52 protein-coding genes are annotated in these 56,481 nt (G+C 72.4%); 14 read left to right on the top strand and 38 right to left on the bottom strand.

Annotated elements, in window-relative coordinates:
• Nucleotides 1–27: 27 nt before the first annotated feature.
• The 12 genes from ABZ490_RS36755 to ABZ490_RS36700 form a co-directional block, all read right to left on the bottom strand.
• Entirely contained in the window at nt 28–600 is a 573-nt protein-coding gene (locus ABZ490_RS36755; protein ID WP_359000431.1) for a helix-turn-helix domain containing protein, read from the bottom strand.
• Nucleotides 597–2,102 carry a helix-turn-helix domain-containing protein gene (locus ABZ490_RS36750; RefSeq protein ID WP_359000428.1) on the bottom strand — a complete coding sequence of 502 codons (1,506 nt, stop codon included), beginning with the start codon at nt 2,100–2,102 and terminating at the stop codon, nt 597–599. Before ABZ490_RS36750 ends, ABZ490_RS36755 begins: the two co-directional genes overlap by 4 nt.
• Before the next feature lie 574 nt (nt 2,103–2,676).
• Nucleotides 2,677–3,846, bottom strand: coding sequence for an XdhC/CoxI family protein (locus tag ABZ490_RS36745; protein WP_359000425.1), 1,170 nt, complete (start codon nt 3,844–3,846; stop codon nt 2,677–2,679).
• A gap of 178 nt (nt 3,847–4,024) precedes the next feature.
• Nucleotides 4,025–6,343: a xanthine dehydrogenase family protein molybdopterin-binding subunit gene (locus ABZ490_RS36740; protein ID WP_359000422.1), complete on the bottom strand. Its 2,319-nt coding sequence runs from the start codon at nt 6,341–6,343 to the stop codon at nt 4,025–4,027.
• 23 nt (nt 6,344–6,366) lie between these two features.
• Complete coding sequence (locus ABZ490_RS36735) at nt 6,367–6,843, bottom strand: (2Fe-2S)-binding protein (RefSeq protein ID WP_359000419.1); 477 nt, start codon at nt 6,841–6,843, stop codon at nt 6,367–6,369.
• Complete coding sequence (locus ABZ490_RS36730) at nt 6,840–7,712, bottom strand: FAD binding domain-containing protein (protein ID WP_359000416.1); 873 nt, start codon at nt 7,710–7,712, stop codon at nt 6,840–6,842. The genes ABZ490_RS36735 and ABZ490_RS36730 overlap by 4 nt, the downstream gene beginning before the upstream one ends.
• A gap of 97 nt (nt 7,713–7,809) precedes the next feature.
• Nucleotides 7,810–8,316 carry a type II 3-dehydroquinate dehydratase gene (locus ABZ490_RS36725; RefSeq protein WP_359000413.1) on the bottom strand — a complete coding sequence of 169 codons (507 nt, stop codon included), beginning with the start codon at nt 8,314–8,316 and terminating at the stop codon, nt 7,810–7,812.
• A 14-nt stretch (nt 8,317–8,330) separates the two neighbouring features.
• Entirely contained in the window at nt 8,331–8,834 is a 504-nt protein-coding gene (locus ABZ490_RS36720; protein WP_359000410.1) for a type II 3-dehydroquinate dehydratase, read from the bottom strand.
• A gap of 27 nt (nt 8,835–8,861) precedes the next feature.
• Nucleotides 8,862–10,013: an amidohydrolase family protein gene (locus ABZ490_RS36715; protein WP_359000407.1), complete on the bottom strand. Its 1,152-nt coding sequence runs from the start codon at nt 10,011–10,013 to the stop codon at nt 8,862–8,864.
• Nucleotides 10,010–10,606 carry an amino acid synthesis family protein gene (locus tag ABZ490_RS36710; protein WP_359000404.1) on the bottom strand — a complete coding sequence of 199 codons (597 nt, stop codon included), beginning with the start codon at nt 10,604–10,606 and terminating at the stop codon, nt 10,010–10,012. Before ABZ490_RS36710 ends, ABZ490_RS36715 begins: the two co-directional genes overlap by 4 nt.
• Nucleotides 10,603–10,791, bottom strand: coding sequence for a tautomerase family protein (locus ABZ490_RS36705; protein ID WP_359000401.1), 189 nt, complete (start codon nt 10,789–10,791; stop codon nt 10,603–10,605). The genes ABZ490_RS36710 and ABZ490_RS36705 overlap by 4 nt, the downstream gene beginning before the upstream one ends.
• Before the next feature lie 239 nt (nt 10,792–11,030).
• A complete protein-coding gene (locus ABZ490_RS36700) occupies nt 11,031–11,822 on the bottom strand; it encodes an SDR family oxidoreductase (protein ID WP_359000397.1) in 792 nt (263 codons plus the stop codon).
• A 240-nt stretch (nt 11,823–12,062) separates the two neighbouring features.
• Between ABZ490_RS36700 and ABZ490_RS36695 the strand changes: the two genes are divergently transcribed.
• The 5 genes from ABZ490_RS36695 to ABZ490_RS36675 all read left to right on the top strand — a co-directional run bounded on the left by ABZ490_RS36695 (nt 12,063) and on the right by ABZ490_RS36675 (nt 19,007).
• Entirely contained in the window at nt 12,063–12,986 is a 924-nt protein-coding gene (locus ABZ490_RS36695; RefSeq protein ID WP_359000394.1) for a LysR family transcriptional regulator, read from the top strand.
• 333 nt (nt 12,987–13,319) lie between these two features.
• Nucleotides 13,320–14,978 carry an APC family permease gene (locus tag ABZ490_RS36690; protein ID WP_359000391.1) on the top strand — a complete coding sequence of 553 codons (1,659 nt, stop codon included), beginning with the start codon at nt 13,320–13,322 and terminating at the stop codon, nt 14,976–14,978.
• Between the two features lie 171 nt (nt 14,979–15,149).
• A complete protein-coding gene (locus tag ABZ490_RS36685; RefSeq protein WP_359000388.1) occupies nt 15,150–17,123 on the top strand; it encodes an FAD-dependent oxidoreductase in 1,974 nt (657 codons plus the stop codon).
• A 48-nt stretch (nt 17,124–17,171) separates the two neighbouring features.
• Complete coding sequence (locus tag ABZ490_RS36680; protein ID WP_359000384.1) at nt 17,172–17,972, top strand: electron transfer flavoprotein subunit beta/FixA family protein; 801 nt, start codon at nt 17,172–17,174, stop codon at nt 17,970–17,972.
• A gap of 48 nt (nt 17,973–18,020) precedes the next feature.
• The gene (locus ABZ490_RS36675) at nt 18,021–19,007 is read left to right on the top strand and encodes an electron transfer flavoprotein subunit alpha/FixB family protein (protein WP_359000381.1); all 987 of its coding nucleotides are present in this window, start codon (nt 18,021–18,023) and stop codon (nt 19,005–19,007) included.
• Nucleotides 19,008–19,239: 232 nt separating this feature from the next.
• Here the strand turns inward: ABZ490_RS36675 and ABZ490_RS36670 are convergent, their stop codons facing one another.
• From ABZ490_RS36670 to ABZ490_RS36640, 7 genes are all read right to left on the bottom strand, one after another.
• On the bottom strand, nt 19,240–20,433 hold the full coding sequence (locus ABZ490_RS36670; protein ID WP_359000378.1) for a cytochrome P450: 1,194 nt from the start codon (nt 20,431–20,433) through the stop codon (nt 19,240–19,242).
• A gap of 53 nt (nt 20,434–20,486) precedes the next feature.
• Complete coding sequence (locus ABZ490_RS36665) at nt 20,487–21,860, bottom strand: nucleotide pyrophosphatase/phosphodiesterase family protein (protein WP_359000375.1); 1,374 nt, start codon at nt 21,858–21,860, stop codon at nt 20,487–20,489.
• The gene (eboE, locus tag ABZ490_RS36660; RefSeq protein ID WP_359000372.1) at nt 21,857–23,056 is read right to left on the bottom strand and encodes a metabolite traffic protein EboE; all 1,200 of its coding nucleotides are present in this window, start codon (nt 23,054–23,056) and stop codon (nt 21,857–21,859) included. Before eboE ends, ABZ490_RS36665 begins: the two co-directional genes overlap by 4 nt.
• Before the next feature lie 7 nt (nt 23,057–23,063).
• The gene (locus ABZ490_RS36655; protein ID WP_359000369.1) at nt 23,064–23,918 is read right to left on the bottom strand and encodes a TatD family hydrolase; all 855 of its coding nucleotides are present in this window, start codon (nt 23,916–23,918) and stop codon (nt 23,064–23,066) included.
• Entirely contained in the window at nt 23,918–24,691 is a 774-nt protein-coding gene (locus tag ABZ490_RS36650) for an EboA domain-containing protein (RefSeq protein WP_359000366.1), read from the bottom strand. The genes ABZ490_RS36655 and ABZ490_RS36650 overlap by 1 nt, the downstream gene beginning before the upstream one ends.
• A gap of 86 nt (nt 24,692–24,777) precedes the next feature.
• Nucleotides 24,778–25,638 carry a sugar phosphate isomerase/epimerase family protein gene (locus ABZ490_RS36645; RefSeq protein WP_359000364.1) on the bottom strand — a complete coding sequence of 287 codons (861 nt, stop codon included), beginning with the start codon at nt 25,636–25,638 and terminating at the stop codon, nt 24,778–24,780.
• Nucleotides 25,635–26,561 carry an SCO3242 family prenyltransferase gene (locus ABZ490_RS36640; RefSeq protein ID WP_359000362.1) on the bottom strand — a complete coding sequence of 309 codons (927 nt, stop codon included), beginning with the start codon at nt 26,559–26,561 and terminating at the stop codon, nt 25,635–25,637. The genes ABZ490_RS36645 and ABZ490_RS36640 overlap by 4 nt, the downstream gene beginning before the upstream one ends.
• A 234-nt stretch (nt 26,562–26,795) precedes the next feature.
• Here ABZ490_RS36640 and ABZ490_RS36635 point away from each other — a divergent pair, with 234 nt between their 5' ends.
• Nucleotides 26,796–27,173 carry a BlaI/MecI/CopY family transcriptional regulator gene (locus ABZ490_RS36635; protein ID WP_359000359.1) on the top strand — a complete coding sequence of 126 codons (378 nt, stop codon included), beginning with the start codon at nt 26,796–26,798 and terminating at the stop codon, nt 27,171–27,173.
• A 19-nt stretch (nt 27,174–27,192) separates the two neighbouring features.
• Nucleotides 27,193–28,125, top strand: a complete 933-nt coding sequence (locus ABZ490_RS36630) for a M56 family metallopeptidase (RefSeq protein WP_359000356.1) — start codon at nt 27,193–27,195, stop codon at nt 28,123–28,125.
• A gap of 410 nt (nt 28,126–28,535) precedes the next feature.
• Here the strand turns inward: ABZ490_RS36630 and ABZ490_RS36625 are convergent, their stop codons facing one another.
• Nucleotides 28,536–28,991: a TerB family tellurite resistance protein gene (locus ABZ490_RS36625; protein WP_359000353.1), complete on the bottom strand. Its 456-nt coding sequence runs from the start codon at nt 28,989–28,991 to the stop codon at nt 28,536–28,538.
• Nucleotides 28,992–29,107: 116 nt separating this feature from the next.
• On the bottom strand, nt 29,108–29,374 hold the full coding sequence (locus ABZ490_RS36620) for a GlsB/YeaQ/YmgE family stress response membrane protein (RefSeq protein WP_067252250.1): 267 nt from the start codon (nt 29,372–29,374) through the stop codon (nt 29,108–29,110).
• A gap of 285 nt (nt 29,375–29,659) precedes the next feature.
• Between ABZ490_RS36620 and ABZ490_RS36615 the strand changes: the two genes are divergently transcribed.
• Together ABZ490_RS36615 and ABZ490_RS36610 are read left to right on the top strand one after the other, a co-directional pair.
• On the top strand, nt 29,660–30,022 hold the full coding sequence (locus ABZ490_RS36615; protein ID WP_359000350.1) for a metalloregulator ArsR/SmtB family transcription factor: 363 nt from the start codon (nt 29,660–29,662) through the stop codon (nt 30,020–30,022).
• A gap of 217 nt (nt 30,023–30,239) precedes the next feature.
• Entirely contained in the window at nt 30,240–31,955 is a 1,716-nt protein-coding gene (locus ABZ490_RS36610; protein WP_359000347.1) for an LCP family protein, read from the top strand.
• A 69-nt stretch (nt 31,956–32,024) separates the two neighbouring features.
• Here ABZ490_RS36610 and ABZ490_RS36605 read toward each other — a convergent pair whose 3' ends face one another.
• The gene (locus ABZ490_RS36605; RefSeq protein ID WP_359000344.1) at nt 32,025–32,249 is read right to left on the bottom strand and encodes a twin-arginine translocase TatA/TatE family subunit; all 225 of its coding nucleotides are present in this window, start codon (nt 32,247–32,249) and stop codon (nt 32,025–32,027) included.
• A gap of 130 nt (nt 32,250–32,379) precedes the next feature.
• On the opposite strand from ABZ490_RS36605, the gene ABZ490_RS36600 reads away from it, so the two are divergent.
• Nucleotides 32,380–33,303 (top strand): ion transporter, encoded by a 924-nt coding sequence (locus ABZ490_RS36600; protein WP_359000341.1) that lies wholly within the window; start codon nt 32,380–32,382, stop codon nt 33,301–33,303.
• Nucleotides 33,304–33,333: 30 nt separating this feature from the next.
• Here ABZ490_RS36600 and ABZ490_RS36595 read toward each other — a convergent pair whose 3' ends face one another.
• The 7 genes from ABZ490_RS36595 to pelF form a co-directional block, all read right to left on the bottom strand.
• Entirely contained in the window at nt 33,334–34,167 is an 834-nt protein-coding gene (locus ABZ490_RS36595) for an endo alpha-1,4 polygalactosaminidase (protein ID WP_359000338.1), read from the bottom strand.
• Nucleotides 34,164–34,826, bottom strand: coding sequence for a spherulation-specific family 4 protein (locus tag ABZ490_RS36590; RefSeq protein WP_359000335.1), 663 nt, complete (start codon nt 34,824–34,826; stop codon nt 34,164–34,166). The genes ABZ490_RS36595 and ABZ490_RS36590 overlap by 4 nt, the downstream gene beginning before the upstream one ends.
• A complete protein-coding gene (locus tag ABZ490_RS36585) occupies nt 34,823–35,722 on the bottom strand; it encodes an NAD(P)-dependent oxidoreductase (RefSeq protein ID WP_359000332.1) in 900 nt (299 codons plus the stop codon). Before ABZ490_RS36585 ends, ABZ490_RS36590 begins: the two co-directional genes overlap by 4 nt.
• Nucleotides 35,723–35,729: 7 nt before the next feature.
• Complete coding sequence (locus ABZ490_RS36580) at nt 35,730–36,443, bottom strand: sugar phosphate nucleotidyltransferase (RefSeq protein WP_359000329.1); 714 nt, start codon at nt 36,441–36,443, stop codon at nt 35,730–35,732.
• Nucleotides 36,444–36,531: 88 nt separating this feature from the next.
• On the bottom strand, nt 36,532–37,533 hold the full coding sequence (locus ABZ490_RS36575; protein ID WP_359000326.1) for a GDP-mannose 4,6-dehydratase: 1,002 nt from the start codon (nt 37,531–37,533) through the stop codon (nt 36,532–36,534).
• Nucleotides 37,534–37,635: 102 nt separating this feature from the next.
• Complete coding sequence (locus ABZ490_RS36570) at nt 37,636–39,054, bottom strand: hypothetical protein (RefSeq protein WP_359000323.1); 1,419 nt, start codon at nt 39,052–39,054, stop codon at nt 37,636–37,638.
• Complete coding sequence (gene pelF, locus ABZ490_RS36565) at nt 39,051–40,568, bottom strand: GT4 family glycosyltransferase PelF (protein WP_359000321.1); 1,518 nt, start codon at nt 40,566–40,568, stop codon at nt 39,051–39,053. The genes ABZ490_RS36570 and pelF overlap by 4 nt, the downstream gene beginning before the upstream one ends.
• A 686-nt stretch (nt 40,569–41,254) precedes the next feature.
• Here pelF and ABZ490_RS36560 point away from each other — a divergent pair.
• A complete protein-coding gene (locus tag ABZ490_RS36560; protein WP_359000318.1) occupies nt 41,255–43,300 on the top strand; it encodes a phosphocholine-specific phospholipase C in 2,046 nt (681 codons plus the stop codon).
• Nucleotides 43,301–43,400: 100 nt separating this feature from the next.
• Complete coding sequence (locus ABZ490_RS36555) at nt 43,401–44,222, top strand: phospholipid scramblase-related protein (RefSeq protein ID WP_359000315.1); 822 nt, start codon at nt 43,401–43,403, stop codon at nt 44,220–44,222.
• A gap of 83 nt (nt 44,223–44,305) precedes the next feature.
• On the opposite strand, the gene ABZ490_RS36550 is transcribed toward ABZ490_RS36555, so the two are convergent.
• Together ABZ490_RS36550 and ABZ490_RS36545 are read right to left on the bottom strand one after the other, a co-directional pair.
• Nucleotides 44,306–45,253, bottom strand: a complete 948-nt coding sequence (locus tag ABZ490_RS36550; RefSeq protein ID WP_359000312.1) for a hypothetical protein — start codon at nt 45,251–45,253, stop codon at nt 44,306–44,308.
• Nucleotides 45,250–46,053 carry a phosphatase PAP2 family protein gene (locus ABZ490_RS36545; RefSeq protein ID WP_359000309.1) on the bottom strand — a complete coding sequence of 268 codons (804 nt, stop codon included), beginning with the start codon at nt 46,051–46,053 and terminating at the stop codon, nt 45,250–45,252. The genes ABZ490_RS36550 and ABZ490_RS36545 overlap by 4 nt, the downstream gene beginning before the upstream one ends.
• 158 nt (nt 46,054–46,211) lie before the next feature.
• Here ABZ490_RS36545 and ABZ490_RS36540 point away from each other — a divergent pair, with 158 nt between their 5' ends.
• Entirely contained in the window at nt 46,212–46,865 is a 654-nt protein-coding gene (locus ABZ490_RS36540; RefSeq protein ID WP_359000306.1) for a TetR/AcrR family transcriptional regulator C-terminal ligand-binding domain-containing protein, read from the top strand.
• 113 nt (nt 46,866–46,978) lie between these two features.
• Here ABZ490_RS36540 and ABZ490_RS36535 read toward each other — a convergent pair whose 3' ends face one another.
• Entirely contained in the window at nt 46,979–48,040 is a 1,062-nt protein-coding gene (locus ABZ490_RS36535; RefSeq protein ID WP_359000303.1) for a DUF2510 domain-containing protein, read from the bottom strand.
• Nucleotides 48,041–48,328: 288 nt separating this feature from the next.
• Here ABZ490_RS36535 and ABZ490_RS36530 point away from each other — a divergent pair, with 288 nt between their 5' ends.
• Nucleotides 48,329–51,004, top strand: a complete 2,676-nt coding sequence (locus ABZ490_RS36530) for an AAA family ATPase (protein WP_359000300.1) — start codon at nt 48,329–48,331, stop codon at nt 51,002–51,004.
• 74 nt (nt 51,005–51,078) lie between these two features.
• On the opposite strand, the gene ABZ490_RS36525 is transcribed toward ABZ490_RS36530, so the two are convergent.
• The 6 genes from ABZ490_RS36525 to ABZ490_RS36500 all read right to left on the bottom strand — a co-directional run.
• A complete protein-coding gene (locus tag ABZ490_RS36525; protein ID WP_359000297.1) occupies nt 51,079–51,888 on the bottom strand; it encodes an SDR family NAD(P)-dependent oxidoreductase in 810 nt (269 codons plus the stop codon).
• Nucleotides 51,889–51,937: 49 nt separating this feature from the next.
• Complete coding sequence (pcaD, locus tag ABZ490_RS36520; RefSeq protein WP_359000291.1) at nt 51,938–53,053, bottom strand: 3-oxoadipate enol-lactonase; 1,116 nt, start codon at nt 53,051–53,053, stop codon at nt 51,938–51,940.
• Nucleotides 53,050–54,378 (bottom strand): 3-carboxy-cis,cis-muconate cycloisomerase, encoded by a 1,329-nt coding sequence (pcaB, locus tag ABZ490_RS36515; RefSeq protein WP_359000288.1) that lies wholly within the window; start codon nt 54,376–54,378, stop codon nt 53,050–53,052. The genes pcaD and pcaB overlap by 4 nt, the downstream gene beginning before the upstream one ends.
• Nucleotides 54,375–54,980 carry a protocatechuate 3,4-dioxygenase subunit alpha gene (gene pcaG / locus ABZ490_RS36510; protein ID WP_359000285.1) on the bottom strand — a complete coding sequence of 202 codons (606 nt, stop codon included), beginning with the start codon at nt 54,978–54,980 and terminating at the stop codon, nt 54,375–54,377. The genes pcaB and pcaG overlap by 4 nt, the downstream gene beginning before the upstream one ends.
• Before the next feature lie 6 nt (nt 54,981–54,986).
• Nucleotides 54,987–55,760, bottom strand: a complete 774-nt coding sequence (gene pcaH / locus ABZ490_RS36505; RefSeq protein ID WP_359000282.1) for a protocatechuate 3,4-dioxygenase subunit beta — start codon at nt 55,758–55,760, stop codon at nt 54,987–54,989.
• 16 nt (nt 55,761–55,776) lie between these two features.
• The coding region (locus ABZ490_RS36500; protein WP_359000279.1) for a thiolase family protein at nt 55,777–56,481 on the bottom strand (705 nt) is incomplete at its 5' end.

The raw sequence follows: 56,481 nt of genomic DNA, 5'->3' as shown, positions 1-56,481 counted from the left end.
GGGAAACGCCCACGAGGGCATGGGGGCTCATGGCTGCTTCCTTGGGGCGTGGGTGGGCCCGTGGTGGTGCTGGGGCCGCATGCGGGTGCCGGCTTGGTGGAGAAGCCGGTAGACGGTGGCGATGGAGTAGCTGTGCTCCCGGGCGAGGTCGGGCACGGTGGCGCCGGCTTCGTACCGGGCCCGCAGGGACAGCGCGACCTTGTTCCGTTCGGCGGCCCGGGCTGCCGCGCGCACTTGCAGGGTCTGCTGTGTGGTGCGCACGGCACCGCCGGCCTCGATCAGCAGGCGCCGGGCACCGCGCCGCGTCTCTCCCGCCGCCGCGGCGAGTTCGGAGAGAGTTGCGCCGTGCTTCTCGTAGAGGGTGCGGAGGTGGGCCGCGAGTCGCTGGCGGGCTTGTGGGTTCTGGCGCATCCGGCGGGTCTGCCAGGAAGTGCGCATGGCGGTCCCGGCGTCGTGGAGTCGGTTGAGGACGGTGCCGTAGGACAGGCCGCTGGCGGCGACGAGTTCGTCGACCGTGGCACCGGCCTCGTACTGCTCGCGCAGGGCGTTGGGCGTCACCGCCTGGCTGGTGTCGGAGGTGGCTGGGGGAGGGGGTTTCATGCGACGGACTCCCATTCGCTGAGGGCTTCGGCATGGGCGGCGGCCAGCTCGTCGTAACTGCGCTGGTCGGATGGGGTGATGAGGATCAATCGGCCGTCGGTGGCGACCCGCCAGTCGGCGGCCGGACGACCGGTGCCCGGGTCGAGGACCCGCCCGTCCCGGGCATGCCACGCAGGCGGGATCTCGTCGGGGCGCGGCGCTGGGACCAGGACCTGGCGGTCGTCGTGGACGATCACCAAAGCCCTGCTGCGATGCTCCGCCAACCGGGCCAGTGCCTCCTGGTAGGCCGCCCGCTCCGCCCTGTGCAGGGCCTTGCGCCGGGCCGCGATGCCCCAGGTGCCGTGTTGCCCGGCGATCTTGTCCCAGCCCTGCGCCGGCTTCGAGGCGAGGACGGTATCCCCGTCGGGGAGGCTGATCCCGAAGCCTTCAAGTGCACGCGGCGCGAGGGCCCAGGTCTCTCCGGTGTGCTGGACGAGGCCGTGGTCGGCGAGGCGGTTCAGCGTCCGGTAGGTGGTGGCGCGGGAGACCGAGGACGTTCCGATGAGCTCGCTGACGCTCTGGTGGGGGTGTTGGTGCAGGGCGCTGATGAGCATGAGGGCGGCGCTGCCGAGGCCGTGATGGGCGAAGGCGTCGTGGCCCATCAGACGTGCGAGGACGGTGGAGTCGATGTCGGCCGTTGTGGCCGTCTCAGGGGTGGTCCATTCCTCAAGTGCCGGGTCGGGGGGGAACTGATTGGTCCGGAAACGAGACAGCAGAGCCGGGCCGCTGTGACCGGGGGTGCTGCCGTCGCCCAGGTACCAGGTCGAGCCCTCCCGGCCATGGCCCACGCGCAGGCGCCGCAGCCAGCCTCCCGGCTTCAGGACCGTCTCGTAGACGACTCGCAGTGTCGTGCGGGAGATCCCGGCTTCCTCCGCGGTCTGCCGTTCACTGGCATGGTGCAGGAGTCCGCCACCGATCTCGGCGAAGTTCAGGTGCGCCCGCAGCACCCGCAGCGCGGTCCGTCCCCGCTCCCCGCGCCAGGGCGTGGTCTCGATGCGGTCCCGTAGCGCGGCGAGTACCTCGTACGCGTCATGACGGGAGCCCAGCGCCAAGGTGGTGCTGACGGCGGTCGAGGCGCTGGTCCAGACCCGGCGGATGTAGTCCAGGGCGCGCGCCTGCCCGGAGCGCAGCGCGATGTTGCGGGTGTGCCGTCCGCCTTCGTGGTCGGGGTGTAGCAGGAGCTGCGTGAGCTGGTCGATGCTGCCGCCGGCGCGGGCGACGTGGCAGGCGATGGCCGCGGTGATCCGGTGTCCGTGCTCGGCCACGCCCTGGCGGTCCCCGCGAAGGATCACGGACCGCTTGTCGTTGGCGAGGTGGCTGTAACTGCCGGTGGCGTAGCGGCCGGTGAGGTCGCCGAGCAGGATCAGATCGGCCGCAGCTGACGGCAGTCGGGACAGGCCCAGCGGGCTGCGGAGGTGGGTGACGTGTCGTTGGGGGAGTGGCTGGTGGGTGCTGTCTGGCACGGTGGGGTCGTCTCGCAAAGACGTGGACGCCACCCAGGCCCGCTAAAACCACGGGCGGCATCCGGAACCGACCTCCATCGGCGCCAGCAGGGTCCCCAGGATGGCCGTCCTGGAGGCCCTCGTACGACCGGCCCCGAGCGGAGGCAGGCGTCCCCATCGCAGCTCGACCGAGATCGAAACAGAGCCCCGCCAGAGTCGCCCACCCGTGATCCACACCGGCCAACTCAGGTCCCTCAAAGGCCAGTTACAGGGACTGATGCCTCTGACTGCCTCCGAGCTACCCGGGTCGAACCGGGGTCGAATCAGAGCGGTTTCCTCTGACTGCCTCCGAACGCCTCTGCAACCCGTCCTAGCAGGTCACAGCCTCATCGCCTCGCATAAGCGCAGGTCAGAAAGATGCGCTAGCTGTACCACTGGTTCCTGGCGAAGGCGGTCGTGTGAGGCATGGGGTTCCCGTCCCTGTCGGCGGGGCGCCGTCGCCCCGCGTGCCGTGGTTGGGAACAGGGTCCTGAGGGCCGGGTCCACGACGCAAGACGCCTTCTGCCAGGCGGAAGCGTTTCCGTGAAAGGGCTGGTCAGGACGTTGTCGTGCGGGTTCCGGGCGGTCGCGGCCCGTGGCGGCGACGGTCGACGGAACTCAGGGGGTGGATCGGGCCCGTGCTCCGGGACAGGGGCAGGCCCGAGCCCCCGCCGATGTGGGCGATGATCTCCGCGGTGATGGAGACCGCCGTCTCCTCGGGGGTGCGCGCACCGAGGTCCAGGCCGATCGGGGAGCACAGCCGGGCCAGCTGTTCCTCGCTCACGCCTTCGTCCCGGAGCAGGCGCAGGCGTTCGTCGTGGGTCCGTCTGGATCCCATGGCGCCGATGTAGCCGACGGGCAGACTCAGCGCCAGGCGCAGCAGGGGAACGTCGAACTTCGCGTCGTGGGTGAGGACGCACACGGCGGTGCGAGCGTCCACCTCTGTGCGTTCCAGGTAACGGTGGGGCCACTCGGCCACGACCTCGTCCGCGTACGGAAAGCGTGCCGCGGTGGCGAAGACGGGCCGGGCGTCGCACACCGTGACCCGGTAGCCCAGGAAGGCCCCGGCCCGGCTGAGCGCGGCGGCGAAGTCCACGGCGCCGAAGACCAGCATGCGCGGGCGGGGCGCGTGGACCTGCAGGAGGACGGACAGCGGGCCCGGGCACCCCCGTCCGGTCCCGCCGAGCGCGACACGGGCGGTGCGCCCCGCCCGCAGCAGGGCAAGGGCCTCGTCCACCACCACGGTGTCCACCGAGCCGTCGCCCAGCGTCCCGGAGACGACCCGGCCGTCCCCGAGAACGCTGAGCGTCGCGCCGAGGAGGCCGACGGGCCCGTCCACGACCTGGGCAACGGCGACGGGCAGGCCCCGCACCACCTCGTCGAGGGCCGAGGCGATCTGCGGCTGCGCCGTGGGATCGACGGCCCGGACGAGGACATCGAGTTCGCCGCCGCACGTCAGGCCCACCGCGAAGGCCTCGTCGTCGGAATCCCCGAACCGGGCACGGTGAGGGGTGCCCCCCTCGCGAAGCACCTGCCGGCACAGGTCGTAGACCGCGCCCTCGACGCAGCCGCCGGAGACGCTGCCGGCCGCGTTGCCGTCCGTGTCCACCGCCAGGGCCGTGCCGATGGGCAGGGGGGCGCTGCCGCGGACGTCGACGACGGTGGCCAGGGCGAAGGGGCGCGCGTCGCGGCACCAGCGGAGCAGTGTCTCCGCGATGTTCAGCATGGGGCCTGTCTCCGTGGAGGTGAGGGGCGGGCTGCTGCCGCACCCAAGGGGAAACTGAGCTCTTACCAAGGGGGTGTGACCGGCGGCTTCGGCGGCGACGAGGGATCGTCCTCGCTCCATGCCTTGGTGACGCCGTCGAAGGCGTCGCTGAGGAACCGGACCAGACGGTGGAACCACCTCACTTCTCGGCCTCCGGTTCCGCTGGACGCGCCGTCGGCTCAGGTGGCCCCGGCGCCGGACGGGAGTCCCGCTCGGCCATCGTGAGAACGACTCGGTCCGCGTCCAGGGGCAGGTGGTACGGCTGTACTCCCAGGAGGTCCCGGAGAGCCGACCCGATGGCCGCCGCAGGGAGGATCACCGGCGGCTCGCCCAGGCCCTTGGCTCCGAACGGTCCGGTGCGCGAGGGGTTGGTCTCGATGAAGACGGTCTCGATGTTCGCCGGTACGTCGGCGATGGTCGGAAGCCGATAGTCGTGGAAGTTGCCGTTGACGACGACTCCCAGGTCGTTCGTCCTGAGGTTCTCGGTCAGGGCGTAGCCGATCCCCTGCACCACGCCCCCCTCGACCTGACCGCGTGCGCCGGTCGGGTTGACGACCCTGCCGACGTCATGGACGGCGACGACGTTGAGGACGTCGACGCGTCCGGTCTCCTCGTCCAGGGCGATCTCCACGCCGTGGCAGTGGAAGGTCGGCTCACCCAGCCTGAGGAAGCGGGCGCCCCGCAGGTCGGAGCCCTCGACGGGGGCGAGCTCCGCTCGGTATCGACCGGTCGCGACCACCGGGCCGGAATGCAGGTGCGCGGACGCCGACACTTCGGCGAGGGGCAGACCGGCCTCCGGCGCGCCCTCGACCTCGACGCGCCCTTCGCGCAGGACCAGGTCGGCCGGGTCGGCCCCGAGCAGGCGTGACGCCTCGTTCCTGATCTGCTCGGCGACGGCGCGAGCGGCGAGGACCGTGGCGTTGCCGGTGGCGAACATGGTGCGGCTGCCCCGGGAACCCGAGTCGTAGGGGGAGTCCCGGGTGCCGCCGGACTTCAGGACGACGTGGTCGGGCCGTAGTCCGAGCTCTTCGGCGACCATGCTCGGCAAGGCGGTCGAGATGGCGCCGGTCCCGATCTCGGTTCCGCCCGAGGAGAGCGTCGCGGTGCCGTCCTCGTGCAGTTCGACGGTCGCAGCCGACGGCGTGCCGAGGGTGGACCACCATGCGCAGGCGAGCCCGTAGCCGCGGCGTCGGTGATCGCCGGGGGCGGCGTCGGCCTGCCGCCATCGCCGGAGCCGGCTCTCGACGACGCGCAGGCACTCGTCGGCCGTCCCGCGGAGGGTGATGAGCTCGCCCGTGGGGCCGCGGTCGCCCTCGCCGATGAAGTTGCGTCGGCGGACCTCTGCGGGATCCAGCCCGAGTCGTTCGGCGATGTCCTCGATCTGGGCCTCGGCGGCGTAGACCATCTGCGGGCCCGTGGGGCCGCGGAACGAGCCGGTGGGGCAGGTGTGGGTGTAGACCGCACGCCCGCGGACGTCCAGGGCGTCGATGCGGTACGGGCCGGTCGCGTAGAAGGCGGCCATCGAGGTCAGGATGGGGGTGTCCATCGCGTACGCGCCGGCGTCGAGCAGGACGTCGCACCTACGGGCCAGGATGCGGCCCGACGCGTCGACCGCGCTGGACATCCGCACGATCGAGTTCTCGCGCGGGTTGCCGGTCGCCATGTCCTCCGCGCGGGAGCAGACGATCTGGACGGGACGGCCGGTGGCCAGGGTCATCGCGGCCGCCTGGGGTGCGAACAGCAGGTGCAGCTTGCCGCCGAAGCCGCCGCCGACGGCCGGCACCCTCACCTCGATCGCGCCGGTGGGGATGTCGAACAGCTCAGCGAGCTGGGCGCGTACGCCGAACGGCTGCTGGGTGCTCATGATCAGCGAGAAGCCACCGGGTGCGGGCGCGGCGGTCACGGCGCGCGGCTCCAGGTAGGCCTGGTGCGCCCGGTGCGACTCGATCTCGGTGTGCACCACGGCGTGTGCCGAGCGGAAGACGGCGTCGACGTCGCCCCGCGAGATGTGGACGTCCTCGATGACGTTCGTGTCTCTGTCGTGCACCAGCACGTCGGCGCTCGTCAGTGCCTCGCGGAGGTCGACGACGGGCGGGGTCGCCTCGATGTCGACCTCGACCATGCCTGCCGCCCGGCGAGCGATGGCCAGGGAGGTGGCCGCGACCATCGCGACGGGTTCACCGACGAACCTGACCCGGTCACGGGCGAGGATCGGCTGGTCCTTGACGTAGTTCCCGTAGCGGCGGTCGGTCACGTTCTCGGCCGTCAGCACCTTGACGACGCCGTCGACCGCCACCGCACGGTCGACGTCGACGCCGCGGAGCCGGCCCGCCGCGACGGGCGACTGCACGAGGACGCCGTAGAGCATCCCCGGGAGGCGGATGTCTTCGGTGTAGGTGGTGCGGCCGGTGAGACGCTCGGCCGCGTCGCGCCGGATGAGCCGCGTGCCGACGTTCACATGGCGACCGGACTCCTCCCCGCTCATCGCCGTGCCCCGCTGGCTCGCCGGACGGCGTCGAGGATCGGCACATAGCCGGTGCAGCGGCACAGATTGCCGGCGAGTGCTTCCTTGATGTCCTCGTCGGTGACCGCTCCCGGCTCGGTTCTGGCGAGCAGCGCGCAGGTCGACATGATGATTCCAGGACTGCAGAATCCGCACTGCACGGCGTCGGCCTTCACGAACTCCTCGGCCACGACGGCGCCGATCCCGCTCGCGGTGACGCCTTCGACCGTCTCCACCGGGTGTCCCTCGCATTCCAGGACGTACACGAGGCAGCTGTTGACCGCTTCGCCGTCGACGGTGACGGTGCACGCACCGCAGTCGCCGGTGCCGCATCCGAGTTTCGCGCCGGTGAGGCCGCATGTGTAGCGAAGGGCGTCCAGGAGCAACGTGTCGGGCGCGGCCGCCACGTCGTACTCCGCGCCGTTGACCCGCAGGGTCATGTGCCGTGTGGTCATCGTCGGTGTCCTCCTCGCGCGCGCTCGAGCGCGATGCCGATCGCACGCTTGGCGAGCACTGGTAGTACGGCGCGCCGGTGGGCACGTGAGCCCCGGCCGTCGTCGATGGGGGTGGCGGTGTCGAGCACCAACCGGGCGGCGGCCTCGATGGAGGGTCCGTCCAGCTCCGTCCCGACGAGCGCGTCCGCGGCGTCGGGGGCCTGCACAGGTGTGGCCGCGGCCGCGCCGAGCGCCATGCGGGCCGCGATGCAGCGTCCGTTCTCGATGTCCAGATGGACCGCGACGCCGACGACGGCCAGGTCCATCGCGAGACGATAGGTGAAGCGCAGATAGGCGGAGGCACCACGGGACGCGGGAACGATGATCCGGGTGAGCAGCTCGTTGGGTTCGCGGACCGTCCGGCCCGGCCCGGTGAAGAAGTCGTGCCCTGCCACCAGTCGTGTCCCGGCGGCGGAGGCGAGTTCCAGCCGAGCGTCCGCGGCCAGAACCCCGGGAAGGGTGTCGCCCGCCGGTGAGGCCCGGCAGATGTTGCCCCCGATCGTTCCGCGTGCGCGGGTCTGCCAGCCGCCGACGAGCGCCGCTCCGTCGGTGATCGCGTTGGGCGGTATGAGGGTCGTCCCGGCCAGCTCCCGCAAGGAGGTGGCCGCGCCGATGGTGACCGTGCCGTCCGCGTCGAGACTGATTCCGCGCAGCCCGGAGACGCCCTTGATGTCGACGATGTCGTGTGTGCGGTCGACCGCCCCGTCGGCACGCATCACGACGAGGTCGGTGCCGCCGGCGAGCACGGACGCCGGGCGGCGGTCCAGCAGGGTCAGGAGTTCGGAAAGGCTGTCGGGCCGCCGGTAGCCGCCGACGTCGGGCTCGGACATCGCCCTCGTCGTCATGGCTTCCGCGTCGGGACCGTGAGGGGTTCGGCGTTGAGTGTTCGGCATATCGATCCGGGGTGTGCGGGGTGCGGAATCGTGGTCAGTTCCCGGCGGGTGCGCGGACCGAAGCGGCCAGCGCGACGACCGCTCCTACGTAGCCGTGGTGGCGCAGACCCATGACGGTGGCGTCGCAGGACCGGGTGAACGTGGAGACGTGCCCCGTCGCGAAGATATTGGCGAAGTGCACCTCGACGAACGGCCTGCCGGTCTCCTCCAGGGCGATACGCGTGGGATCGCCGAATGCCCAGAGACCGCCGGGGTTGATGATGTAGCCGTCCATGTCCGGGTTGCTCTCGAGGAAGTCGACGAGGTCGCCTTCGTGATTGGAGTGGAACGCGGTCACGTCGGCGCCGACGGCGTCGCCGACCTCGGTGACCAGGTCCTCGAGTGCCTGGAGGGAGGCGATGCTCCCGTAGATGTTGCGGTCGCGCCGGCCGAGATTGGTCATGTTCAGGCCGTTGAGGAGCGCGAAACGGAGGCGCCTGCCACTGGTGGTGCTCGCGGTGTCCCCGGTGCTCGCGGTGTCCGCGGTGTCTGCGTGGGTCATGTGAAGCCTCCGGATCAGCCGTAGAGAGAACGGGGGTTGCCGTGCGAGCGGTTGATCTCGCTCGTTCCTTCGGGGTGGAGGAAGTCGAGGTCGTCGAGCGCGAGGCTCAGGGCCACCAGGGCTCCCAGGACCGCGTGCCGGTCGGGCCCGGCGAAAATGCCGGTGACGCTGGGGGCGAAGATCGACTCGCCGCGGAGCTCCGCCTGACTCGGGTGCAGCTCGATGGCGGGCTTCCTGGCGTCCTTGAGGACGTGCCGCAGGGACTCGCCCACGCGCACCAGGCCGCCGGGGTTCACGAGGAACCCGTCGACCTGGCCGGCGTGGGCGTGGACGTACTCCAGCAGCTTGCCCTCGTGGTTGGACTGGACGTGCCGAACCGCGATCCCGAGGCTGTCGCCCCACGACCGCAGTTCACGCTCGAACTCGTCGGCGGGCTGGAACCGCCTCCTGGTGTTGGGTCCGCTCAGGATGGCGATCTCCCACCGCTGGTCGGTCGTACGGAGTGTCTTCAGGTCCACGGCGTGTCCTTTGCGCGTCGGGAGGAGTCAGGACCGTTGGGTCGCGAGCCGGGCCGGGGCCGGGGTGTTGCGGGAGCGCAGCGCCCGGACCTCGCCGCCGATGACGACGCCGCCGATGCCGGGGAGGTCCCCGCGTTCGATCGCGGAGAGCGCGTCGGTGGCGACGCCCCCGCTCGGAGGCTGCATGAGCACGAAGTCGGCGGGGCGGCCGATCGCGATGACGCCCTCGTCGCGGCGGAGCACCCGGCCGCCGTTCCCGGTGGCGAGCGCGAGGGCGTCCGTCGCGCTGAGGCCCCCGAGGGAGGAGAACTCGGCGACCGTCTTGATCATGCCGAGCGGCATCACGCCGGTGCCGGTGGGCGAGTCGGTGGCGATCAGGATGCGGTCGAGTTCGTCGCGGTCCTTGGCGATCTCGAGCATCAGCAGGCTGGAGCGCAGGTTGCCGGCCTGAACCAGCTGGAGAGCCCCGGGAGCCTCGAAGACGGCCTCGAGGTGTTCGTCGGGAAGGGAGGTCGTGCCGCCGTTCGCGTGGCCGACGATGTCGCAGCCGAGCGCGATGACGTCCTCGAGCGAGACGGCCGCCGACCCGGGCACGGACGCGCCGCCGGTGTGGTTCATGACGATGAACCCGGCGGCCTGGGCCGCGCGTACGAGCGGGGCCGCCTGTGACTGGCTCTCGAAGGCACCGAACCCCACCTTCGCCAGGCCGACGCGCTCGGCGGCGAGTTCCGCGAAGTCCTCCTCCCTCAGGGAGGGGCTGATGATGACCGAGCCGCCGAGCACCTTGACGCCGCCCGGGCGGATGTTCTCCCAGGACCGCTGTGCCGCGATCGCGAGGCCCTTGAGGCCGGCGCGGTCGCTGGGACGCCCGGGGACGTGGATCTCGGAGGCCGACATCATCAGGGTCGTGCCGCCGTGCATGTAGCTCTCGATCCAGCCCACGGTCTGCTGTCGGGGGGTCCAGTCACCGAAGGTGACGTGCACGTGGGTGTCGATGAGGCCCGGGGTGAGGATCGCGCCGTTGGCGTCGAGGGTGACGTCGGCGTCACCGGTCTCACCCTCGACGCCCAGCGCCGCGATCGTGCCGTCGACGCAGCGGACCGATTCGACCGCCAGGAGCGGGTCACCGAGGCGGCCGCTGACGGCGCCGGCGAGATTGACGATGTTGAGGGTGCTCACGACGTCTCCTGGTTCTTGACGTCGTTCTTGACGTCGTTCTTGACGTCCTCGACCGTCATGCCGCCGACGCGGTCGTTGAGCCGGCCGCGGGAGGAGACGGCGACGATGACGGCCACCTCGTCCGCGAGCGGTGCGTCGGGGACGAACAGGGTGAAGGCGTCGTAGTGCGAGCGGACCCAGATCTCGTCCTTGTAGGCCAGGGGGACGTCGATCTGCACCCCGGGGCCGCAGCGCTTGCTGACCGAGGAGATCCACGCCTCGCCGCCCACCGCGTCCCGGACGCCCCGGCCGAACTCGCCGATCTTGTGGGCGACGCCGTGCTCGATCTCTCCCTTGACGCCCACGAGGGATGCCTTGCCGTAGCTCTCGACCTCGAGTCCGAGCGTCTCGGCGGCGGTGGAGGCCAACAAGTGCCCGAGTTCGTAGGTGGTGTCGGTGATGCGCGCGAGGTCGTCGGAGTAGGGCAGGCCGGCGTAGGGGTTGCCCAGCACGGCGATCGCGGCCGCCTTGACGAGAGGCCGGTCGGCGTCCCGGCCGCCCTCGGACCGGGTCTCCTCCCGGACGGTGAGGATCTTGCGGATCTTCAGGTTCATCGCTCTTCCTCCAACAGTCCTGCCGACTTGAACCACTGGGTGGGCTCGATGTCCCGGAAGATCACGTGGACCGTGTCCGGACGCGCGTCGCCGATCTCCACGAAGGCCTGGCAGATCGCGCGCGCGAGTTCTTCCTTCCGCTCCTGCGAGCGCCCCTCGTACCACGTCACATCGACCAGCGGCACAGCGCTCTCCCGTCCGCACGGGCCGTGGGCAACTTCCGTATCCGCACACTCATGACGTTCCCTCCAAGGAACTCGCGTGATGTCGGCCGGCCGGACAGCGCGCGGTTCCGGAAAAGAACCCGCACAGAATCCGGATCGGCGTTCCCGGCGGCGACAAGCGCATCAGGGACCAAGAGAGCCGTCCCCGCCGGCTGTTTCTCCGTACGCCCCGAGAAATGTGTCGTCTCCCTGCGGGAAACTCAGTTCTCGTCCCACGGGACACCGCCGGCATAGGTGTTGTAGGAAATCCCGGCAAGACTGCCGCTGTCGACCGGCAACAGCACTCCGGTAATGGCCCTCGCCCGTTCCGAGGCGAGGAATGCGATCGCCTCCGCGACATCCTCCGGTTCCGGAAGATAGTCCAGGGCGTGCACCATCATGATCTTGCTCATGTCTCGCTCGCCGGCATCGATCGCCGCGCGCAGCGGGGGCGTCATGACATGCGTCGGGCCCACGCTGTTGACCCGGATGTGAAATCGCCCGAGCTCGGCGGCGAGCAGCTGGGTGAGCCGCTCGACAGCGACCTTGCCCGGGTTGTACGCGGGCAGCGGCATGGGGAGCCGGCTGTGGATCGAGCCGAGCGTGATGATCGACCCCCTGCGCCGCGGCACCATGAGCCGTGCGAACGACTGGCAGGCGTGGATCGTGCCGAAATAATTGACGCGCCACATTCTTTCGTGCGCCCGCATGTCCATCTCGAGAATGGCCTCGCTGTTGGGTGTCAGCCCGGCGGACGTCACCAGAACCTCGGCCGCGCCCATCTCCGCCGCCACCGTCGTCGCTGTTTCCTCGACCGCGGAAGGATCGGACACGTCGCACCGGTAGAAGCGCGCGTGGTGTCCCGACGCGACCAGAGCGTGGACAACTCGTTCGCCGGCGTCGCGGTCGACATCCACCACCGCGATGTCATAACCGTCGGCGGCCAGGCGCCGCGCCGCGGCCTCTCCGAGTCCGCTTGAGCCGCCCGTTACCGCGGCCACCGGGGAATTCATGAGGATTCTCCTCTCGTAGGGATCCGTCCGACGGCGCCGATCGCGGGCGGACGGTCGACGCCCAGCAGAAGATCGCGATGCTCCGGGCCGCGATTGCGGCGGTGTCCCCACCGACTGCGCGGGACGCCCGGTGCGGCACGCGAGCGCCGGTGCCACACAGGATGCCGCGACAATTGATTCATGAATAGCGCGGAAAGTTGGCCGGTATCTTTCAGGATTTCTTCATGGTAGGTTCGAGGGGTGAAGTTCGATCTCCACCGCATGCGGTTGCTTCGCGAGCTGGCTCAGCGCGGCACCGTCACCTCGGTGGCCGCCGCACTGGCCTACAGCCCGTCAGCTGTCTCCCAACAGCTCGCCGTGCTCGAGGAAGAGATCGGGACGAGGCTCTTCGAACCGGACGGCCGGCGCATCAAACTCACCGCGCAGGCGCACATCCTCGTCGCCCACACCGCCTCCGTGCTGGAGCAGCTGGAGCGCGCCGAAACGGACATCCTCGCCTCGCTGGACAGCGTCGTGGGCACGATCAGACTCGCCACGATCCAGACCGCCGCGCTCGCCCTCGTGCCCGCGACGCTGACCTCGCTGGCGGCGGACCACCCCGGACTGCAGGTCCAGGTCACCCAGGCCGAGCCGGAAGTCGCCCTCCCCGGTCTGCTGGCACGCGAGTTCGATCTGGTCTGCAGCGAGAACTACCTCGCCTATCCGACCAGCCGCTCGAGCGAGATGGACTTCGACGTGGTGGCCGAGGACCCCATCCGCGTCGCGTTTCGGCAACCGCCCGAGGGGCGCGAACCCGGTGAGGTGACTCTCCTCGACCTCGCCCGCAGTCCCTGGGTTCTGGAACCGCAAGGCAGCCCGGGGCGGGACTGGGCCATGGCCACCTGCCGCCAGGCCGGCTTCGAACCGAGCGTGGTGCACGAAACCCCCGACGTCCTGGTGCAGGCGCAGCTCGTCGCGAGCGGCCACGCGGCGGCGTTCCTGCCGGACCTCACCTGGTTCGACCGCGAACCGGCATTCCACCTGCGTCAGATGGCGGCCTCCCATGTACGGCAGGTGGTCACGACCTGCCGGGCCGGCTCACACCGCAACCCCGCGCTGGTCGCCGTGCGCGGCGCGCTCCGACAGGCCTACCGGCACAGCCGGCCCAGCATCACCGACCGTTAGGGACCCACGGCTCACCGACCCGCCGTCCCGATCTCACGAGAGCCCCGTCAGGAACACCTGGCGGGGCTCTTTCCATGCCACGGCACCCACGGAACAAGAAGTATTTCTTCACGATTCCATCCATTATTCCGCGCTTTACCCGGAGGGCGGGACGTGCGTGACTTGGTTCACGCTGATCGGCAGCCCGGGGACCCGATGCCCGCGAAGCGCGTGAAGAGCCGCGTCGAGCCGTCCGGCGCCCAGGGTGCGCGACCGCTGCCCGTCATGGCGCGTACGGGGTCGCGAGCCACCCCGTCCCCACCTCACCACGAACGATTAGGAGTCAGCGTGAGCGTGAGTACCGAAGTAGCCGAGTACGGCCTCAAGCGCCAACTGTCCCGCCTGAACATCCTGCAGATCGCGATCAACTCGATCATCGGGACGGGGTGGATGTTCAGTGCGATGATCGCCGCCTCCATCGCCGGCCCCTCGGCGCTGCTGGCCTGGTTCGTCGCGATCGCGATTCTCGTACTGATCGCCTTCAACCACGCCGAGGTGGGCGCGATGTTCTCCGTGGCCGGAGGCTCGGCCCGGTTCGTGCACTACTCCCACGGGACCCTGGCCGGATTCGGTATCGGCTGGATGGCCTGGATCTACGGAGCGGCGACCGCCCCCATCGAGGTGCAGGGCGTCCTCAGCTACGCCGAGGGGTACACGAACCTGAACCTGTTCCACGTCGACGGAACCCTGACCCCGCTCGGCTATGTCGTCGCGACCGGACTGTTGGCGCTCTTCGTCGTGATCAACTTGTTCGCGGTCAAGGCTCTGGGCCGGGTGCACAGCGCGATCACCTGGTGGAAGGTCGGCACCATCGCGCTGGTCATCGTGACCATCCTGTTCGCCCGCTTCCAGCCGTCGAACTTCCATACGCACGGCTTCGCGCCGTACGGCTTCCACGGCGTGCTGGCCGCTGTCGCCATCGGCGGCATCGTCTTCGCCTACACCGGCTTCGAGCAGGCCGTGCAGCTCGGCGCCGAGACCAAGAACCCCGGCCGGAACATCCCGTTCGCGCTCCTCGGTTCCCTCGTGGTCTGCTCGATCCTCTACATCGGACTGCAGATCGCGTACATCGGCGCGCTCTCGCCCGGGAAGCTGGCGCACGGCTGGGACAGAACCGGCGTCGACGTCACCACGGGCCCGTTCGCGGCCTTGGCCACGTCTCTCGGCCTGGGCCTGATCGCCGTGATCGTCTACATCGACTCCGTCGTCTCCCCGTCCGGCAACGGCATCGCCTACATCACCTCGACCGCGCGCGTCACCTATGGGATGGGGCGCAACCGGTACATCCCCGGTGCGGTGACGCGCGTGGACCGGCGTGGCGTCCCCGTCATCGGCGTGATCGTCAGTTTCGTGGTCGGGCTGCTGTGTCTGCTGCCGTTCCCGAGCTGGCAGTCCCTCCTCGGATTCCTCACCTCCGCCACGGCCATGCTGTGGGCGGGCGTTCCCGTCGCGCTCGGTTCGTTCCGGCGCTCGTTCCCCGACGCGGCCCGTCCGTTCCGGCTCAGACCGGCCGGCCTCTGGGCGCCTCTGGGCTTCGCTGCCGCCAACCTGCTCATCTACTGGACCGGTTGGGCGACGAACTGGAAGGTCTTCGTCGCCATCGCGCTCGGCTACGCGGTGTTCTTCGTCAACCGAGCCTTCCAGCAGGCCGAGGACCGACCCGACCTCGACCTCCGCTCCTCCTGGTGGGTGTGGGTCTGGATCCTCGGGACGGCGGCCATCAGCTACATGGGCACCTTCGGCCAAGCCTCCCACCCCAGCGGCCTGGGCTATCTGTCCTTCCCCTACTGGGACACCGCAGTCATGGTCGCTTTCAGCCTCGCCGTCTACCACCTGGCGATCGCGACGCGGCTGCCCACCGAGAAGGCGCGGCAGTACGCCCCGAGCGACGACGAACTCAACCTCACGTCCGGCGTCACGGGAGCGAACACCCCGGCCGGTCGCGAGACATGAACGCCGACCGGAGTGTCCGTGCGCCGGGGAGCACCGGGATGACCGGGCTGAACGGCCGGCCGACGCCACGACCCGGCGCACGCGAGACCCGGCGACAGGACTTCCCGGAACACCGAAAGCGCCGCCTCCACACACGCGCACCCCACCGAGCACAGGACCCAGGACTCTGACATGACGGACTTCCCCCACCTCTTCAACCCTGTTCAGGTAGGTCCCTACACCCTGAAGAACCGGATCATGAACACGGGGCACGCCGCCCACTTCCAACTGGGGGACGGCACCCCGACCGACGCGTACGCCTCCTACGTGCGCGAACGAGCCAAGGGCGGCGCCGGTGTCATCGTCACGGGGCACACGGTTCCCGTCCATGACGGCGACGCGTCGCTCTCGCTGGCCACCTACAGTGACGCGACCATGGGCGCGTTCACCAAGATGGTGCAGGGGTGCCACGAGTTCGACGTCCCCCTCATCGCGCAGTTCGGTCACCGCGGACGTCGCCTCATGGATCACGCGGGATTCCTGCGCCGCGACATCGTCGCCCCCTCGCCCGTTCCGACCCCCGACTACTCGGTGCCGCTGTTCATGCCCCACGAGCTGTCGACCGGCGAAGTGGAAGGGATCGTCGAGGCGTTCGGCGCCGCCGCGGATCGCATGCGGCGCTGCGACTTCGACGGGATCGAGCTCGCCATCGGCATGGACTACCTGTTCGCGAACTTCCTGCACCCGCACGGCAACCGCCGCGACGACAAGTACGGCGGCAGTGACCTGCGGGAACGGATGACGTTCCTCAACGAGGTGCTCGCGGTGACGCGCGAAGGCATCGGCAAGGACCGGATCCTCGGCGTCCGGCTCTACGACGACGGTGTGGACTACAGCATGAGCCTGGCCGAGCACGTCGAGCTGGCGAAGATCCTCGAAGCGGAGCGGCTCGTCGACTACATCAACATCTGGCAGGCCATTACCTCCGTTCCGCGAAGCGGCCGCGCGCACTGGCCCAGCCACTACTTCGAGACCGGGGCCTTCGTCCATCTGTCCGAGGCCATGAAGGACGCCGGCATCGGACTGCCGATCATCGGAGCGGGTCGTCAGGACTCACCCGCCTTCGCGGAGCAGGCCATCGCCGACGGAAAGCTCGACATCGTCGGAATGGCGAAGACCCTCATCGCCGACCCGCACTTCCCCAACAAGGCGCGTGAAGGCCGCATCGACGACATCCGTACCTGCATCGCCTGCACCCAGTCCTGCGTCGGCCATGTCGACAAAGGTCTCGGTGTCGGGTGCATCTACAACCCCGTCACCGGCCGGGAGCAGGCGTGGGGAGAGCTGGAGCCGGCCGACGAACCGAAGCGGGTCGTCATCGTCGGCGCCGGACCGGCCGGCATGGAGGCGGCCCGCACCGCCGCGATGCGGGGACACGACGTGATCCTGTTCGAACGCGACCAGCGCATGGGCGGCCAGGTCAATCTCGTCATGACGACACCGAAACGCGGCAACTTCGAGGAGATCATCCTCTGGTTCGAACGCCAGCTGCCGAAGGTCGGGGTGGATGTCCGGCTCGGCGTGGAGGCCGACGCGAGGACCGTCCTGGCCGAGTCTCCCGACGTCGTCCTCGTCGCCACCGGGTCCAAGCCCTTCGTCCCGGAGCTGATCGGCGCGGACCGTCCGCACGTGCACACGGCTCGAGAAGTCCTCGCCGACCACACCCTGGCCGGCCCGAACGTGCTCGTGTTCGACGTCGGCGGCCGGGCCGAAGGGGCCACCACAGCCGACTACCTCGCCGTCAGGCGACACCACGTCAGGTTCGTGACCGGGATGGAGACCGTGGCCCCCGAAATGCCCTCGCCGGCCCGGCACCACCTCCTCGAAGCGCTCATGAACAGCGCACGCGTCGAGCTGCGCACCCATACCTCGATCCACGAGATCGAAGAGGACTCCCTCACCACGTTCAACGTCGTCACCTGGGAGCCCGACAGCATCGAAGGCATCGACACCGTCGTCGTGGCCGCCGGCGGCATCGCCGACGACTCGCTCTACCGACAGCTGGTGAAGCAGCACCCGGACGTGCAGGCGATCGGTGACTGCTACCAGCCGCGGGACATCGAGATCGCCATCGTCCACGGGCACCGGGCCGGTCGCGGGATCTGACACGGGTGGCCCGCGGGGCGAACCCCACGAACATCAGGAAGCAGGACCATGAAGATCGCTGTCTGTGTGAAGTACGTGCCCGACACCACGGGGAACCGGCACTTCCAGCACGACAGGACCGTCGACCGCGTGGGCGTGGACGGACTCCTGTCCGAGCTGGACGAGTACGCCGTGGAGCAGGCGCTCCGGATCAAGGAGAAGGCCGGCAGGCCCGACGACGTCGAGGTGACCGTGTGGTGCGTGGGCCCCGAGCAGGCGGTCGACGCGGTGCGCAAGGCGCTGCAGATGGGTGCCGACAACGGGGTGCTCGTCCAGGACGACGCGATCGCGGGGTCCGATGCGATCGCCACGTCGCTGGTCCTGGCGAAGGCACTGCGACGGGGCGACGGCATGCCGTACGACCTGGTGATGTGTGGCATGGCGTCCACCGACGGTTCGATGAGCGTGGTGCCGGCGATGCTGGCCGAGCGGCTGTCGCTGCCTCAGCTCACCTTGGCCTCGACCATCGAGATACAGGGTGGCGAGGTGCGGATCCGGCGTGAAGGCGATGCCGCGACCGAGGTGGTGGTCGGGGCGATGCCGGCGGTGGTGTCGGTGACCGACCAGTCCGGTGAGGCGCGGTACCCGTCGTTCAAGGGGATCATGGCGGCGAAGAAGAAGCCGCTGGAGATCCTGGCGCTGTCCGACATCGGGGTCGACGCCGGCGAGGTGGGCCTGTCCGCGGCGTGGACCGCGGTCGAGGAGACGACGGCGCGTCCGCCGCGAGAGGCCGGCGAGATCGTCAAGGACGAGGAGGGCTCGGGCGCCAGGGCGCTGGCCGACTTCCTCGCCGCCCAGCAGTTCGTCTAGCCAAGTCCGGCCGAGTCATCCGACCCATAGATTACGGAGAGCGATTCCATGTCCGAGATCCTGGTCGTCGTCGACCACGTCGACGTTCCCGAGGGTGTGGCGGTCAAGAGGCCGACGTACGAGATGCTCACGCTCGCTGCGCGCATGGGCGAGCCGTCGGCCGTGTTCATCGGTCCGAAGGCCAGGGGGGCGTACGTCGCCGATGCCGTCAAGAGGTACGGCGCGCAGAGGGTGTACGTCGTCGACGACGAGGGGCTGAAGGGATACCTGGTCGCACCGAAGGCCGAGGCGCTCCGGCAACTCGTGGAGAAGGCCTCGCAGTCCGGTGGCGTGGGGGCGGTACTGATCGCCTCGACCGCCGAGGGCAAGGAGGTCGCCGGCCGGCTCGCGATCACGACCGGCTCCGGGCTGATCACCGACGCCGTCGACATCGAGGCCGGGCCCGACGGTCCGGTGACCACCCAGTCGGTGTTCGCCGGCAGCTACACGGTCAGGGCCAGGGTCACTCGGGGTGTCCCGATCATCACCGTCAAGCCCAACTCCGCGCTGCCGGTGGAGGCCGACGCCGCCGGCCGGGTCGAGGAGGTGGCTGTCACCGTGTCCGAGGCCGCCCGGGGCGCCCGGATCGTGGCCTCCCGGCCTCGGGCCGACACCGGCCGCCCCGAACTGACCGAGGCCGCGATCGTGGTCTCCGGCGGCCGCGGCACCGGCGGCAGGTTCGAACCGGTCGAGGACCTGGCCGACGTCCTCGGCGCGGCCGTGGGTGCCTCGCGGGCCGCGGTCGACTCGGGCTGGAAGCCGCACAGCCACCAGATCGGCCAGACCGGAAAGACCGTCGCCCCCCAGCTCTACTTCGCCGCCGGGATCTCCGGCGCCATCCAGCACCGCGCCGGCATGCAGACCTCGAAGACCATCGTCGCGGTGAACAAGGACGAGGAGGCTCCGATCTTCGAGCTCGTCGACTTCGGCGTCGTGGGCGACCTCCACACGGTCCTCCCCGCCGTGACCGAGGAGGTCAAGCACCGCAGAGGCTGACCCGCGGTCAGGACGAGGACGAGGGCGCGGTGCAACAGGTCGCTGTCGCCCGGGTCGTCCCGTTGTGGCGCGGACGACCTCGGCGAGGGGCGTGGCGGGGGTGGCCGGTGAGGCGGGGGACGGTGTCGCGTCCAGCCGCTCGGACAGGAGGGCGGCCGTTTCGTCCGGCGTCAGGGACTCGGGCCCGGCCGGGAGCACGACCATCGCCCCGAGGACCCCGGCCGGAACCGGGTCACCAGGCCACCCGCAGCTCCGACACGCCGTGGACCGCGCGGCCCTCGAACGCGTGCCGCTCCGGGGGCGGGCCCGTGAGGTGGAGGCCGGGCAGGCGGTCGAAGAGCATCGGCAGGGCGATCTGGAGTTCGGCGCGGGCGAGCGACTGGCCGAGGCAGTGGTGCGGGCCGTGGCCGAACGCGAGATGGCGGCCGGCGTCCCGGGTGAGGTCGAGGGCGTCGGGGTCGTCGAAGACCGCGGCGTCCCGGTTGGCGGACTGGAGGGCGACGACCACGCCCTCGCCGGCGCGGATCGTCACCCCGCCGATCTCGACGTCCTCGACGGCGATGCGGCGCAGCCCGATGTGGACGACGGTGAGATAGCGCAGGAGTTCCTCGACCGCGGCTGGGACGAGTTCGCCGTCGGCGCGCAGGGCCGCGAGCTGGTCGGGGTGGCGCAGCAGCGCGACGACGCCGAGCGAGAGCATGCTCGCCGTCGTCTCGTGCCCGGCGATGAGGAGCTGGACCAGCATGCCGGCCGCCTCCGCCGCCGTGGCCTCGCCGGTGGCGACCCGCTCGGCGGCGAGCTTGCCGATCAGGTCGTCGCCGGGTTCGCCCGACCTGGCCGCCAGCAGTTCCTGGAGGTAGCCGAAGAGGGCCGCCCAGCCGGCCCGCATCGCCTCCGGTCCGGCCGAGACGGTGGCGAAGGCGGCGGCGTGCCGGTGGATGAACTCCCGGTCCGTGTACGGCACTCCGAGCAGTTCGCAGATGACGAGGAGGGGGAGGGGGAGGGTGAAGTGCTGCACCAGATCGGCAGGTTGACCCTTCTCGACCAGGCCGTCGAGGAGCTCGCCGCTGATCCGCCGTACGGCCGGGCGCAGTTGTTCGACCCGGCGGAAGGTGAACTCGGGGATCAGCATGCGGCGCAGCCGGGTGTGGTCCGGCGGGTCCATGGCGAAGAGCTGGCCCGGGGTGGGCGGCGGGGGCGTCGGCTGGAGGCCGGGGAAGCCCGGACGGACGTTCCGCGCGCTGAAGCGCGGATCGCCGAGGACGGCCCGGGCGTCCTCGTGCCGGGTGACGAGCCAGGGGTGGGTGTCGCCCCACAGGGTGATCCTGGCCAGCGGCCGCTCGGTGATCCAGCGTGCGTACTCGGCGGCGGGGTCGAGGAGGGGGCGGTGGTGGGGGAGGGGCGGTGGGGTGTCCGTCGCGTGCATGGTGGGGGGCTCTTCCGGTGATCGTAGGTAGGGGGAGGGGGGCGGACGGTCGCTCAGCCCGTGAGGCCGGACAGGCCGAGGAGCAGGTCCTTGACCTCGGTCGCGGCGATCCGGTCGCGCGCGGGGCCGGGCCGTGAGCACAGCAGGACGGGGCTGTCACGCGGGTCCTCGGGGAGCCGGCCGTGGCTGCCCCGGACGCCCGAGGGGTCCAGCGGGACGGTCCGGATGCGGTACCGCAGGCCGGCCTTCTTCCGCGCGACCTGGCCGAGGGCGCGTGCCCTGACGCCGGGGACGGTGGGGTCGTAGAGGAGCTCGGCGGGGTCGTAGCCGGGCTTGCGGTGGATCTCGACCTGGCGGGCGAAGTCCGGCGCGCGTCCGTCGTCCAGCCAGTAGTAGTACGTGAACCAGGCGTCGGACTCCGCCACCGCGACGAGTTCGCCCGAGCGTTCGTGGGCGAGTCCGTGCCGGGCCTTGCCCTGCTCGTCGAGCACCTCGTCCACCCCGTCGAGTCCGGCGACGACCTCGGCGGTTTTGGCGAGGTCGGCCGGGTCGCGGACGTAGACATGGGCGATCTGGTGGTCGGCGACCGCGAAGGCGCGGGACGTCATCGGGTCGAGGTACTCCATGCCGTCCTGGGTGTGCACCTCCAGCAGCCCGGCCCGGCGCAGCGCGCGGTTGACGTCGACCGGGCGCGACGCGGGCGCGATGCCGTACTCGCTGAGGATCACGACGGTGGCGTCCTCGCGGCGGAGGTGGTCGAGGAGGGGGCGCAGCGCGTCGTCGAGGCGGCGGGCCTCGCGTGCCGACCGCGGTGAGCCGGGGCCGGAGCGCTGGGGCTCGTAGTCGAGGTGGGGTACGTAGACCAGGGTCAGGTCGGGCTGCTTCTCGTCGAAGATCTGGCGGGCGGCGGCGAGGATCCACTGGCTGGAGGGCAGGCCGGCGTTGGGACCCCAGTAGGTGAACAGGGGGAACGGGCCCAGTCGGTCGGTGAGTTCGTCGTGCAGGGCGGGCGGTCGGGTGTAGCAGTCGGGTTCCTTGCGGCCGTCGGAGTAGTAGACGGGGCGCGGGGTGACGGTGAAGTCCACGTCGGCGCCCATGGCGTACCACCAGCAGACGTTGGCGACCGTGTAGCCGGGACGGGTGCGGCGGGCGGTGTCCCAGATCTTCTCGCCGCCGACCAGGGCGTTGTGCTGGCGCCAGAGCAGGACCTCGCCGAGGTCGCGGAAGTACCAGCCGTTGCCGACGACCCCGTGCTCGGAGGGCGGTGCGCCGGTCAGGAGGGTGGACTGCACGGAGCAGGTCACCGCGGGCAGGACGGTGTCCAGCCGGGCCTGGAAGCCCTGTGCGGCGACGGCGGAGACGGCCGGCATGTGGCGCAGCAGACGGGGGGTGAGGCCCACGATGTCGAGGACGACGAGTCGTGTCATGGGACGGGCTCCTTCCGGGGGCGGGCGGTGTCGGCCGTCGCGACGAGGCCGAGTTCCTCGAACCGGTCGCGGGACCAGGCCAGTTCGGCGGCGATTCCCGCGACCAGGCCCTCGCGGTCCTGCGGCCGCAGCTGTTCGGGCAGGACGGACCAGGTGTAGGTCTCCACCTCGACGTGGTCGCAGACCGCTTCCGGGCCGCCGAGCAACTCCCGTAGGGCGGTGGTCAGTTCGCCGGTCGTGGTGGTCAGGGGCGGTTCGGGTGCGGCGTGCAGCGGCGCGTGGAAGTGCACCCGCCAGGGGGAGCCGGGGTCCAGGCCGCCGGCCAGGGCGTCCGGGAGGTCGTCGACGCCGCTCACGACGCCGTCAGGGGCGGTGCGCGTCTGGTGCAGGAAGCGGGGTTCGGCGAACCGGGAGAGGGCCCGGCGTGCCGCGGGGTCGGTGGGGTCGTCGGCCTGGAGGGCGCTGGAGGCCTGCACCTTCACGACCGGGAGTCCGGCGTCGGCGAGGCGGCGCAGTGCCCGCGCCGGGTTCTCGAACTGCACGGCGAGATGGCAGGTGTCCAGACAGACGCCGAGCCGCTCGGGGTCCAGTCCGCCGAGTTCCCGGGCGGCCTGGACGGTGTTCTCCACCACGCAGCCCGGCTCCGGTTCGAAGCCGACCCGGATCGCACGGCCCGTGTCCCGCTCCAACTCGGCGAGACTCAAGGCGAGTCGGTCCAGGGAGCGGCGGGCGGTGTCGCGTGCCTCGGCCGGCCAGGGGGTGCGCCAGGCCAGCGGCAGGGTGGAGACACTGCCGCGCCGCGCGTCGTCGGGGAGCAGTCCGGCGAGGACCCGGGCGCAGTCGACGGTGTAGCGCAGCCGGGCGGGGTCGGTCCAGTCGGGCAGGTAGACGTCCTTCTTGACCACCTCGCGGTGGAAGCCCTCGTAGGGGAAGGCGTTGAGGGTGACGGTCTCCAGGCCGCGGGCGGTCAGCTCGGCGCGCAGCCGGCGTACCGCCCCGGGCCGGGCGGACAGCTCGGTGACCACGTCCCGGGCCAGCCACAGACCGATGCCGAGCAGATCGGCGCCGAGGGCCTCCCGGACCGGCTCGGCGTGGGAGGCGAGCTGGCGCACCACCCCGTCCAGGTCCTCCGCCTGGTGGACGTTGCTGCAATAGGCGAGGTGGACGGTGGTGCCGTCGCCGTGTCGGAAGCGCACCCCCGGCTCACTCCCCGCCGCGTTTGACGGAGTTGCCCTCGAACAGGGCGCTGCCGTCGGCCTCGGCGTCCTCGAGGTCGAGCCGGCCGCTCTGCCCGTAGAAGGCCACCGGGTTGCGCCACATCACCTGGTCGACGGTGTCCTCGTCGAAACCGGCGGCCAGCATCGCGTCGGCGGTCTTCCGGGTCTTCAGTGGGTCGCTGCGGCCCCAGTCGGCCGCGGAGTTGACCAGCATCCGTGCCGTGCCGTGCTCCTCCAGGATCCGCACCATGCGGTCCTCGCTCATCTTGGTGTCGGGGTAGATGGAGAAGCCCATCCAGCAGCCGCTGTCGGCCACCATGGCGACGGTGAGTTCGTTGAGGTGGTCGACGAGGACGTGCTCGGGAGGGATGCCGGACTCGCGGACCACGTCGAGGGTGCGGCGGGTGCCGGCGGCCTTGTCGCGGTGCGGGGTGTGCACCAGCACCGGCAGTGCGTGCTCGACGGCGAGGGCCAGTTGGCGGGCCAGCGCCTCGTCCTCCTCGGGCGTCATGGAGTCGTAGCCGATCTCCCCGACGGCCACCACCCCGTCCTTGGCGAGATAGCGCGGCAGCACGTCCAGCACCCCGGCGCAGCGCGGGTCGTTGGCCTCCTTCGGGTTGAGGGCGATCGTGCAGTGGTGCCGGATGCCGAACTGCGCGGCGCGGTACGGCTCCCAGCCGAGCAGCGCGTCGAAGTAGTCGGTGAAGCTGTCCACCGAGGTGCGCGGCTGGCCGAGCCAGAACGACGGCTCCACCACCGCCCGCACCCCGGCCGCGTACAGGGCCTCGTAGTCGTCGGTGGTGCGGGAGGTCATGTGGATGTGGGGGTCGAAGATGCGCATCAGACGGCTCCTGCGGGGGCGGTACCGGGTGCGGTACCGGGTGAGGGGGTGGCTGCGGGTGCTGTGGCGGAGAAGGCGGCCAGGGCCCGGACGGCCGCGGCGCGGCGGTCGGGGGAGGAGGACCCGGTCTCGGCGGGCAGTCCGGAGGCCTCCAGCGTCCCGGGATGCGCCCGCACGACCGGCCAGACGTCGGCCGGGACGTCCCGGCCCGCGGCGACCCGCTCATGGGCGAAGTCGGCCAGCATGCGGGCGAGTTCACGGTCGGAGCGCTCCGCCAGCCCGGCGATCCGGGCGAGCGGGATGCCGCAGAAGACGCTCTTCAGCACGGCCTGCCGGTAGCCGTCGGCGTCCAGGTGGCGTGCGGCGTACGGGCCGAGGGCCGACTCGATCAGATCGGTGTCGTTGCTCCGCAGCGCCGCCCGCACCAGGGGCAGCCCCCGATCGGCGAAGGACGCGTCCGTGTCCTCCAGGAGGGCCAGGGAGCGCAGCACCGCCCGCTGTTCGGCGGAGTCGCCGTACCGGTGCAGGGCGGTGATCTCCTCGGCGAGCGCCGCGCCGCGGACCGGCAGGGCGGTGAGGAGCCGGGCGCGGGCGGCGTCCGCCACCGTCCAGCCGTCGGTCAGCGGGCCGCGACCGCAGTGCCGGCCCACGGCCGGGAAGACGCCGCGTACCGCAGCCGGGTCCGCGCCCACCCGGGTGACCGCGTCGGCCAGCCAGGCCGCCGCGTCCGCGGTGAGCCGCCGGTCGAGGGCGATCGTGATGCGTGGGTCCACGGCACATGCCTCCTCTGTCGGATGTGGGTACGGCGACAGCCGTACCGGGAAAGGGAGATGACGAGCAGTCGGTGCGGAGGCGGCCGTCAGTTCGGCTCGGCGGCCTTCAGGAACTCCAGTGAGCGGCGGGCGACTTCGGGGGCGTTCAGCGACGCGCCCTGGATCTCCACCGAGACGGGTCCGTGGTAGCCGGAGGCCTTCAGCGCGGCCAGGACCGGCGGGAAGTCGATCTCGCCCGTGCCGAGTTCGAGGTGCCGGTGCACCCCGCGCCGCATGTCCTCGATCTGCACGTTGACCAGGTGCGGTGCCGCCGCCGCGACACAGTCGAGCAGGGGTGCGTCCTCGACGCAGTGGGCGTGGCCGATGTCGAGCGTGACGCCGAACGGTTCGGGGTCGCCGAGCCGGTGGCGCAGCTCCAGCACCCGCTGCACGGTGTCGACGAACATGTACGGCTCGGGCTCGAACCCGAGCGCCACCCCGTGCTCGCGGGCGATCTCCAGGACCTCCTCGCAGCCCGCGGTCAGCCGCTTCCAGGCCTCCTCCTCCGGGACGCCCTCGGGGGCCGGCCCGCTGGCCAGCTGGACGGCCGGGGCGCCGAGGTCGGCGGCGACGCGCACCGCCCGCGCGAGGAGGTCCAGGCGCCGTTCGGCGCCGGGTGCGCACATGAGGGTGGGGACGTGCCCCCGCCAGGGGTCGAGCAGATAGGGCGCCCCGGTCTCCACCATGACGGCGAGGCCCGACTCGTCCAGTTTCCGGGCCAGTCGACCGACTCGGCGCGGCAGGTCCGCGGCGAAGGGGTCGAGATGGCCGTGGTCCAGGGTGAGCCCGACCGAGTCGTAGCCCAGGTCGGCGAGGACGGTCAGGACGTCGTCGAGCCGGTGGTGGGCGAAGCCGTTGGTCCCGAAGCCGTAGCGCAGCCGCGGGGGCGGGGCGGGGAGGGCGCTCATGTGGGCGACACCTTCCGGGCCAGCCTGCGGGCCGTCGGATGGGCCGCGGCGAGCAGACCTGCCAGGGCCGGGGCGCCGCCGCCCGCGGTGAGCGCGGCCTGGAGGGGCAGGAGTGACAGGATCCCGGCGCCGACGGCCTGCCGGACGTGTGCCGCGGACGGGCGGTGGGCCGCCCGCGCCTGCGCCGCGCCGTACGCCGTCAGATAGGCGAGTGCCCCGGCGGCGGCACCGATCCGGGCCGCCCGCCCTCCGGGTCTTCCCCGTCCGAGGCGCCCTGGCGGCCGCAGTGACGGTAGCGCCCCGGCGGCGAGGGCGGTGGCCGCGGTCCCGGCCAGGGTCGCGGCCGGTACGGAGCGGGGCGCGCCCGTCACCTCGTGGCGGCTCAGCGCCGTGACCGTGTAGGTGTGCGCGCCGACCAGCAGCGCCGCCGGGAGCGCCGGGATCCGGCGGCCGGGCTCGGCTCCGGCCAGCACGTTCAGCGCCCGCGCCCCCGCCATCGCGGCGGGCCCGGCGGCGGTGGACTTCAGCCGCAGGTCGTAGGCCCAGACGAGTCCCGTCAGCGGCACCGCGACACCGAGCGCGGCGCGTCCGCCGGCCAGGGCGGCGAGACCGAGTCCGGCTGCGGTGAGCCCGCAGGCGGTGGCCAGTGCGGTGCGGCGGGTGACGCGGCCGGAGGGCAGGGGGCGTTCGGGGCGCTCCACCGCGTCCACGGTCGCGTCCGCGTAGTCGTTGAGCGCCATGCCGGCCCAGTAGAGGGCGACGGACGACGCCATCGTGGCGGCGGTACGGGGCCGGACGCGCCCGGTGCTCGCGACCGCGCCGGCGAGTAGGTCACCGGGCACGCTCAGGGCGGCGGGCAGCCGGACGAGGGCCGCCAGATCGGCGAGACGGGGGGAGTGGGGGATGTCGTTCGGGCCTTGCATGATCGGCACCCTACGCCTCTTGCTTTAACCTTCAGATACCTTCCCCTGACCCTTTGTGTGAAGAATCTGTGTGTGCGGCGGACCGAACAACACCCTTGCCCTGTAAGGGACTTGATGCTCGCGCGAGCCGTTGCGTCGAGGGGCGCGGGATGTCCGGGTCCCCTTCCTCCGGCCGGTCTTCTACGCTGGTGTAGTCGACCGGGGCGTCGGCGGCGGAAGGGAGGCGAGGGCGTGATGGACGACCGGCAGGGTCCGCGGCGGCGCAGACAGGGCGAGCTGGAGGCGCTGGTGCTGTCGGTGCTGGGCGAGGCGGAGGGGCCGGTGAGCGCCGGGTGGGTGCAGGAGCGCCTCGGTGACGACCTCGCCTATACGACGGTGATCACGATCCTGACCCGGCTGCTGGCCAAGGGTGTGGTGACCCGGGAGCGGGCGGGCCGGTCGTTCGCCTGGACGCCGGCCTCGGACCAGGCGGGTCTCGCGGCGCACCGGATGCGCCGGGTGCTGGACGCGGAGAGCGACCGCGAGGCGGTGCTCGCCAGCTTCGTCACCGGTCTCGGTCCGGACGACGAACGGCTGCTGCGGGAGCTGCTGGGCCGCTCCGGCGGCGAGTGAAGGGGAAGGCCCGAACCCGATGGGGGTGTTCGTCTTTTTGCCGCTGGTGCTGCCGTTGACGGCGTGGCCGGTGGCGCGCCTGGCGGAGCAGCATCTGCATCCGCGCGCCGCGACCCGGCTGCTGTCGGGGGTCGCGGTGGTGATGGCGGTGTGCAGCACGGTGTGTCTGGGGCTGGTCATGGTGGTGGGCACGGCGCAGCTGCCGGGCAATCCGCTGCCGGACGGGTGGTCGGACCCCGAGGTGCGGGCGGCGGTGCCGTACGACGAGGTGGCCGGGAAGGCGGCCATCCCCGCGCTGGTCGCGGTCCTCGTGGCCTGCGGGCGGACCCTGTGGCGGCACGGGCGGGTCCGGCGCGGGGCGCACCGCGCGCTGGCCGGGATGCCGGGCACCGAGGTGGTCGTCCTGCCCGACGGGGTGCCGTACGCCTATGCGCTGCCCGGTGGCCGGCGGGCCCGCGTGGTGGTCACCACCGCCCTGCTGGACCGCCTCGAACCGGCCGAGCGGCGGGCCCTGTTCGCCCACGAGCGGGCCCATCTGACCGCTGGGCACCACCGGTTCCTGCTGGCGGTCCGGCTCGCGGCCCGCGCCAACCCGTTCCTGCGGCCGCTGCGCACCGCCGTGTCCTACACGGCGGAGCGGTGGGCGGACGAGGACGCGGCCCAGGCGGTGGGCAGCCGCCGTACCGTGGCCCGGGCGATCGGCAAGGCGGCCCTGGTCTCCCGGGGCACGCCCGTGCCCACGCTGGCGGGCTTCGCGGCGCCGGGACCGGTGCCGCGCCGGGTGGCGGCCCTGCTCGGCCCGGCCCCGGTCGGACGCAGCTGGCCCTCGGCGTTCACCGCCGTGGGCCTCGCGGCCTGGGGTGCCGCCGCCGGCACGGCCGTCTCCGCGATGTCCTCGGCGAACTCCGCGGTGACCATGTTCCTGATCCTGTACGCCGCGACACCCCTTTAGGGGGCTGGACCCGGCGGCGGGGCGGTGCCGGTGGGACTACGGCGCGGGGAGGGCGGCGGTACGGGCGGGGTGGGGTGCGGGGGAGGGCGGTGGCACCGGCTGGGCGCGGGGGGACTGTGGTGCTGTCGGCGGGGCGGCGGGGCGATGTGCCGGGCCGCGCCCGTGTCGATCCGTCCGGCGCCGGACGCGCGGAACCGCCATCCGGCACCAGGCATCGGCCACCCGATACCGCCATCCGGCACCAGGCAACGGCCACCCGATACCGCCATCCGGCACCAGGCAACGGCCACCCGGTACCGCCCGGGCGCCGCACTCGGGTACCGGGCTCCCGCCGGCCGTCATCGCCCCTGAGCGCCGCACTCGGGCACCGGGCCCCGCCACCCCGCCCCGCCGCTACCGCTCCCCGTCCGTCAGAGGTCGAACTCGTGCGGGGGCAGGTCGAGGGTGAAGCAGGCCTCGCGGACGACCGCCTGCTCGGTCTTGTCGAAGTCGCCGTCGGCGCCGCCGATGACGATGCCGATCTGGATGACGGCACGGGCCTCGGCCGGCTTCTTCTTGGCCTTGGCGATCTCCTGGAGCACGCTCACCTTGCCGAAGTCGAAGTCGGCGGTCAGCTTGTTCAGGTTGTCGTCGAAACGGCGCTGAAGATCCGTGGCGTCGAAGTTCTGCAACACCTCGTTGGTGGCGATGAGCTGGGCCACGCGCCGCCGCTCGGACGGGTCGATGGTGCCGTCGGCGGCGGCGACCAGGGCACACATCGCCATGCTCGCGTCGCGGAAGGCGCCGCTCTTGAGGTCGTTCTTCTTCGCCACGAGCTGCGTCTGCATCGTCGACGCGGATTCCTTGATGCGGTCCCACAGGGCCATGAGAACTCCATACGGTCGGTCGGGGGCGGCCGCTCCGGGGGCGGCCGCCGGCCCTTCAATATCTACAACAACGTAGAAACTAACGGGTGGTCGGACAAGTTCCCGCCGCGCCCGGCTCAGTTCCGCGAGTTGCCGAACAGCAGGCGGTAGGCCACGAGGAGGACCAGCGAACCGCCGATGGCCGCGCCCCAGGTGTAGAGGTCGAAGAACTGGTTCTCCACCGGGCGGTCGAGGAACCGGGAGGAGAGCCAGCCGCCGACGAAGGCGCCCGCGACGCCGATGAGCGTGGTGCCGATCAGGCCGCCCGGGTCGCGGCCGGGCAGCAGGACCTTGGCGATGGCTCCGGCGAACAGACCGAGGATGATCCAGCCGATGATGCCCATGTCGTCGTGTCTCCAGTCGAGTCGGTCGGGTGGCACCCGCTCCGCAGGATGAGTTGCCTGATGATGAGTTGCCTGTTTGCGCAACCCTAGAGACGAAGCGGGGCGTCGGGCGAGCCCGTACAGGTCACTGCGTTCGAGTCGTCGCGGTTCTGTCACTCATTCAGGACATTGCGCAAACCACCAAGCGGACGGGGGTCCTTCGGCGGCTTCCGGTGCCGCCGCCGACGCCTACACTGGGTACCCGCACGTGCGTCGGTGGTGACGTGGAGGGGACGGGAGAGGGCTGTGGCAACCAGCGTCGGTCGCTTCGAGGACCCGTCCGCCGAGGTGCTCGACGAGGCGGCCGCCGCGTTCGGCCTGCTCGCCGCTCCGGCCCGGCTGCACCTCATGTGGGCCCTGTCCCAGGGCGAGAGCGATGTCACCCGCCTCGCCGACCGCGTCGGCGGCGCGCTCCCCGCCGTCAGCCAGCATCTGGCGAAGCTGAAGCTCGCCGGACTCGTGGGCTCGCGCCGCGAGGGCCGGCGGCAGGTGTACTACGTCGACGACCCGGACGTCGTCACCGTGGTGCGCGTGATGGTCGGCCAGCTGACCGCCCGCACCCGCCAGACCACCGCCCCGGTACGGCGACTGCGCGGCGCCGGCGGCTGAGGCCGGCCTGTGGCCCCTGCGGTGGAATCCGGGCCCCCGGCCCCCTGAGGCGAAACCCGTCCCGCAGGTTGCATGAGATCCCTCACCTGTGAATTCGCCCAGGATCCGGGCTGCTCCGGCCAGGGCTTTGTTAGATTGCGCAACTACGCAAGCAACCTCGATCTTGATTGCCGCCTCTACCTGTGTGCATCTGTCCGACCGTTCGTAGGAGTGGTGAATGAGCGACCCGTGGGACGGCCCGGCCGGCCAGGTCACGCGCAGCCGCACCGGCAGGGTGCCCGGGCAGCGCACGGCCGGGCACGACGAGCCGCTTCCGACGGGCGGACGCACCGCGGCACGGGCGGCCTCCCGTCGACGCCCCGCCCGGGGGACGCGCCGCGGCCGGCCGGTGCGGCGCGGCAGGCGGGTGCTGCGGATCGCCGGACTGTTCCTGGCGGTGCTGGTGCTGGGGACGGCCGGTGCGGGCTGGTGGTTCTACCAGCACCTGAACAGCAACATCAACAGCGTCTCGATCGACGGCAAGGGCGGCAAGGAGAAGGCCGACGCCTTCGGCCGCACCCCGATCAACATCCTGGTCATGGGCTCGGACGGCCGTACCAGCAAGGCGGACTGCAAACTGGGCGGCGGCTGCTCGCAGACCGGGGTGCAGTCCGGCAACGGCAACGCGGACGTGCAGATGGTGGTCCACATAGCGGCCGACCGCTCCAACGCCACCGTCATGAGCATCCCGCGCGACACCATGACGAACGTCCCGGCCTGCAAGGACAGTGAGACCGGACAGTCCACGTCGGGCTACTACGGGCAGATCAACAGCGCCCTCCAGTACGGCCCGGCCTGCCAGGTGTCCACCATCCACGAGCTGACCGGCATCCCCATCGACCACTTCGTCAAACTCGACTTCTCCGGCGTGGTCAAGATGTCCGACGCGGTCGGCGGTGTCTCCGTGTGCGTGGACGCCAATGTCTACGACACCTACTCGCATCTGAAGCTGTCCAAGGGCACCCACACCCTCAAGGGCGTCGCGGCGCTGGAGTTCGTCCGCTCGCGGCACGGCTTCGGCGACGGCAGCGACCTCGGCCGTACCGTCTCCCAGCACATCTTCCTCAGCGCGATGATCCGCAAGTTCAAGAGCGCGGGCACCCTCACCGACCCCACCGCCGTCTACAGCCTCGCCGACGCCGCCACCAAGGCGCTCACCGTGGACGACGGGCTCGGCAGCGTGAAGAAGCTGATCGGGCTCGCTGACGACCTGAACAAGGTGCCCACCAAGCGGATGACGTTCACCACCATGCAGACGGCCCCCGATCCGGCGGACAGCGACCGGGTCGTGGTGGGCGCCGGTGCGAAGACCCTGTTCTCCACCATCGCGGGCGACCAGTCGCTCACCACCGGTTCCGGCAAGAAGTCGGCGGCGGCCTCCGCGACCGCGAAGGCGACGGCCACCGCCTCGGCGGTCCCCGCCTCCGAGGTCGCCGTCACCGTGGAGAACGGCACGACCATCACCGGCCGTGCCTCCGCCGTCGCCGCCGCCCTCACCGACGCCGGCTTCAACTCCGGTACGACCACCGCCAACGCCCCGAGCCCGGCGGCCACCACGACCCTCACCTACGGAACCGGACAGAAGGGCGCGGCGCAGACGGCCGCGAAGACCCTCGGGCTGCCGTCCTCCCGCCTGAAGCAGGGCGGCGGAACCGGACTCACCCTGGTCATCGGCAGCGACTGGCCGAGCGGCACCACCTACCCCGGCGGCAGCTCCTCGCCCGCCCCCGCCGACACCAAGGCCGCCGTCTCCAACGCCCACGCCCAGACCGCCGACGAGGCCAAGACCTGTGCCGAGGTCAGCCGCTTCCGGACGGTCGCCCTGAACGGCGTCCCCATGACGCCCACCCAGGCCTACGCGGCGGCGCGCGACAAGCCCGACTCGGACGACTGACCCGACCGACCCGACCGACCCGACCGATTCGGCCGGCACGTCAGGGACGGCCGACCCGCGCCGGAGCGGTCAGGGGCGCGGGGCGGGGTCGTCCCGGTCGACGACCGTGCCCCGGACGACCCGGGGCGCGGACGTGGCCCGGTCGGGGCCGTCCTGGTCCTTCAGGGCCCTCGACTCGCTCTTGAGGATGCGGGCCGCCTTGCCCGCCGAGCGGGTCAGTTCGGGCAGCTTCTTGATCGCGAGGATCACGATGACGACCACCAGGATCAGGGCCAGCTCGCTCATGCCGAACATACGGGTCTGCTCTCTCCCGAGGTCGTCTACAGTTCTGTAGAAGTATCCCCGGGAGGCGATCGTTCAACAAGCCTGCCTTCCGGCCGCGTTGGCGGAAACACCGTACGATCCGAGGAGTGTCGGCAGCAGGATGTCCGAGCAGTACCACCAGGCGACCGCCGGCGCGACCGGGGCGGCCCGCCGGGAACTCGCGCACCGCTGCCGCACCCTCACCGAGGCCCGCTGGTTCGCCCTGACCGTCTTCGCCGTGATCCTCCTCAACGCGGCACTGCTCGGCGTGGAGACGTACTCCGGCCTGGTCGAGGAGTGGCACCGCTGGTTACGGCTCGCCGAGCACGCCTGCCTCGTCGTGTTCACCGCCGAGATCCTCGTCCGGATCGGCGCGCACGCCGACCGCCCCCGGGGCTTCCTCAAGGACCCGTGGAACCTCTTCGACCTCGTCGTCGTCCTGTGCGCGTTCCTGCCGGTCGTCCGCGAGAACACCACCGTGCTGCGCCTGCTGCGGCTGGCCCGCGTCCTGCGCACCGCCCGCTTCCTGCCCCAGCTCCGCGTCCTGCTCACCGCGGTCGCCCGCAGCCTGCCCGGCACCCTGAGCTTCCTGCTGGTCGGCGCCCTGCTGCTGTACGTGTACGCGATGATCGGCTGGGTCTTCTTCGGCCGCGCCGACCCCGGGCACTACGGGTCGATCGGCCGGTCGGTGCTCACCCTGTTCCTCCTCATGACCCTGGACGGCATCGGCGACGCCGTCCACGCCGGCCTGGAGATCTCCCGCTGGAGCCTGCTCTACTACGCCTCGTACGTGCTGCTCGCCTCCTTCGTCCTGGTCAACGTCCTGATCGGGGTCGTCATCACCTCGCTCGACGAGGCCCGGGAACTGGAGAAGACCCCGCAGCCCCCGGCCGCGCAGGACCAGGACCGGCAGCTGCTGCTCGCCCGCATCGCCGCGGCCCGCGAGGCCCTCGACGCCCTCGAACGGGACGTCGCCGGGTCACTCCCGGGCCCGCCCCCACAGCCCGGCCGAGGGGACCGCAGCCCGGTCGGCCGTACGGGCTGAGAAGGCCGGCCCCGCCGCCGCCGCGCCCGCTCAGCAGGGCTTGCGCCACACCCCCAGCTCCAGCTTCTTCTGCATCGACGACAGCCCCAGCCGCCGCGACTCGGCGCAGAAGCTGCTCGTGGGCTCGGCGTACTCCACGTGGAAGACCGCCTTGCCCGCCTCGATGAACGGGGTGAGCCGCGCGCACTCGCCGTACTGGGCGCACTCCTCGTTGACCGCGAAGTCGAAGTGGCGGAGGAGCTGCGGGATCTGCGGCAGATCGTTCTTCAGACCCACCGACATGCCCCGGTCGTGCGCCAGCTGCGCGATCATGCGGTTGTAGCGGAGCTGGTCGCGCGCGGTGAGCGGGAAGCCGGTCGTGTTGCCGTACCCCTCCACCAGGTCCGGCTCCACCGCGTCGAAGCCCTTGTCGCGGCACATGTCGAAACGGCGTCCCATGATCGGCCGCAGCACGGAGATCCTCCGGATGTCCAGCCAGCGCTCGCCCGCCCAGCCGTTCCGCCGGCCCAGCACCGACTTCGGGAAGGCGTCCTTGTCGGACCGGAAGTCCTCCCAGGCGCCGACGTTGACGTAACAGATGACCTTGCGTCCGTCCCGGTGCAGCCGGGCCACGTCCGCGGCCGTGTTCTCGAAGCCGTCGATGTCGTAGACGGGCACGTCCACCGACGGGTCGACCCGGCTGTTGAGCTGCCACTGCCAGGCCGGCCCCGGCCGGGGCCGCCACCGCGCCCCGGTCGAGGAGTCCGCCGTACCGGAGGGCGAGCCGGCGGCCGGCGGTGTCCCGTCGTCCCCGCCCTCCGTGCCGGAGCAGCCCGCCAGCGCCAGCACGCCGGCCAGCAGAAGTGCCCGTACCGTGTGCCTCATCGATCCGTTCCGCTCAGCGCGGGGGTCAACTCACCCCAGGGATTGGGAAGTCCGCCCGTGACGGGACCGGACACGGCCGCGCCCCGCTCGCCCGCGGTACGTACCGCGAGCGGCACCAGCGCCTCCGGGACGCCGTACACCAGATGGCAGAGCCGCTCGGGCGGGTACCGGGTGGTCCAGGCCGGCCGGGTGAACGCCGAGACGTACGTGGACCAGTGGCCCTCGAAGGTCACCGTCAGATCGGCGAGGCGGGCGTAGCCGGGCGCCGGGTGCACCCCGGGGTTGAGGACCACGGTCCCGGCACCGGTCCGGCGTACGCCCCGCACCAGCCTGCGGCAGGCGGGCAGCGCCTCCGGGGTCGCCGTCACCTGGTCGAGGAAGCAGCCGTCGGCCGCGTACCACGCCTGGTGCCGGCGGACGTCGGCCACCACGTCGGCGCACGGACGCACCCCGTAGTCGGTGTCGACGTACCCGAGGACGCGCGTACCCGCCTCCCGGAGGGCCCCGGCCGCCGCGGCGAACGCGGGGTCGGGGCCCTCGCCCGGCCCGTTCGCGGGGTTGAGGATCACGCCGTACGCGCGCCCCGCGCCCTGGATCAGACGGTGCCAGGCACCCGGATCGTCGGCGGGGTGCACATACAGCGGAATCAGCAGGCTCACGGCGTGCCGTCGCCTTCCCACAGCGCGGCCAGCGCCTCGTCGAGGGTGTGCGCGGGCCGCCAGCCCAGGGCGCGCTCGGCGGCCGTGACGTCGGAGCACTGCCAGGACACCTCGCCCGAGCGGACCGACCGGCCGCCGCCCGCGGTCTCCTCGACCCGTCCCCGGAAGCCGGCCTGCGAGGCCAGCCCGAGCACCAGCTCGCGCACCGGGACGGCGCGGCCCGCGCTGACGTTCAGGATCCGCGGCAGCGGTCCGGGTGCCGTGACCGCGAGTTCCACCGCGTGCGCCACGTCCCGTACGTCCACGAAGTCACGGTAGGAGGACAGATCGCCGAGCCGCAGGACCGCGTCCGGGTCCCGGCCCGCCTCCCGCAGCAGCGCGGCCAGCCGGCCCGGCAGTCCGGCGGGCGGTGCGCCCGCCCCCACCGGGTTGCCCACCCGCAGCACCACCGCGTCCAGGCCGGACGCGGTCACCACCGCCGTGCCCGCCAGTTTGGCCGCGCCGTACGGGCCGGCCGGGCAGGTCGCGTCGGACTCGGTGACCGGGCTGCCCGCGACGCCCGGACCGTACTCGGCGGCCGAGCCCAGATGCACCAGCCGGGCCCCCGGCGCCGCCTCCCGCAGCGCCGCGCACAGGACGGCCGGGCCGCGCGCGTTGACCTCGGTGAGGGTCACGGCGTCGCCGCCGGTCGCGCCCGCGCAGTTGACCACCGCGTCGGGGGCGGCCAGCGCCAGGGTCTTGGCCAGCTCCGCCGGACGGACCGAGGCGAGATCGACCTCGTGGTCCGCGCCCGGGGAGCGGCCGGCGCCGAGCACCAGCGCGCCCGGCAGGGCCCGCAGCCGCGCGGCGACATGGGCTCCGAGATAGCCGGTGAAGCCCAGGACGAGAATGCGCATGGGGTGCTCAGGCTCCCTTGAGGAGATGGGACTTGCGGGTGGTGAACTCCGCGTTGGCGCGGTCGTAGTCGTCGGGGCGCCCGATGTCCAGCCAGTAGCCGTCGAACTCGTAGGCCTGCGGCGGGTTCTGCGCCCTGATCAGATCGATGACCAACTCGTCGAAACCGAGCGGCAGTCCGGCGGTGTAGCCGTCCAGGGTCGAGCGGGACAGGCCGTAGACGCCCATCGAGACGCGGTAGTCCATGCTGGGCTTCTCGGTGAAGGCGACCACCTTCGAGGAGTCCGTGGTCAGCACCCCGAAGTCGATGTGCACCTTGCGGGCGTACGTGGCGATGGTCAGCGGCGCCCCCGCGTCGCGGTGCGCGCCGAGGACGTCCGCGTAGTCGAGGTCGGTCAGGACGTCGCCGTTCATCACCAGGAACGACTCGGGCAGCTGCTCGCGCAGGGTGAGCAGCGGGCCGAGGGTGCCCAGCGGGCTCTCCTCGGTGGCGTAGTCGATGCGCAGGCCCCAGGCGGCGCCGTCGCCGACATAGGCGCGGATGATCTCGCCGAGATGGCCGATGGCGATGGTGCAGCTGTCGAAGCCGGCCGTGGCCAGCTGCCGCAGCACGATCTCCAGGATGGCGTGCTGGTCGCCGATGGGCACCAGCGGTTTGGGCAGGGCGGTGGTGTAGGGCCTCAGCCGAACGCCCTTGCCCCCGGCCAGGATCACTGCGTGCATGGGTCTCCCCCTAGATGTACTTGCTGTACGCGATGTACTCGGTGCCGGACGTGCCGGACGTGCCGGACGTGCCGGACGTGCCGGACGGTCAGATGTTGTAGATGCCGGTCTTGTAGCGGGCCAGGTTGGCCGGGTCGCGGAAGAACTCCACGGTCTGCGCGAGCCCTTCCTCCAGGGGGTGCGCGGGCTGCCAGCCGGTGGCGGCGGCGAGCCGGCTCGCGTCGGCGACCAGCCGCATCACCTCGGAGTTCGCGGGCCGGACCCGGGCGCCGTCCTCGCGGACGTCGAGCGCGGTGTCCATCACCTTCCCGATCAGCGCGACCAGGTCGCCGACGGAGATCTCCCCGCCGGTGCCGGCGTTGAAGGTGCGGCCCACCACCCGCTCGGCGGGGGCGGTGCCGACGGCCAGGAACGCCCGCGCGGTGTCCTTGACGAAGGTGAAGTCCCGGGTGGGCCGCAGATCGCCGAGGGTGAGGGTGCGTTCCCCGGCGGCCACCTGGCCGATGACGGTGGGGATGACCGCGCGCATCGACTGGCGCGGCCCGAAGGTGTTGAAGGGCCGCAGCGTCACCACGGGGGTGTCGAAGCTGGCGTGGTAGCTGTCGGCCAGCCGGTCCCCGCCCGCCTTCGAAGCGGCGTACGGGGACTGGGTGTTGATCGGGTGGTCCTCGGTGATCGGCACGGTCTGCGCGGTGCCGTACGTCTCGCTGGTGGAGGTGTGCACCAGCCGGGGCGTGCCGAGGGCGCGCACCGCCTCCAGCACGTTCAGCGTGCCGGTGACGTTGGTGTCCACATAACTGTGCGGCGCCCGGTAGGAGTACGGGATCGCGATCAGCGCCGCCAGGTGGTAGGCCGTGTCGGCGCCTTCGAGCAGGCCGCGCACCGAGCCCGGGTCCCGGACGTCGCCCAGGACGATCTCCACCTGGTCGAGGACGTCCGGGTGCAGGGTCTCCAGCCAGCCGTACGAGGAGAACGAGTTGTACTGGGCCATGGCCCGCACCCGGTGGCCGGAGGCGACCAGCGCCTCGGTGAGATGCGAGCCGATGAATCCCTCGGCTCCGGTGACGGCGGCGAGTGGTGTGGAGGTCAACTCCGGTGTCCTTCCGGTTGATTGGGCAGAGAAAGGCAGAAAGGCAGAGCAGAAAGGCAGAAAGGCAGAAAGGCAGTGAGGGGGATGGGGGGCGCGGGGCGCTCAGGCGTGCGGCGCGGGGCGGCCGAGCTGCCACAGCGCGTACGCCGTCAGACAGAGCGCGGCGCCACCGCAGGCCAGGGGGAGCGCCACGGCGGGGCCCGGCGGCGGACCGAGGAGGGCCGTCGCCCCGGCGCCCGCGGCGGCGGTGAGACAGATGACGGCCGACGGCCAGGCGGCACCGAACGCCTGGAGCAGCAGCGCGGTCCACAGGGCGGCCGCCAGGAGCAGCAGGGTGGCCGGCGCGGCACCGGTGACCAGGGCCGCGGGCACCAGGGGCAGGAGATAGGCGAGCAGACAGACGGCGAGGATGCCGGCCGAGCGCAGCAGGAAGCCGGCCGGGGTCGCGGTGGCGCGCAGGGCCGCCACCGACAGTCCGCGGTAGCGGTACAGCAGCCATTCCGCGGGCCCCATGCTGACGGTCAGCACGATCACCGCGTACGGCTCCTCGCGCCCCTCCAGCAGCACCAGCACCCCGGCGGCCAGTCCGAACAGGCCGTACGGCACCGACCACCGCAGCCGCGCGGGCGTCCCGGCGGTCGCGGCCGGCGCGGCGAGGACCGTGCGCAGTGCCAGGGCGGTCACGGTCAGCGTGCCCAGCAGGGCCAGTGCCGGCAGCCCGGCCCGCAGTGTCGCGCCCGGCTCCGCCCACGGCAGGACGAGGGCACCGGCGACCAGCGGGGAGAGCGCGGCCAGCAGCAGCCGCTCCCGCGCCAGCACCAGCAGGACGCCCGCCGCCGCCAGGTACAGCGACTGCGCGGCGGCGGCCAGGAGCACCGGCACGCTCCCGGCGAACGGCACGGCCGCCGCCGTGGCGAGGGCGGCGCCGACGGGCGCGCCGGTGAGCAGCGTACGGCCCGCCTCGCGCCGACCGGCCGCCATCCGCAGATGGGCGCGGTGGCCGAGCCCCTGACCCCAGGCCCAGGAGAGCAGGCCCGCGACGATCAGCGCGGGGGCGTGCTCCGCCGCGTTCCACAGCGGACGGGTGAGCAGGTAGGCCAGCCCCGGCAGGGCGAACAGCACCCCCCGCAGCAGACAGCGCACGGTGTCCGGGCGCCATACGTCGGCCGGTGGGGCGGGTTCGGGGAAGGTCCGCGGGACCCGCTCGTACAGCGCGGCGGCCAGCGAGAACAGACCGGGGTGGCCGTAGCGCTCCTTGATCAGGGCGGCCGGCAGGCCCTCCGCCTCCAGCAGCGCGGCCACCTCGTAGGGGTGGACGGCGGGCCCGACGCGGTCGGCGAGTTCGGCGGCCAGTTCGCTCACCGCCTCCTCGTCGGGCCCCTGCCGGGGCAGCCGGAGGGCGAGCGTGGTCTCGTCCGCGGCCCGGCGCGGCCGGCGGCGCGGCGGGCGGGTCGCGGCGAGCCGCAGCGCCAGGGTGTCCCCTTCGGAGCCGCCGGGCTCCAGGGGGATCGGCCCGCTCATCCCGCCACCGTGCCGACCGGGGCGAGCGGGGCGAGCGGCCGGGACGGCACGGGTATCGCCGCGGGTTCCCGGGCCGACGCGGGCAGTTCGAGGTAGAGGGAGCGGAAGGTGTCGATGGTCTGCCGCAGGGTGAACTGCTCGATCACCCGCAGCCGGGCCCCCTCGCCCATCGAACGGCGGCGCACCGGGTCACGCAGCAGCTCCAGGGCGGCCGAGGCCATCGACCCGGGGTCGCGGGGCGGCACCACGAGCCCGGTGTCGCCGACCGCCTCGCGCACCCCGCCCACGTCGGTGGAGACGGTGGCCCGCCCGCACGACATGGCCTCGATCAGGGTGAACGGGAAGCCCTCGCTGATGCTGGACAGCATCACGACGTGGCCGGCCGCGTAGGCGTCCTTGATGTCGTCGACCCGGCCCTCGAAGGTGACGGCGTCCGTGTGGCCCAGGTCGGCGGCGAGCGCCTCGCACCGCTCCCGGTAGGCCTCGCCGCCGCGCGGGGTCCCGCCGAACAACCGCAGGCGGCAGCCGGGGAGTTCGGCTCGGACGAGGGCGAAGGCCCGGATCAGGGTCTCCAGGTCCTTGATCGGGTCGACCCGGCCGGCCCAGCTGAGGGTGAGGTCCTCGGGTTCGGGGCCGGCGGGCGGGAACGCGGCCGGGTCCACGCCGTTGTAGACGGTGCGGATCGACTCCGGGGCGGCGCCGCCCTCCTCCTCCCACAGCCGGTTGTAGCGGTTGCCGGGGGTGATCAGCGCGGCCCGCCGGTAGGTCTCCTCCGCCAGCAGCCGGAAGAAGCCGAGGACCACCGCCTTCACCGGCCAGCGGTAGGGCGCGGTGCGATAGCCGAGGTAGCGCTCGCGCAGGTACACGCCGTGCTCGGTCAGCAGCAGGGGCACACCGTGCCGGTCGAGCGCGGCGAGCCCCGGCAGGACGGCCACCCCGCCGCTGACCGCGTGCGCCAGACCCTTCTCGGGGGCGGGTGCGGCGAGCGGGCGCAGGGCGTGCTCCAGCAGGGCGGTCGCCGTGAGCGCGTCGTGCAGGGTGGGGCCCGCCTCGCGCACGGCGAGGCCCGGCCGGTTCCACACCGAGGTGAGGACCGCGATCGCCCGGTCGCCGCGCAGGAAGGGGCTGAGCCTCCCGTCCGCCGCGGCCCGCGCCATCGTGTACAGGGCGGGCCCGAAGCCGCCCTCGGCGCGCGGGTCGAGGAGCGCGGTGAGGAACTCCTCGTACGCGCAGGCCAGTCGGGTGCGGGCGCGGCCGTGGGGCGGACGGCCCGCGGGCGGGTCGCCCCACATGGGGACGGACCGCACCTGCCCGACATGGGCGGGCAGCTCCCAGGCGAGCGGCTCGCGTCCGGTGCCGGTGACGGCGATGACGTCGAAGTCGATGTCGGGCATGCCCTGGACGAGCTGGTCGCACCAGACGCTGACCCCGCCGTGACTGTGCGGGTAGGTGCCTTCGGTGAGCAGGGTGACGCGCGCCGCGCCGGAGCGGCGTGCGCCGTGGGGAACGTGCATGGGTGGGCTCCACGGCCGAGGTGTGGGGTGGTTCGTGTTCCGGGCGGTCGGTGCGCCGTTCAGCGGGCCGGGGCCCGTGTGTCCGGTGCCGTGGCTGTGGGCGTGGTGGTGCGTGTGGTCCGCTGCATGCGGTGAAGTCCCTCCCCCCGGGCAGGGGTGGACCCGGCTCCCCCGGAGCCGACGCACCCCCTTGCGGGACGCCGGCTCCCCCTCCGAGGCCGGTCGTCCCCGCATCCGTCGGCGCCAACTTAGTGAGGTGTCTGTGCGGGTTTTGTGATCTTGCCGTGAAAGATGACGGAAAAGTGCTCTTGATCCCTTGGTTCGGAAGACAACCGAATCATGTGTTTTTCCGCCTGGGGTGTGCGTGGGGCGCCGTGGACGCAAGCGCTTCATGTGCTGGTCGTGGCCTCGCCGCCGCCGCCCGCGGACCCCCTGCGGAGCCCGGCCGGACCATCAGTGGTCCATACCGGGAGGGTTGGTCCGGATCAGGCCGGAATCAGGTCACCCTAAGGGAGTAGTGCCGCGCCGGACCGCGTGTCCTTGGCGCGCTCTTGAGGGGTTGCACATCTCGTGTACCGGCGACTTTCACGCGGGCGCCACCGCACCCTTCCCGATCGTTCGATGCCCTTGGAACACTCGCTTCCCGTCACGTGAGACACGCCTTCCGCACGAGAGGTCCCTCACCCATGTCCGAGGTCAACCGGCGCCGCTTCCTCCAACTCGCGGGCGCCACCACCGCGTTCACCGCGCTCTCCGGCAGCATCGAGCGTGCCGCGGCGCTGCCCGCGAACCACCGCACGGGGTCGATCGAGGACGTCGAGCACATCGTCGTCCTGATGCAGGAGAACCGCTCCTTCGACCACTACTTCGGCACGCTGAGAGGCGTCCGCGGCTTCGGCGACCCCCGCCCGGTGACCCTCGCGAACGGCGCGTCGGTGTGGCACCAGTCCGACGGGACCAAGGACGTCCTGCCCTTCCACCCCGACGCCGACGACCTCGGCATGGCCTTCCTCCAGGACCTCCCGCACGGCTGGAACGACGGCCACGCCGCCTTCCACGGCGGCAAGTACGACGGGTGGATCGCCGCCAAGTCCGCGACGACGATGGCGTACCTCAACCGCCAGGACATCCCGTTCCACTACGCGCTCGCCGACGCCTTCACCCTCTGCGACGCCTACCACTGCTCGTTCATCGGCTCCACCGACCCCAACCGCTACTACCTGTGGACCGGGTACACCGGCAACGACGGCAAGGGCGGCGGCCCGGTCCTCGGCAACGACGAGGTCGGCTACAACTGGACGACGTACCCCGAGCGTCTGGAGAAGGCGGGCGTCTCCTGGAAGATCTACCAGGACGTCGGCGACGGCCTGGACAAGGCCGGCGGCTGGGGCTGGATCCAGGACGCCTACCGCGGCAACTACGGCGACAACTCGCTGCTCTACTTCACCCAGTACCAGAACGCCCAGCCCGGCGACCCCCTCTACGACAAGGCCCGCACCGGCACCGACGCCCGCAGGGGCGAGGGCTTCTTCGACCGGCTGAAGGCGGACGTCCAGGGCGGCAAGCTGCCGCAGATCTCCTGGATCGTCGCCCCCGAGGCCTTCACCGAGCACCCCAACTGGCCCGCGAACTACGGCGCCTGGTACGTCGCCCAGGTCCTCGACGCCCTCACCTCCGACCCGAAGGTCTGGGCGAAGACGGCCCTGTTCATCACCTACGACGAGAACGACGGCTTCTTCGACCACGTGGTCCCCGCGTTCCCGCCCGCCTCCGCCGCCCAGGGCCGGTCCACGGTCGACACCGGCCCGGACGTGTTCAAGGGCGACAGCGGCCATGTCGCCGGCCCCTACGGACTCGGCCAGCGCGTGCCGATGCTGGTGATCTCCCCCTGGAGCAAGGGCGGTTACGTCTGCTCCGAGACCTTCGACCACACCTCGGTCATCCGGTTCATGGAGCGCCGCTTCGGCGTCCACGAGCCGAACATCTCGCCCTGGCGGCGCACCGTCTGCGGCGATCTGACCTCCGCGTTCGACTTCTCCCGCACGGACACCCGCCCGGTCTCCCTGCCCGGCACCGACGGCTACGAGCCGCCGGACCGCGTCCGTCACCCCGACTACGTCCCCACCCCGCCCGCGCACCCCGTCCTGCCCCGGCAGGAGCGCGGCCACCGCCCGACGCGCCCGCTGAAGTACGCCCCGTTCGTGGACGGTTCGGCGAACGGCGGGGCCGGGGAGATCACGCTCACCTTCGCCTCCGGCGCCCAGGCCGGTGCCGCCTTCCTCGTCACCTCCGGCAACCGCGCCGACGGGCCGTGGAGCTACACCACCGGCTCGGGCAAGACCGTCTCCGACACCTGGAACCCGGCCGCCTCCGGCGGCTCCTACGACCTGACCGTGCACGGCCCCAACGGGTTCCTGCGCACCTTCCGGGGCAAGGGGGCCGGGCTGGAGGCGACTGCCCGGCACACCGGCGACGGCCTCGAACTCACCTTCACCAACAAGACCTCCCACGCGGCCGTGCTGACGCTCACCGACGGCTACGGCGGCCGTGCCGCCTCCGTGCGGGTGCGCCCCGGCGCCGTGGTCCGCCACCGTGTCGACCTGACGCGGAGCCGGCGGTGGTACGACATCACGGTCACCGCCGACGGCGACGCGGACTTCGTACGGCGGTTCGCCGGTCATGTCGAGAACGGGCGCCCCGGTGTCAGCGACCCGGCGATCGTCACGGAGTAGCGGACGGGCGGCGAAGGGTCCGGCGCGCGGGCAAATGCGGCGTGAACACAGCATCGTGGGGTCTGGTCAGGTACTGGTGGACCCGGGGTAGTGTGCCCCGGTGACCACGCATTCGAACACACCTGCAGGCTGGTACCCGGATCCGCACGGTGCGGCCCAGACGCTGCGCTACTGGGACGGCACCCAGTGGACCGAGCACACGCACGCCGACGAGCAGGGCAAGCCCGCGCCGGCCGTCCCGGCGCAGCAGACCGGGCCCGACCCGCGCGTCCAGCGCCAGGTGCAGCAGCAGGCCGGGGTCGCCCCGAGCGGCCCCGGCGGCGGCACGCTGTTCAGCGAGCCGGTGCTGGTGGTGAATCAGAAGGCCAAGCTCATCGAGCTGACCAACGAGTACAAGGTCATGGACCAGCAGGGCAACCAGCTCGGTTCGGTCGTCCAGGTCGGTCAGAGCATGCTGCGCAAGCTGGTGCGGCTCATCGGCAGCATCGACCAGTACCTCACCCACCGGCTGGAGATCCGCGACGCCCACGGGCAGCCCGTGCTGCTCCTCACCCGGCCGGCGAAGATATTCAAGTCCCGGGTGATCGTGACGCGTCCGGACGGACAGCAGGTCGGCGAGATCGTTCAGCAGAACGTCTTCGGGAAGATCAACTTCGCCATCAACGCGGGCGGGCAGCAGGTCGGCGCGATCAAGGCGGAGAACTGGCGGGCGTGGAACTTCGCCATCGTCGACCACGCGGGCAGCGAGGTCGCCCGGATCACCAAGACCTGGGAGGGCCTCGCCAAGACGATGTTCACCACCGCCGACAACTACGTCTTGCAGATCCACTACCAGCTGCCCGAACCGCTGCTGAGCCTGGTCGTCGCCACCGCCCTGACGGTCGACACCGCGCTCAAGCAGGACGCCCGCGGCCTCGGCTGACGCCGGCGCGGCCCGGTCGGCCGCGCACCCGGGAGGCCCGCTCGGCGCGGCGACCCCCGTGTGGTGCGCGGCGCGTCGCTTCCTCACAGGGCCGTGAGGTGCCCGGGTTCCGAGGTCGGGCGGGGCCGCATGGCCGGCTCGGGCGAGGCGGTCTCCGGGCTCAGCGCCAGCACGGCGGCCACCGGGTGCTCCTCGTCGTGGACCGGCGGGGGCTCCGGCGTGGCCCGCGACAGCAGCACCACACCCCAGCCGGCGAGCCCCGCCCCCGCCAGCGCGAGCAGCACCCCGGCCGGCCCGCCCTGGAGCCGTTCGCCGAGCAGGATCAGCCCGATCGCCGCCGCCGCCACGGGGTTGGCCAGCGTCACCATCGCCAGCGGCGCGCCGAGCCCGCCCCGGTAGGCGGTCTGCGACAGCAGCAGCCCGGCCGTGGCGAACGCCGCGACCAGCACCGCCACCCCGATCACCTGCACGCTCAGCAGTGAGCCGGAGCGGTCGGTGGCCGCCACCGTGATCGTCTGGGTGAGCGCCGACGCGACCCCGGAGACGATGCCGGAGGCGCCGGCGTGCCGCAGTCCCGGCCGGGTGCCGGGCCGGGCCAGCAGCCCGATCAGCGCCGCCGTGGCCCCCGCCACCGCGACCGCCTCGGAGCCGGAGAGCGCGTTCTCCGGGGCCGGTCCCGAGGCCGTGACCAGGATCGCGCCCAGCCCCGCGAGGGTGAAGGCGGTGCCCCGCCACTCGGCCGGGGCGACCCGCCGTCCGGCGACCCGGGCGCCCATCGGCACCGCGGCCACCAGGGTCAGCGCGCCCAGCGGCTGCACCACGGTCAGCGGACCGTACTTCAGCGCCACCACGTGCAGCAGCGCCGCCGAGGCGTTCAGCCCCACCGAGGCCCACCAAGAGCCCCGGCCCAGCATGCGCACCAGCCCGGCGCCGGGGGAGCGGGAGGCGAGCCGCTCCTGTGCGACGGCCGCGGCCGCGTAGGCGACGGCCGAGAACAGGGAGAGGACGACGGCGACGAGGGTGGCGTTCACCGGCCCGCCCCCACCAGGACGTGGTCCCCGGACTTCGCCCGGACGGGCCGCGGGCCGCCGCGGCCGGTCGTGGCCGCCGTCCGTCCGGGCACGCGGATCACCGCGAGCGCCGCGCCGAGCAGGGCGCCCGCCACGATCGCGTCCAGCCAGTAGTGGTTCGCCGTCCCCACGATCACCAGCAGCGTCACCAGCGGGTGCAGCAGCCACAGCCAGCGCCACCGCGACCGGGTCGCCACGATCAGCCCGACCGCGACCATCAGGGCCCAGCCGAAGTGCAGCGAGGGCATCGCCGCGAACTGGTTCGACAACTGGTCCGTCTGCGGCGGTCCGTACACCGAGGGGCCGTAGACCCGCGCGGTGTCGGTCAGGCCCGCCGCCGCGAGCATCCGGGGCGGTGCGAGCGGGAACGTCAGATGCAGCACCAGGGCGGCCGCGGTGACGGCGGCCAGCACCCGCCGGGCCCACACGTAGTGCGCCGGGCGCCGCAGGTAGAGCCAGATCAGGAAGGCCAGCGTGGCCGGGAAGTGCACCGTCGCGTAGTAGGTGTTCGCGACCCGGACCGGGACGTCCCCGTGCAGCAGCAGGGACTGCACCGCGCCCTCGCCGGGGAGGTGCAGCCGGCGTTCGGCGTGCCACACGTCAGCGGCGTTGCGGAAGGCCTCGGCGGTGTGGCCCGTGGCCAGCTGCCGCCCCACCTTGTAGACGAGGAAGAGCCCTGCGACGAGCAGGAGCTCCCTGACTATCGGCGGCCGGGCCGGCCGGCCCGGCTCCGCGGTTTCAGGCTCGGTGCGGGCATTCATCCCCCGGCCCCTTCACTGGACTGTGGTGCGTTTGATCGATCGATACGGCATCGTACCGATACGCTACTGTACCGATACGAGCGAGTACCGGTACACTTGCGTATCGATTGAGATACGACACACTGGAACGCAGGGCGAGGGAAAGAGAGGCAGAGGCAATGACGTCGCAGGCCGCGGAGGGACCGGAGCCGGTCGCCGCAACGCGCCGCTCCAAGATCACGCCCGCGCGTGAGAAGGAGTTCTTCGACGCCGTCCTCGAACAGATCCGCGAATGCGGATACGAAGCGGTCACCATGGAGGGCGTCGCCGCCACCACCCGGTGCAGCAAGTCCACGCTCTACCGGCAGTGGAAGACCAAGCCCCAGTTCGTCGTGGCCGCGCTGCGGTCCCGCCGGACCGGGCGGCTGGCCGGCATCGACACCGGCTCCCTCGCCGGCGACCTGTGCGAGGCCGCGCGGGCCACGGGCCGCTGGTCGTCGCAGGACAGCACGCTGCTCCAGGCCCTCGGCCACGCCGTGCACGGCGACGAGGACCTCGCGCGGGCGCTGCGCGAGGCGCTGATCGACCCGGAGATCGAGGCGCTGCGCACGATCCTGCGGCGCGGTGTCGAGCGCGGGGAGATCCCCGCCGACCATCCCGCCCTGGAGTACATCCCCGCGCAGATGTTCGGCGTCGTCCGCGCCCGGCCGGTGGTCGACGGGGAGTACGCCGACCCGGACTACCTGGTCCGGTTCGTGGAGGCCGCCGTGCTGCCCGCGCTGGGGCTCGGCAGCCCCGCACCACCAAGACCCAGGCCGCCGTCCACGGGATGACCGGACGGTGACCTGCTCGCGCCGCACCGTGGGGACGGGGGCGGCGCGCACCCCCCGGCCGGGTGGGGTTCCCCTTGAGCGGAGGGGCGCCCCACCCGGCCGATCACCGGGCCTCACACGTTCGTGCCGCTGCCTCCGCCGGACGCGACCTTGATGCCCTTGGTGATGGTGTCGATGACCGACACGCTCTGGTCGGCGTCCACGCCGAACCGCAGCACCACGATCCGCTTGGCGTCCGCCGGGGCCGGGAACGCCAGCGACTCCACGTACCCGTCGGCGCCCTTGCTGGTGACCGCCTTCCAGCGCACCAGATAGCCCTTCTGCCCGGCGACGGTCACCGCCTTGGACGCGAGCACCTGGTGCGAGGTGATCGCGCCGTAGGTGTCACCGCCGTAGGACTGCTCCGCGTTCTCGGCGATGTCCGCCTTGGCGACCTCCTCGGCGGTGCCGCCCTTGGTGCCCAGCAGCTCGACCGGCGAGGAGTACACGCCGCCCTTGGTGCAGGACTTGGAGGTGTCGCCCGGGCACTGGTAGGAGGACTCGGACGTCACCGACGCGCCGGAGGTGCCCTCCTGCCCGTACCAGCCGCTCGGGATCGGGATGCTGATCCCGTTGAGCGCGTCGGTCACCGACCCGCTCTTGATCTTCGGCGCCTCGGACTCCTGCGGCGACGGCGAGGCCCCGCCCGAACCGCCCGAACCGCCCGAACCGCCCGAGCCTCCGGAACCACCCGAGTCCCCCGAGCCGCCGGAGCCGCCGCTCGATCCGCCCGAACCGCCGAAGGGCCCGCCCTGGCCGCCGTTGCCGCCCGGCCCGCCCTGGCCGCCCGGCCCCTGCGCCGTACCGCCACCGCCGCCGCCGTCGTCCTTGGACAGCGCGTACACGCCCACCCCGATGCTGGCGAGGACCGCGACCGCCGCCGCGACGGCTATGCCCGTGCGCAGTCCGCGCCGCGGGCCCGTGCCCTCCGGCGGTGCCGGGTACGCCGGATAGGCCGGGTACGCCGCATACCCGCCGTCGGCCGGCGCCTGCGCCTGCGGACCCCATGCGGCGGCCGAGCCCGCGGGGCGGGTCTGGTCCGTCCACGCCTTGCCGTCCCACCAGCGCTCGGTGGCGGGACCGTCATTCGTCTGCCCCGGGTCGGGGTACCACCCGGGAGGAGTCACCTGCGTCATGCCCTAACCGTATGAGGCATCGGTGAAAGGCGGATGAGAGGGAGGGGAATCCGTCACGGGGGCCCGCACCGGGCCGGCGTCGCCGTTGGCGTGAATTCGACGTCAAAACGGTGCGCGTCGCCCGGCGTTGACGTTCCGGGGCCCGCGCCGCAGGCCCGTCCGGCCGGGCCGGGGTCCGTCGTGTCACTCGTGGAGGCACGACCTGCGCGGACTGCCTACGCGGCGCCCTCCGGACGGCTACGCTCGAGTTCTGTACGTCGTCCGGGCGACACTTGGGGAGGTAGCGGGATGACGGAGGCACGGCCGGCGGGGGCCGCCTCGGCTTCCCTGTGGGAGCGCGACGAGGAGATCGCCGGCATCGCGCGGGCGGTGGACGCGCTCTGCGCCGACCGGTCCTCCTCGGGTCACCTGCTGGTGCTCCGGGGCGAGGCCGGCGTCGGGAAGACCGCGTTGCTGGCCGAGACCCGCCGTATCGCCGAGGAGCGGGGCTGCGCGATCTGGTCGGCCCGCGGCGGCGAGACGCTCAGGTCCGTCCCCTTCAACGTCGTACGGCAGCTGCTGCAGCCCGCGCTGCTGTCGCTGCTGCCCGAGGAGGCCCGCGAGTACCTCGGCGACTGGTTCGACATCGCCGGCCCCGCGCTCGGCATAGCGGAACCCGGTGACGGCCCCGCCGACCCGCAGCACGTGTGCGACGGACTCGTCGTCGCCGTGAGCCGCCTGGCCACCCGCTGCTATCCGCTCGTCCTGCTGATCGACGACGCGCACTGGGCCGACCAGGAGACCCTGCGCTGGCTGGCCGCCCTGACCGAGCGCCTCCACCGCCTCTCCGTCCTGGTCGTCGTCGCCCGCCGGCCCGAGAAGGTGGGCGGCGACCGGGGCCGCTACCTCGACGCGATCGGCGAGGCCGCCGGCCCCCGCGTCACCAGCATCACCACCCTCACCCCGGCCTCGGTCGCCGGACTGACCCGCGCCACCCTCGGGGAACACGCGGACGCCGCGTTCTGCCGCGAGGTGTGGGCCGTCACCGACGGCAACCCCTACGACACCGTCGAACTCCTCGCCAAGGTCAAGGACAAGGGCCTCGAACCGACCGAGGCCTCGGCCGCGGAACTGCGGCCCCTGAACCGGGCGGCCCGCGGCGGGGGCCTCGTCGACCGCCTGGAGGAACTGGGCGTCGAGGCCACCCGGTTCGCCATGGCCGCCGCCATCCTCGGCGGCGTCGGCATCTCCATCGACGAGGCGTCCCGGCTCGCCGTCATGGGCCGCGACACCGCGGTGCGCTGCGCCGAACTGCTGCGCACCGCCCGTATCCTCACCGAACCCGACCCGGCCGCCGTGCCCGCCGCCGAGGGCGACCTGGAGTTCGTCCACCCGCTCATCGCCACCGCCGTCTACGACAGCATCCCCGCCAGCCTGCGCACCGCGATGCACGGCATCGCCGCCAAGATCGTCACCGAGGCCGGCAAGGGCCTCGCGGCCGCCTCCCGGCACCTCATCCAGGTCCACCCCGAGGGCGACCAGGAACTCGTCGAACAGCTCCGCGGGGCGGCCGGCGAACACCTCGCGGTCGGTGCCCCGGACGCGGCCCGGCGCTGTCTGGAGCGCGCCCTCGCCGAACCGCCCGACCCGGACGTCCACGCGCGCGTGCTGTACGACCTCGGCTGCGCCACCCTCCTGACCGCGCCCGCCCGGACCGTCGAGCACCTGCGCACCGCGCTCGCCCTGCCCGGCCTGGAGGGCGACCTGCGGATCGACGCCGTCTACCGCCTCTCCCAGGCCCTGCTGCACAACGACCAGATGGAGGAGGCCGTCCGCACGGTCGAGGCGGAGGCCAACCGGCTCGCCCCGGGCCCGGCGAAGATGCGGCTCCAGGCCGTGCAGTTCATGTGGGAGTGCGTCCACGCGGGCGAGGCGATCTCCCCGAACCGCTCCGCGCAGCTCGCCGCCCTCGCCGCGACCTGCACCGGCCGCGACAACGCCGAGCGGGCTCTGCTCATCCTGCGCGGCTTCGACGCGGTGACCCGCGGGGAGAACGCCGAGGAGGTCGTCGAGTACTGCGACCGGGCCCTGGTCAACGGCGGCCTCGCCCCCGGCCTCGGCTGGACCGACCAGGTCTGGGGCATCGAACTGCTGATGATGCTGTCCAGCACCTACGCCTACACCGACCGGCTCGACCGCGCCGACACCTTCTTCAACGAGGCCCTGCGCACCTACGAGTCGGCCGGCTGGAGCGGCGGCCACCTCGCCCTCGCGCACGCCTACCTCGGACTCGGCCTGCGCCGCCGGGGCAGGCTGAAGGAGGCGGAGGAGTCCCTCAGGAAGTCCCTCCGGCTCGCCGAGCGCGTCGGCCGCGGACTGCCCCTGTACTGGTCGGCCACCTGCAACCTGGTCGATGTGCTGCTGTGCCGCGGCCATGTCGACGAGGCGTGGGAGATCGCCGAGGAGTGCGGCTTCGCCCCGCCGTACCCGTCCACGATCGTGCTGCCCGACCCGCGCTCGGTGCGCGGCCGGCTGCTGCTCGCCGTGGGCCGCACCGCCGAGGGGATCAACGAACTGGAGGAGGCGGAGAAGGCGGCGGCCGTCCGCGGCCACCTCAACCCGGTCATGGTCCCCTGGGCGGTCGACCTCGCCCGGGCCCTCGCGACCGAGGACCCGGCCCGTGCGGCGCTGCTCGCCGCGGACGTCCGCCGGCGGGCGGAGCGGTTCGGCACCGACACCGCGATCGGGGAGGCGCTGCGGTGCGCCGCCGCGCTGGAGACCGGGCAGCGTGCGGTGCGGCTCGCCCATCAGGCGGTCACGTTGCTGGAGTCGTCGCCGAGTCAGTACGAGCACGCGGCCGCGCGGATCGAGTACGGGATTCTGTCGCGGTCGGTGTCCGAGCTGAATCGCGGGCTGTCCCTGGCGCGGACCTGTGGGGCGGACGGGCTGGTGGAGCAGGCGGAGAGGGCGTTGGGGGCGGGCTGAGTCATCGGGTGCGGGTGCGTGGGGGCTTGTCGCGCCCACGCGGCGGAGCCGATGTCGACACGGCCCCGCGCCCCTCAGGGGCGCTGCCCCCATCCGTCGGTCAGTAGGTCCTCGGTGATCCGGGCCAGCCGGGCCCGGGACTTCGGGTCGTACGTCTCCTCGTGGGCCCGCGCCCGGCTGGTTCCGTCGTAGAAGTGGCCCGTGCCGAGGTCCTGGGTGGCCAGGGCCAGGACTCCCGGGGCGCCGTCGGCGACCGTGCTCCAAGGGGTGACGCCGCCCTCGCGGACCATCGTCGTGTCCATGAAGGTGGCCGGGTGCAGGACGTTCACGGCGACGCCGGTGCCGGCGAGTTCCCCGGCGAGGGTCAAGGTGTGGGCCGTGAGGGCGAACTTGCTGCGGCAGTAGGCCGCGAAGCCGTCGTAGCCCCGGGTGAACCCGGGGTCGTCGGGGTCGACGGGTTCCTGGCCGAGCGAGCCGACGTTCACGATCCGGGCCGGGGCGTTCGCCCGCAGCACCGGCAGCAGTACGCGGGTCAGCGCCACCGGTGCCAGGTAGTTGACGGCCAGCCGCAGTTCGTGGCCGTCGGCGCTCACCTCACGGCCCGAGCCGGGGGAACCGGCGCCCACACCCGCGTTGTTGATCAGGACGTCGAGGTCCGGGTGGGCCGCGGCGACCCGTGTGCCCAGCTCGCGCACCCGGGCCAGGGAGGCCAGGTCGGCGACGAACCCCTCCGCCGTGCCCTCGGCCCTCAGCTCCTCGACCAGGGCCCGGGTCCGGTCCGGATCGCGGCCGTGGGCGAGCACCAGGTGCCCGGAGCGGACCAGCTCGAACGCGACGTACCGGCCGAGCCCCGAGGTGGCGCCGGTGATCAGGACGGTGGACATGCTCCCACCGTAGGCACAGCGACCCGGCCCGTGCCTGTCCCCGCCGGGGTCAGGCTTCCTCCTCCAGCACCCGCTGCGCCGCCGCGAACGCCGAGTTCGCCGCCGGGACCCCGCAGTACACGGCCGTCTGGAGCAGGACGGCCCCGATCTCGTCCGGCGTCAGCCCGTTGCGCCGCGCGGCCCGCACATGCATGGCCAGCTCGTCGTAGTGGCCGTGCGCGACGAGCGCGGTCAGTGTGATCATGCTGCGTTCGCGGCGGCTGAGCGTGGGGTCGGTCCAGATCTCGCCCCAGGCGTAGCGCGAGATGAAGTCCTGGTAGCGGGCGGTGAACGGGGACTGCCGGGCCTGCGCCCGGTCCACATGGGCGTCGCCCAGCACCTGGCGCCGCACCTCCATGCCCCGCTTGGCGCCGCCGTCGAAGTGGCCCCGCAGCGCGGTCAGCACCGCCTCGGGCCGCTCGGCGGGCGCCAGGTGCGAGGCGCCCGGGATCTCCACGAGCGCCGCGTCCGGCACCGCGTCGGCGATCTCCCGCAGATGCGCGGGCGGGGTCGCCGGATCCTGGCGCCCGGCGATCAGCAGGGTCGGCACGGAGATCTCCGCGAGCCGCTCCCGCAGGTCGAACGCGCCCAGCGCGTCACAGCAGGCGGCATAGCCCTCGGGGTCGGCGGCGCGATGGTCGGCGACCAGCTCCGGCACGGTGAAACCGGGGGTGAACCAGCGGGCGTCGGCGCTCTCGGCGAGCCTCTCCAGCCCCTCGGCGCGCACCTGCGCGGCCCGCTCCTCCCACGGCCTGCTGCCGTTGAAGTGGGCCGAGGAGCAGATCACCGCGAGCTTCGACACCCGCTCGGGGTGGTGCAGCGCGAGATGCAGCCCGACCGCGCCGCCCAGGGACACGCCCGCGTACGCGAACCGCTCCACGCCGAGCGCGTCGGCGAGCGCGAGCACGAGCGCGGCGAGGTCGCCGACGGTGGCCCCCGGGCCGATCAGGGAGGCGGGGGAGCCGCCGTGCCCCGGCAGGTCGTAGCGGATCACCCGGTGGGTGATGGACAGCTCGGGCGCGACCTTGTCCCACAGGGCGTACGAGGTGCCCAGCGAGGGTCCGAGCAGCAGCGCGGGCGCGGAAGCGGGGCCCTCGGCACGGTGGTTGAGCTGCTTCTCGGTCAACGTCGCTCCAGGGCACGGTCGGTGAGGGCACCGGCGAAGCCGGTGTAGCGGGCGGGGTCGGTGAGGTCGCCGAGGTCGATGTCCGCCAAGTCGGGCTCCTCCGCCAGGAGTTCGGCGAGTGTGCGGCCTTCGGTGTAGGTGCGCGGGGCGAGCGTGGTGAGCAGTTCCTTGGCCCGGGCGCGGCCCAGTACGGCCGACAGCTCGGCGGACAGCCGCTCGGAGACGATCAGTCCGTGGGTGAGGTCGAGGCCGACGCGCATCGCCTCCGGGTGCACCTGAAGGCCCTCGGCCAGCTCGGCCGCGTCCCGGGCGGCGCCGCCGACCAGCCGCAGCAGGTCCCGCAGCGGCTCCCACTCGGCGTGCCAGGCCCCGGCCGGCCGCTCGTCGGGGGCGGTCAGCGAGCCGAACAGCACGGCCGCGAGCTGCGGTGCGCGCAGGGCGGCGGCCGCGATCAGCGTCGAGCGCACCGGGTTCGCCTTGTGCGGCATGGCGGAGGAGCCGCCCCCGCTGCCCTCGGCCACCTCGGCGATCTCGGTGCGGGCGAGGGTGAGGACGTCCGTCGCGACCTTGCCCAGCGCGCCCGCCGCGAAGGCGAGGCAGCCGGCGAGGTCGGCGACGGGGGTGCGCAGGGTGTGCCAGGGCAACCCCGGTTCCGCCAGGGCGAGTTCACGCGCATAGGCGGCCACCAGCGCGGTCGCGTCCTGGGCGCCGTACGCCGCGAAGGCCGCCAGTGTCCCGGCGGCGCCGCCGAGTTGGGCGGGCAGGGAGTCCCGTACGGCGGTGATCCGGTCCCGCGCGTCCAGGACGAGGGAACGCCACCCGGCGGCCTTCAGCCCGAACGTCGTCGGTACGGCGTGCTGGGTGAGGGTCCGGCCGGGCATCACCGTGTCCCGGTGCGCGGCGGCGAGCCGGGCGAGCGCCTCCTGGGTGCGGCCGAGGTCGGCCAGCACGGACTCCAGGGTCCGCACGGCGACCAGCATGGTGGCCGTGTCCATGATGTCCTGGCTGGTGGCGCCCCGGTGGACGTACGGGCCGAAGGTGCCGCCGACCGCGCCGGTGAGGTCCGCGACCAGCGGGATCACCGGGTTGCCGCCGCCGCGGGCGCGCTCGGCGAGGGAGTGCGCGTCGAACGCGCCGGCCGCGGCAGCGGTGACCGCCGCTCCGGCGCCCTCGGGGGCCAGGCCCAGCTTCTCCTGGGCACGGGTCAGCGCGGCCTCCGCGTCCAGCAGCGCCCGCAGATAGGCGGCGTCGCTCGTCGTGGCGGCGGCGGGGGAGCCGGTCCACCCGGGGGAGAGCAGACCGGACTCGGGCCGGGCATCCGTCACTGGAACTCCAGGAACACCGTCTCGCCTTCGCCCTGAAGGCGGATGTCGAAACGGTAGGTGCCCAGCGGGCCGTCCGTGGCGATCAGCGTGGCCCGGCGCGCCGGGTCGAGCCGCTCCAGCAGCGGGTCGGCGGCGAGCGCGGCCTCGTCGCCCGGCAGGTAGATCCGGGTGTACAGGTGCACCAGCAGACCGCGGGCGAACACACAGACGCTGAGGTAGGGTGCGCTGTTCCCGCGCGCGCCGGGCCGCAGGGTGCGCGCCGACCAGTGGCCGTCGGCGTCGGTCTGGATGCGGCCCCAGCCGGTGAACTCCACGCCGTTGCGGCCGAGGAAGCCGCCCGTGGCCGGGTCGCGCCGCATCGAGCCGTCGGTCCGCGGCACCCGGCCGTCCGGGCCGGCGCCCCACAGCTCCACGAACGCGTCCGGCAGCGGGTTGCCCTCGCCGTCGTACACGTACCCCTGGAGGGCGAGGGTGTCCGGGTGGCCGAGCGGGGCGATGTCGCCGCCGCCGGGGAACGGCAGCGCATGGCCGTAGAAGGGGCCGACCGTGTGCGACGGCGTCGGGAGCACGGTCTCCGAACGGCTTGTGTCGATCTTCGTCATGGCAGGTCAGCGTCCTTCTTCGATCCAGGTGGCGTGCGGGCCGTCCAGCACGATGTCCCAGTGGTAGCCCATCGAGAACTCCGGCACCGACAGGCTGTGGTCGTACGTCGCGATCAGCCGCTGGCGGGCCGCGTCGTCCGTCACCGACTGGATGATCGGGTCGTAGGGGAACAGCGGGTCGCTCGGGAAGTACATCTGCGTCACGAGCCGCTGGGTGAACGCCGTGCCGAAGAGCGAGAAGTGGATGTGGGCGGGCCGCCAGGCGTTGAGGTGCTGGCGCCAGGGGTAGGGGCCCGGCTGGACGGTCGTGAAGTGGTACCGGCCGTCGCCGTCGGTCAGGGTGCGGCCGACGCCGGTGAAGTTCGGGTCCAGCGGGGCGTCGTGCTGCTCGCGCTGGTGGGCGTACCGGCCCGCCGAGTTGGCCTGCCAGATCTCGACGAGCTGGCCCCGGATCGGGCGCCCGGCGCGGTCCAGGAGCCGTCCGGAGACGGTGATGCGCTCGCCGATCGGCTCGCCCTGATGCTGGCGGGTCAGATCGTTGTCGATCTCGGTGATGTCGCGTTCGCCGAAGGCGGGGGAGTGCAGTTCGACCAGCTCCGGGTCCTTCGACACGTCGATGGTCACCGGCGGCTGCTTCGGGTGGCGCAGGACGGAGGAGCGGTACGGCGCGTAGTCGCGGCGCGGCTGGTGCTCCACGGGCGCCCCGTCGGCGAGGCGCTTCTCGTACGCGGCGCGTTCGGCCGCGATCTCCTGGTCGATGTCGTGCTGGGTGAGCGTCATGGGGATTCCTGGAGGCCTAACGTTCGAGGACGAGGGCGAGGCCCTGGCCCACGCCGATGCAGAGGGTGGCGACACCGGTGCCGCTGCCCCGGCGGGCGAGCTGGTGGGCGACGGTGGCGGCGAGCCGGGCGCCGGAGGCGCCGAGGGGGTGGCCGAGGGCGATGGCGCCGCCCTGCGGGTTGAGGACCGCCGGGTCGAACTCGGGCCACTCGGCGACACAGCCCAGCACCTGGGCGGCGAAGGCCTCGTTGAGTTCGAGCACGGACAGGTCCGCGAAGGTCCGGCCGGCCTTGGCGAGCGCCCGGTTGACGGCCTCGACGGGGGCGAGCCCGAAGTAGTCCGGGTCGACGGCGTTCACCCCGGTGGCGGAGATGCGGGCGAGCGGCTCGCGGCCGGTGGCCTTCAGCCCCTCCTCGTCCACCAGCAGCAGCGCCGCGGCCCCGTCGTTGAGCGGCGAGGCGTTGCCCGCGGTGACGGTCCCGCCCTCGGGCCGGAACGACGGCTTCAGCTTCGCCATGGCCGCCAGGGACGCGTCGGAGCGTACGCACTCGTCGGCGCCGAAGAGCACCGGGTCGCCCTTGCGCTGCGGCAGCGACACGGGGGCCAGCTCGGCGTCGAACAGACCTTCCGCCTGCGCCTTCGCCGCCTTCCGGTGCGAGGCGAGGGCGAACTCGTCCTGCTGCTCACGGCTGATCTTGTGCTTGTCGGCGATCAGTTCCGC

It is taken from the genome of Streptomyces sp. NPDC005811 (assembly GCF_040630405.1).
Taxonomy (GTDB): domain Bacteria; phylum Actinomycetota; class Actinomycetes; order Streptomycetales; family Streptomycetaceae; genus Streptomyces.
This window is presented reverse-complemented; position numbering and strand designations above follow the sequence as displayed.

Bases quoted from the DNA above. Each gene is read 5' to 3' on its own strand.
- ABZ490_RS36755 (WP_359000431.1), bottom strand. From the start codon at position 600: ATGAAACCCCCTCCCCCAGCCACCTCCGACACCAGCCAGGCGGTGACG.
- ABZ490_RS36745 (WP_359000425.1), bottom strand. From the start codon at position 3,846: ATGCTGAACATCGCGGAGACACTGCTCCGCTGGTGCCGCGACGCGCGC.
- ABZ490_RS36735 (WP_359000419.1), bottom strand. From the start codon at position 6,843: ATGACCACACGGCACATGACCCTGCGGGTCAACGGCGCGGAGTACGAC.
- ABZ490_RS36730 (WP_359000416.1), bottom strand. From the start codon at position 7,712: ATGTCCGAGCCCGACGTCGGCGGCTACCGGCGGCCCGACAGCCTTTCC.
- ABZ490_RS36725 (WP_359000413.1), bottom strand. From the start codon at position 8,316: ATGACCCACGCAGACACCGCGGACACCGCGAGCACCGGGGACACCGCG.
- ABZ490_RS36710 (WP_359000404.1), bottom strand. From the start codon at position 10,606: ATGAACCTGAAGATCCGCAAGATCCTCACCGTCCGGGAGGAGACCCGG.
- ABZ490_RS36700 (WP_359000397.1), bottom strand. From the start codon at position 11,822: ATGAATTCCCCGGTGGCCGCGGTAACGGGCGGCTCAAGCGGACTCGGA.
- ABZ490_RS36685 (WP_359000388.1), top strand. From the start codon at position 15,150: ATGACGGACTTCCCCCACCTCTTCAACCCTGTTCAGGTAGGTCCCTAC.
- ABZ490_RS36680 (WP_359000384.1), top strand. From the start codon at position 17,172: ATGAAGATCGCTGTCTGTGTGAAGTACGTGCCCGACACCACGGGGAAC.
- ABZ490_RS36675 (WP_359000381.1), top strand. From the start codon at position 18,021: ATGTCCGAGATCCTGGTCGTCGTCGACCACGTCGACGTTCCCGAGGGT.
- ABZ490_RS36670 (WP_359000378.1), bottom strand. From the start codon at position 20,433: ATGCACGCGACGGACACCCCACCGCCCCTCCCCCACCACCGCCCCCTC.
- ABZ490_RS36665 (WP_359000375.1), bottom strand. From the start codon at position 21,860: ATGACACGACTCGTCGTCCTCGACATCGTGGGCCTCACCCCCCGTCTG.
- ABZ490_RS36655 (WP_359000369.1), bottom strand. From the start codon at position 23,918: ATGCGCATCTTCGACCCCCACATCCACATGACCTCCCGCACCACCGAC.
- ABZ490_RS36645 (WP_359000364.1), bottom strand. From the start codon at position 25,638: ATGAGCGCCCTCCCCGCCCCGCCCCCGCGGCTGCGCTACGGCTTCGGG.
- ABZ490_RS36640 (WP_359000362.1), bottom strand. From the start codon at position 26,561: ATGCAAGGCCCGAACGACATCCCCCACTCCCCCCGTCTCGCCGATCTG.
- ABZ490_RS36635 (WP_359000359.1), top strand. From the start codon at position 26,796: ATGGACGACCGGCAGGGTCCGCGGCGGCGCAGACAGGGCGAGCTGGAG.
- ABZ490_RS36630 (WP_359000356.1), top strand. From the start codon at position 27,193: ATGGGGGTGTTCGTCTTTTTGCCGCTGGTGCTGCCGTTGACGGCGTGG.
- ABZ490_RS36625 (WP_359000353.1), bottom strand. From the start codon at position 28,991: ATGGCCCTGTGGGACCGCATCAAGGAATCCGCGTCGACGATGCAGACG.
- ABZ490_RS36620 (WP_067252250.1), bottom strand. From the start codon at position 29,374: ATGGGCATCATCGGCTGGATCATCCTCGGTCTGTTCGCCGGAGCCATC.
- ABZ490_RS36610 (WP_359000347.1), top strand. From the start codon at position 30,240: ATGAGCGACCCGTGGGACGGCCCGGCCGGCCAGGTCACGCGCAGCCGC.
- ABZ490_RS36605 (WP_359000344.1), bottom strand. From the start codon at position 32,249: ATGTTCGGCATGAGCGAGCTGGCCCTGATCCTGGTGGTCGTCATCGTG.
- ABZ490_RS36600 (WP_359000341.1), top strand. From the start codon at position 32,380: ATGTCCGAGCAGTACCACCAGGCGACCGCCGGCGCGACCGGGGCGGCC.
- ABZ490_RS36595 (WP_359000338.1), bottom strand. From the start codon at position 34,167: ATGAGGCACACGGTACGGGCACTTCTGCTGGCCGGCGTGCTGGCGCTG.
- ABZ490_RS36585 (WP_359000332.1), bottom strand. From the start codon at position 35,722: ATGCGCATTCTCGTCCTGGGCTTCACCGGCTATCTCGGAGCCCATGTC.
- ABZ490_RS36580 (WP_359000329.1), bottom strand. From the start codon at position 36,443: ATGCACGCAGTGATCCTGGCCGGGGGCAAGGGCGTTCGGCTGAGGCCC.
- ABZ490_RS36570 (WP_359000323.1), bottom strand. From the start codon at position 39,054: ATGAGCGGGCCGATCCCCCTGGAGCCCGGCGGCTCCGAAGGGGACACC.
- pelF (WP_359000321.1), bottom strand. From the start codon at position 40,568: ATGCACGTTCCCCACGGCGCACGCCGCTCCGGCGCGGCGCGCGTCACC.
- ABZ490_RS36560 (WP_359000318.1), top strand. From the start codon at position 41,255: ATGTCCGAGGTCAACCGGCGCCGCTTCCTCCAACTCGCGGGCGCCACC.
- ABZ490_RS36545 (WP_359000309.1), bottom strand. From the start codon at position 46,053: ATGAATGCCCGCACCGAGCCTGAAACCGCGGAGCCGGGCCGGCCGGCC.
- ABZ490_RS36540 (WP_359000306.1), top strand. From the start codon at position 46,212: ATGACGTCGCAGGCCGCGGAGGGACCGGAGCCGGTCGCCGCAACGCGC.
- ABZ490_RS36535 (WP_359000303.1), bottom strand. From the start codon at position 48,040: ATGACGCAGGTGACTCCTCCCGGGTGGTACCCCGACCCGGGGCAGACG.
- ABZ490_RS36530 (WP_359000300.1), top strand. From the start codon at position 48,329: ATGACGGAGGCACGGCCGGCGGGGGCCGCCTCGGCTTCCCTGTGGGAG.
- ABZ490_RS36525 (WP_359000297.1), bottom strand. From the start codon at position 51,888: ATGTCCACCGTCCTGATCACCGGCGCCACCTCGGGGCTCGGCCGGTAC.
- pcaG (WP_359000285.1), bottom strand. From the start codon at position 54,980: ATGACGAAGATCGACACAAGCCGTTCGGAGACCGTGCTCCCGACGCCG.
- pcaH (WP_359000282.1), bottom strand. From the start codon at position 55,760: ATGACGCTCACCCAGCACGACATCGACCAGGAGATCGCGGCCGAACGC.